We start from the raw sequence: 41427 nt of genomic DNA on the forward strand, positions 1-41427 counted from the left end.
GCGCTCTCAAATCGCAATATGAAGGCGATTTGTGACCGCCTCAACGGCACGCCAAGAAAGTGCCTTGGTTGGCGCACACCGACGGAAGCGTTCAGGGAAGAGTTGAGGAAACTGAGATAGCGGAAACTGTCGCAACGACCCTTGAGACACCATTGCCGCGTTAAACCGTCCCCCCTCTGGCCGCTTGGGCCAAAGCCGATTAGAAGCGGAGGCGAAACCCGGGGGGAGCGAACCGTTGCAAAAGACCACATTGCCCGAAAGACCCGATTGGCGCGCCCATGCCGAAGAGGTCGGCTTTACCTTCGCCGATATGCATGGTGAGCCCTATTGGGACGAAACCTCGGCCTATGCGCTGTCGCTTGAGCAGATCGAGAACGACATCGAAGACCCCTCGACCGAGTTGCACGCCATGTGCCGCGAGGCCGTGGCAGAAATGATCGTCAGCGAAGAATTGATGGCGCAGCTTGCCATTCCAGAAGCGCATCGCGACCTCGTGGCCGAAAGCTGGCGGCGGGGCGACCCTGAGATCTACGGGCGTTTCGATCTGGCCTATGACGGCGCGCGCCCAGCCAAGCTGCTGGAGTATAACGCAGACACGCCAACCTCGCTCTACGAAAGCGCGGCCTTCCAGTGGCAATGGCTTGAAGACCAGTTGAAGGCAGGCGTTTTGCCCGAAGGCACGGATCAGTTCAACGGCATCCATGAGGCATTGGTCGCCCGATTTGCCGAGGTTTTTGAGCCCGATAGTGACCTGCATTTCACCGCCGTGGCGGACAACCCCGAAGATTACGGCACCGTCGAAGCCATGGGGTGGGCCGCGCGTGAGGCGGGCCTTGGTGCGCATTACTGTGACCTCGACAAGATCGCACTCAGTGAGGACGGTCAGTTCCTCGACGATCAGGATCGCCGCATTGCGGTGCTGTTCAAACTCTACCCGTGGGAAGACCTGCTGCGGGACGACTACGCGTCACATATCGAAGGCTCGGGCTGCCTGTTTCTGGAGCCTGCGTGGAAAGCGCTTTTGTCCAACAAGGGGCTCTTGCCCGTCCTGTGGCGGATGTTCGAAGGCCACCCCAATCTGCTGCCCGCGTTTTTTGAGGCGGATGTGGCAGATGCGCTCGCCGGGCGCGGCCCCGCCGCCCCCACCTGCGCCGAGGCCTTTGACCGTGCCGCCGCGGATCTGGCGGCAGCGCATGTGCGCAAGCCGATCCTATCGCGGGAGGGGGCGTCGGTCTCGATCCATCAATCCGGCAAGGTGATCGAACAGTCGAAAAACCTAGACTACGCCGAACATCCGCGCATCGTTCAAACCTATGCCCCCCTGCCCGAATTTGACGGATTTCGCCCCGTTATCGGGTCTTGGATCGTGGGCGAAAGTTGCGCGGGCATCGGTATCCGCGAAGACCGCTCGCGCATCACGCAGGATTTGTCCCGCTTCAAACCGCACTATATTCTCGCGTAACCCTATGCCCCGCCGCCCCTTGGCAGAAAGACGACCATCATGACCAAACGCTCGAAACGGGTTTCCATCGCCATCGTCGGTGCCGCCGCCTTTACCCTCGCCGGATGTGAGGAGGAAAAGGTCGATGCCGCTGCCTTTCCCGACCTGCAAAGCTGTCTGGCGGATGCCTCAAGCGGCGGAATGTACACCCAGCAACAATGCGAAACCGCCTTTGACGCGGCCCAGACCCTCCATGTGGAATCCGCACCGCGCTATGACAGCCTAGAGGTCTGCGAAGAGCAGCATGGCGCAGACGCCTGCGGCTCGGAACAGACGGCAACCCAAAGTGGGTCGGGCGGGATTTTCATGCCCCTGCTGGCGGGCTACCTGATCGGCAATATGATGAGCAATCGCGCAGGGATGGCGGCGGCACAGCCGCTGTATAAAACGAAGGATGGCCGCTTTACCAATGCGGCCCGCTCCAGCACCTATTCAACCAATCGCGGCGCGGCCAAGCTTAGCACGTCGCAATTTACCCGGCCCAGCACCACTATCGGCAAAACCCCGATGAGCCGCGCCACTGCCGCATCGCGTGGCGGTTTTGGCCGATCGGGTGGATCGCGCGGTTTTGGTGGCTGACGGGCACTAGGGCAGTCCCACGCCTACCTGCGGCGCATCACCGCCGCCGCAAGGATCGCAACCGCCAGCGCCAGCACCGCCACGGCCCAAAAGGGATCGTGGCCATGGGGATGCACATGCGCGCCCTCATGCGCCGCCAATGGGCCTGCGAAAGTGGTAAGGGCGAATGTCAGTCTCTTCATTTCAATATCCTTAATCTATTGCGTTGGCCCTTGTGGCCTCAACCCAGCCCCAAAATCTCACGCGCCTGCTGCGGCGTGGCGACAGGGCGACCCGCCTCGGCGCAGATCTCTGCCGCGCGGGTGACGAGGGCGGCATTGGAGGGCGCAAGGGTCTGTTTGTCCAGACGAATATTATCCTCCAGCCCGGTGCGCAGATGCCCTCCTGCGGCGGCACACCATGCGTTAAGTTCGGCCTGATGCCGCCCGATCCCGGCCGCGCACCACGGGATGTCGCCGAAAAGCCGTTTGACCGTTTGGATATAGAAATCAAAAACGTCTCGATCCGCAGGCATGGCGTTTTTCACCCCCATGACGAACTGGATATAGGGCCGCGACGGGATCTTGCCCGCGTCGGCCATGGCCTTGGCCTGTAGGATGTGGCTCAGGTCGAAGACCTCGATCTCGGGCAGCACGCTGTAGGTCATCATCTCTTCCGCCAGCCAGTCGACAAGCTCAGGCGGGTTTTCATAAACGCGGTTGGGAAAGTTGTTCGACCCTACGGAAAGCGAGGCCATATCGGGCCGCAGCGGCAGCATCCCGCCCCGGTTTCGCCCCGCGCCCGAGCGCCCTCCGGTTGAGAATTGCACGATCATGCCGGGGCAATGCTGCCGCAGCCCCTCTTGCAGCCGCGCGAAACGCTCGGGGTCTGCCGTGGGGGTGCCATCGGCGGTGCGGACATGGGCATGGCAGATCGTCGCCCCGGCCTCGAACGCGGCATGGGTGCTTTCGATCTGTTCGGTGATGTCGATCGGCACCGCCGGGTTGTCGGCCTTGGTGGGAAGCGATCCGGTGATGGCCACGCAGATGATGGCTGGAGTATCGGTCATGGGTGTCCTCGGCTGTCTGAAAATCGGTTAATCGGCGCTGTCGCGGGCAAGGGCGATGACACGGCGCAGCGCCTCCTCCGCGGCCCTCGCATCCTCCCCGTCGGGCCAGTCGTAAAACCCCTTGCCGCTGCGTTTGCCCAGATGCCCCTGCCCCACCAGATCGGCGAGGGTCGGCGATGGGTCATCGCGATCACACAGATCGGGATAGAGGTATTCGGCAATGCTTAGATGTGTGCCCAGCCCGTTCAAATCGCGCTGCCGGAACGGGCCGGAAAGCGCCATGCGGACACCCACGGACCATTGCACGATCTCGTCAATCTCCGCCGGGCTGGCGACACCTTGATCCACCAGATGCAGGCATTCGCGCATGATGGCATGTTGGATGCGATTGGCCACGAAACCGGGCGGCGCGTGGTCCAAACGCACGGGCCGCCGCTCCAACCCGCGCAGCAGGGTCATGACCTCTTCACATAGCCCTTCGGGCGCATCCTTGGCCGCGACCACTTCGACGGCAGGGATCACATCGCCGGGGTTGAAGAAATGCGTGATCACGGCGCGCTCAGGCCGGGCCATGTCCGCCGACATTTCTTCGAGTGTCAGGCCAGAGGTGTTCGACAAGATCGGCGCCCCCTCTGGCACCACCCCCTCCAAGGCGGCCAGCACCTTCCGCTTGAGCGCAAGGTTCTCCGGCACGCATTCCAGCGCGACATCCGCCTGCCCTGCGTCCTCCAACGCAGCAGTGGCGCTTGATCCCGGCACCGTCGCCAGAAACCCATCGCGCGCGGCCTCGGTCGGGTCGACCGCCTGTACCGTCCAGCCATGCTGGCCAAAGAGCCTGCCGATGGATTGCCCCATCGTGCCAGCCCCCACGATGATGATGCGTTTGGCCATGCTATCCCCCTCCCGGATATCAGTCATTTACTTATCACTAGATGATGGTGATAAGTAAACAGCGAATAGAGAAAAGGAGGCCCTCGTGGCCCAAAACCCTTCCCCGCGCCATGCGGTTGTCACTGGCGGTGCGCACAACATCGGCCTTGGTATTGCCCGCAGGCTGAGAGAGGACGGCTGGCGGGTCTTCGTGCTCGATATCGCGGAACCGGAGGATCCTGCCCTGCGCGGGGATGCGCAGCAGGTCGATCTGTCAGACCCCGAGGCAACCACCGCCGCCTTGCGAAACATCCTCAAAGAGGGGCCGGTCACCTGTCTGGTCAATAACGTCGGCATCGTGAAACCCGCGCCCTTCGACGCGGTGGAGATTGATGACTTCGACCGCATCATGCACCTGAACCTCCGCCCCAGCATCTTGGCGGCGAAACTGCTGGTGCCGGCCATGCGCGCGGCAGGGGGAGGGCGGATCGTGATGAACACCAGTCGCGTGACAAAGGGCAAGATCGACCGGACGCTTTATTCCGCCAGCAAGGGCGCGATCCAGTCGATGGCGCGGACATGGGCGCTGGAACTGGCGCGCGACGGGATCACCGTGAACTGCGTCGCCCCCGGCCCCATCGCCACGACCGCCTTTTGGGAGAACAATCCCGAAGATGCACCAGAAACCCGCGCCATCGTCGATGCGGTGCCGATGGGCCGCATGGGCACGCCTGAGGATGTCGCGCAGGCGGTGGCCTTTTTCGCCGATGCCCGCAGCGGTTTCATCACCGGGCAAACGGTCTTTGTCTGTGGTGGCACGGCGGTCGGGTAATCAGACCTCGGGCTCTAGGGCCGCTAGCAACCTGCGCAGGACCGGATTGCTTGGGTCGCGCAGATAGGCCAGCCCGATCCGGCTTTGAACCTTTGCATCGCGGATTGGCAGAAAGGCCACGCCCGCATCCTTCATCCGCGCAGCAGAGGCGGGGACAAAGGCCACGCCCAGACCCGCCGAGACGAAATTCACGATCGCAGTAAACTGCGGCGCGCGATGCGCCACACGGGGCGCGAAACCGACATCGGCGCAGAGTTGATAGGCGCAGGCCGCGAAACCCATATCGGGGCCAAGGTGGCTGAAGATGAAACTTTCCTCGCGCAGCGCCGCCATGGCAACGGAAGGCACCCCAGCGAGGCGGTGATCGGGCGGCACGGCCAGCAGAATATCCTCGGTATGGACGGTGCGCGTAACCAAAGTCTCGGGCACGCCAGAGAGCGGCAGGCGCACGAACCCCGCATCGAGCCTGCCCGCCACGATCTCGGCGATTTGTAAGTCCATGTCCAACTCGCGCAGGATCAGGTCCACATCCGCAGCGCCCGCGCGCAACTCTCGCAAAAGCCGCCCCAGAATGCCCGCGTAGGAGGCCGAGCCGACATAGGCCAGTTCAATCCGCCCGCGCTGCCCGTTGCGCGCCGCTTCGGCCAGCGCTTCCACCCGCCGGGCCTGTTGCAGCAGGGCGCGGGCCTCGGGCAGGAGTGACTTGCCGGAGTCCGTCAGCATCACCCGGCGGCGGTTGCGGTCGAAGAGAAGCTCACCGCCAAAGACGGTCTCAAGGTGTTTCAGTTGCTGCGTCAGTGCGGGCTGCGCCACGCCAAGATTGGCCGCCGCTTGGCCAAAATGCAGCGTTTCGGCAATGGCGACAAAGACCTCATACTGGCGCAGCGTTGCGCTGAGTTGCTTTTCCATGCGGTCCTCTGAATTGGCATCAGAGGATTTTCACACGCCGCCCGGTGATAAGCAAGTTAGATCACCGGGCGGCGGCACCTAGCCTTCGGAGGCACGGGCGCGTTTGCGACGGTCGTGCAGGGTCTCGGCATCGGCCAGATCATCACTCTCGACCTTGACCGTCTCATGCCCGCCGGGGCGCGTCGCGCGTTTGCGCCGAAGCGGGCCGCTGTCATCGCTCTCCCGTGCGAGGATGAAACGATCCACCAAGCTGCGGCGAAGCCCCAGCGTTGACGTCAAATCAAACACCTGCGCCGCGACCGCGTCGGCCTCTTGCGGCTGCACCAACAATTCCAGCCGCGTTACCGGGCGGGATTTCTTGCCTTGTCCGCTGAACATCAGAAGATCGACCACGCCCTCCATCGCGCGCAGCCGGTCCACCGCCGCGCCCAGTTCCTCGCCCGTCATATCGTCGATATCGCAAGCGAATTGCACCAGACTGTCCTGCACGATGCCCGCCGTGGCGGTGTCGAAGACGCTGACCCGCAGGATATTCGGCAGCCCCTTCATCACCCGCATCCCTGCGCCCGACCCGGTACAGCGCAGCCGCCCCGGTGGACGGCTGGCGATGGGGCTGCCGCCGGTAAGATGGGCAAGGATCGCGGCGCCTGTGGGCGTCACCCGCTCGCCCGGCACGCCGTCGTCATGCCAATCATAGCCTTGCAAGATCAGCGCCGTGGCGGGCGCGGGCACCGGCAGTTTGCCATGCGCCGTCTCGACCAGCCCTCCGCCCAAAGGCAACGCCGCGAGCGAGACAGTTGCCCCCGACAGCGCAGCACAGATGCTGCCTGCGGCGGTCACGTCCATCAGCGCGTCCCAATCCGCGATCTCGTGAAAATGCACCCGGTCGATGGGGATGTCGTGCACCTGTGCTTCGGCCTCGGCAATCCGGTGAAGGATCGCGCAGGCGGCCTGAGCCGTGCCCTCGGACAGCGGCGCGTTTTCCAAAAGTTCGCGCATCGCGCGGTAGGTCGTCTCGGCCCCGTGGCGCCTGCCTGCGTCGGGTGCGGCCAGCACCAATTCGAACCGCCGCGCGGTGATGCCCGAAGCCACATGTTCGCTCAGTTCCGCATGGCCCACCTCCGCCGGAAGCACGGCGGCGACATCGGCCACTGCGCGTTCGGCCAGTTCGGGGAAAGCATGCAGCATCGCCGCGATGAACATATCACCCGCCGCCCCGCCTACGGGGTCGAGGTGCAGATGAAGCCCCTGACCTCGCATCAATGCCCCTCCGGCCAAGGGTTGCGCAGCAGGCCGCCATCAAACTGCATCTCTTGCAGATCGCCGACCACCTCCAACCCCGGGCGGTCGCGCAGCTCTGGCAGCATCGCCTCGGAGGCATAGAGATACTCAAGCTTCAGCGTATTCGGGATGCGCAGCAGCCGGACCTTGGTGATATCCTCGGCCCCGCAGGTCTTGACCGCCGTCTGGATCGCCGTGCGGTCGCAGGGCATGACCATGGGGATCTTCGACTGCTTCAACACCTGCGACGTGATGGCATTGGCATAAACCGCCTCTCGGTCGAAATCCTGCTCTAACCGCTCCGTGATCACATCTGCCCGCGCCGCGCCATTGCCGTTGCCGTTGCTAAGCGGCGACAACCCAAGCGCTACCAGCCGGGAGATATGCAGGTGGACCTGCATCTTTTCGCTTGAGAAACGATGCGTGATGTTCGGGTCCATCCCAGTGCCGGAAAATTCTTTGCCGATCTCATCGACCACCAGCACATCCAGATCGCCCGAAGCTGATGGTGCGTCCAGCGGCCCCAGCGGCAGGCGCGGCATGTTGCGCATCGCCTCTTGCAGATAGGGCGCTTCGGCCTCCAGCATCCCGTCGCTGTCGAGCGCCACCACCTGCGAAAGTTCGTCGTAGGCGTTCTCAATCGTGCCGATGCCGAAAAGCACCTTGCAACGCTCCAGCTTCATCCGCGCCATTTTGGCGACAAAGATGCCGACGTTATCAATGCCCCGCGAATGGCAAGTCTCGGCCCCCGATTGCTTGCCCAACCCGATCGAGAGCATCTTGGCCAGCCCGCTTTCGTTCGGCGCGCGGAAGGAGGTATGCGGCTTGATCCGGTTGAACAGGATGATCCCATCGGCGGCATTGGCGTGGCGGTCCATCCGCACCGACATGCCGTTGTCGAGCACGCCGATCTCGTCAGTCTCCATCGACGAGCGGATCTCGCAACCGAGGCTCTCTTCGGTCACGCCCAGTTTCGCCAGCAGCGCGGTCTGCCCCTCTGCGGTGGCGCCCCCGTGGCTGCCCATGGCGGGCACGACAAAGGGCTGCGCCCCGCGCGCGCGGACCTCGGCCACGATGGCGGCCAACAGTTCCGGCAGGTTTGCCAGACCCCGGCTGCCTGCGGTGATGGCGATGGACATGCCCGGCTTGATCTTGTCCGCGCAACCGGCCTGCATCGCCTCTGCCACGGCAGCGCGCGGATCATCGACTTGCGTCGCGGCAAAGGTCTGACGGCAAAGCGCCATGCGCGGCAGCGGCGTATCCTCGACCAGTTTCACATAATTCGGTTTCATCTGCGCTCTCCCGTCTGACATCTTTACCCCGTGACCCCAATCGGCCAAGGCGCGAATTCCTCTTCACCCACGCCAAGCGCTTCGGATTTGCTCTGCTCCCCCGAGGCTATGGCGAGGATACGTTCAAAGATCGCTTGGCCCAATTCCTCAAGGCTCAATTCGCCGTCGATCACGGTGCCGCAGTTGATGTCCATATCGTCCTGCATCTTGGTGAACATCGGTGTGTTGGAGGCCAGTTTGATCGTTGGCGAGGGATAGGAGCCAAAGCAAGACCCGCGCCCGGTGGTAAAGCAAATCAGGTTCGCACCCCCCGCGATCTGCCCGGTGGCAGAGACGGGATCGAAGCCGGGCGTGTCCATAAAAACCAGCCCCTTTTGCGTCACCGCTTCGGCATAGCGGTAAACCTCCATCAACCCGGTGCTGCCGCTTTTCTTGGCCCCGCCGAGCGATTTTTCCAACACATTCGCCAGACCGCCCGCCTGATTGCCGGGGCTGACCACGCCGTTGATCTGAGTATCGCGGCCCTTGGTATGCTCCAGCCACCAGTCCATGCGTTCGACCAGTTTGCGGCCCACCTCTTCGCTGCGGGCGCGGCGGGTCAGGAGGTGTTCGACGCCGAAAATCTCGGGCGTCTCCGACAGGATCGCCGTGCCGCCGTTGCGCACGAGGATATCCGCCGCAGCCCCAAGCCCGGGGTTGGCCGACAGACCCGAAAGCCCGTCCGACCCGCCGCATTGCATGCCTATGGTGATATGCTCTGCCGAACAGGGCTCACGATGCACGGCATTGGCCTGATCCAGCATTTCGCGCACCGCATCCTTACCCTCGGCAATGGCGCGGGCGGTGCCACCGACATGCTGCATGGTGATCGTGCGCAGCATCTTGCCCTCGGCCAGTCCTTCTTCCTCAAAGAACTGCGCCAAATTGTTGCGCTCGCAGCCCAGCGACAGGACCACGGCCCCGGCCAGATTGGGGTGGCGGATATAGCCCGAAAGCGTGCGGCGCAGCAGGTCCATCGGCTCGCCCGTGAGCTCCATTCCGCAGCCGGATTCGTGGATGAAGGGGATCACCCCGTCGACATTCTCCCATGCCTCCATCCGCTCTTCGTCGAAGTAGTTGGCAATCTTGCGCGCCACAGTGGCTGAGCAGTTCACGGTGACGAAAAGCCCGATGTAATTGCGCGTGCCCACGCGGCCATTCGCGCGGCGGATGCCCATGAACTGGGCGCGCTCTTGCGGTGGCAGCAGCTTGGTCGGGGTATAGTCGCGGGCAAAGGCATAGTCTTTGTCAACCGCATCGAATTTGATGTTATGGCTGTGCAGCCAATCGCCTGCGGCAATATCCTCTGCCGCGTAGCCGATCACCGTGTCGAATTTCAGGATCGGGGCACCGCGTTGGATCGGGCGGATCGCAATCTTGTGACCTTGGGGCGTATCGTGGTTGGCACGCAGCCCGTCTTGCGGCAATACCGCGCCTTGGGGTACCGCCGAGGTCGCCACGACCACGTTATCGGTCGGTGACAGCAGCATCACCTTTGCGCGTCTGTCCTCTTGCATGGTCTGGCTGTCCATCGGATGCTCCCCCCAGGGTGTCGAAAAAACCGCTTCGGTAAGATGTCATTGACTGATATATTAGATTTAATAGCTATGGAAGAGTCCACATGACCTTATCGAACAAACCTTCAGCACAGAGTGCGCAGACCCTCGCCAAAAGCATTTTGGGCGGCGGGGCCGATCAGGGTCTCTTCGAGGGTGGGCCGACGGGGCGCGGGGTTTATGCCACGTTGCGTGATCAGATTGTCCGGCTCGACCTACCGCCCGGCACCCCGCTTTTGCGTGCCGAATTAGCCGAGACTCATGGGGTGAGCCTGACCCCCTTGCGCGATGCGCTGCAGCAGCTTGCCAAAGAGGGGTTGGTCAAAATCTACCCGCAATCGCGCACTTTGGTGACGCCAATCGACATGTCCGCGATCCGCGAAGCGCAGTTCATGCGCATCGCGCTAGAGACCGAAGTCGTGCGCCGTTTGGCCGCCGAAATCGCGCCCGAAGCCCTGACCCGCCTGCGCAGCATCGTCGCCCTGCAAAGCAGCATCTCGGACCAACCCGGCGACGTGCCGACTTTTCAGGAGTTGGACGAAGTATTCCACCAGACCCTCTTTGTGGCAGCAGGCCACGTGCAAAGCCAGCGCATCATGCGCAGCCACGCGGGCCATCTGGAACGACTGCGCCGCCTGCATCTGGATGACATTGATGAGGCGGGGCGAATCCTAAACAACAAGGACGTGATCGGGGGCCACAGCCGGATCCTTGATGGGATCGAAGCGGGCGATGCCCCTGCCGCGATGGAGGCGCTGCGCCAACACCTGCAACGCACCGTTGACCGCATGACCGAGAAACGGGCGGCTTTCCCGGAGTATTTCACCCCGGAAAAGCCCTGAATCAGCGGTTGTTGGCTTTGCGCCATTCCGCGAATTTATCGAGGTTTTCTTGCTTGGTGCCCGGATAAAGCCCGATGATCCCCGCGCCGCCTTTAACTTGTTCCACGACGAAATCCTCATAGGCCGTCATCTCTACCGCCTCATCCGCGACCTCTTCGGCGATATCTGCGGGGATGATGATCACGCAGTCGTCGTCGCCCACCACGATATCGCCGGGAAAGACCGGCGCATCGCCGCAGCCGACGGGGCAGTTGATCTCAATCGCCTCATGCAAGGTCAGGTTCGTGGGGCTTGAGGGCCGCGCGTGATAGGCGGGCATCTCAAGCGCGCCGATGGTCGCGGCATCACGCAGACCGCCATCTGTCACCACCCCCGCCGCGCCGCGCATCATCAGACGGGTGATGAGGATATCCCCGGCACTGGCGGCCCGCGCGTCCTTGCGGCTATCCATCACCAGCACATGGCCCTCGGGGCAGGTCTCAATCGCGACGCGCTGCGGGTGTTCGGGATTGCGAAATTCGACCAGTTGGTTGCGATCCTCACGGGCGGGCATATAGCGCAGGGTGAACGCTGGGCCGACCATATTGCGCCCCTTGGCCGCGACCGGGCCGACCCCCTGCACCACCTGATTGCGCAGCCCGCGCTTGTACAGCGCCGTCGCCAATGTCGCGACCGAGACCGCTTGAAGTTTCTCGCGTAGTTCGGGGCTCATGCCGCCTCTCCCTTCAGTTGATTGTCTTTCACGAATTGATCCAGCACCGCCTGCTGCTGCTTCGTCAGCGGCCAAGCGGAGGGCGGGCGCGTGGCCCCGCAATCCTGTCCGATGGCCATAAGGGCGGCTTTGACACCGGTGACATTGGTGCCGTTATGCTCTTCCGCGCGGACGTCCTCAAAGGCGCGCATCCCTGCGATAAGGCGGTTCGCCTCGGCGTAGTCGCCTGCATCCAGTGCCGCGTGAATGGCGACCGACCGCTCGGGCCAGACGTTGATAAGGCCCGAGGTAAACCCCCGCGCGCCCACCGCATAGAGCGGCGGGGCCCAGACCTCGGCCAGACCACCGACCCAAACGATATCTTTCGGCGCAGCTTCGATCGCGCGGGCAAGGTTCAACGGGTTCGGTGTGGCCCATTTGACCCCCTTCACCCCCTCGACTCCGCACAACCGCGCGATGCCCTCAGGCCCCATCGCATCATTGCGCAGGTACAGCATCACCGGCAGCCCGCCCGAGGCATCCCGCACCGCGCGCACATAATCGACCGTACCGCGGGGGGAGACGAAGGGATCGGGCGGTTGGTGGATCATGAGCGCATCCGCCCCGGCCTCGGCACTCGCCTTGGCCAGCGCGCAGGCATCTCGAATGCCGCGCCCGACGCCTGCCAGTAGCGGCGCGCGCCCGTCGACCAACTGCGCCACCTCCCGCACCATGGTGCAGGCCTCATCATTGGTCAGCGCGTAATATTCGCCGGTGTTGCCGTTCACGACCGGGATATGCACCCCGGCGGCAAGCGCGCGGTCGATGATCGGGGCCAGCTTGCGCGGCGCGATCTCTCCACCCGCGTCATAGGGCGTCACTAGGATGCCCGAGATGCCGGTGAGCGCTTTTGATAGATCATGTGTCATGGACGTACCCCTCAGAAAATATCCGGCTCACCCGCCGCTTGGCCAAAGGCCGCGGTGAGGTAGTCAAAGTCGCAGCCCTGATCGGCCTGCCCCACATGGCGCTGGAACATATAACCCCAACCCCGCTCGAACCGCGGCTCAGGGGCTTTCCAAGCGGCGCGGCGGGCGGCGAGTTCATCCTCGTCCACCAGCATGTCGAGGGTGCGCGCCTCTAGGTCCATGCGCACGATGTCGCCCGTTTTCAGCAGCGCCAGCGGCCCGCCCACGAAAGACTCCGGCGCGACATGCAGGATGCAAGCGCCGTAAGACGTGCCCGACATCCGCGCATCTGAGATCCGCAGCATGTCGCGGTGACCCTGTTTCAGCAGCGCCTTCGGCATCGGCAACATGCCCCATTCGGGCATCCCCGGCCCGCCCTGCGGCCCTGCGTTACGCAGCACCAGCACATGGTCCGGCGTCACGTCAAGGTTTTCGTCATCAATCGCGGCCTTCATCTCCGGGTAGCTGTCAAAGACCAGCGCCGGGCCTTCGTGGTGGTGAAACTTCGGATCGCAGGCCGCCGGTTTGATCACCGCGCCATTGGGGCAAAGGTTGCCCTTAAGCACGGCGAGCGAGCCTTCCTTATAGACAGGGTTCGACAGGGGCCGGATCACGTCGTCATTATAGACAGGCGCGCCCGCGATTCCTTCCTCCAAGGGTTTACCGGTGCAAGTGATCGCCGACCGGTCAAGTTTATCCCCCAGTTGATCCATCAGCGCCCGCAGCCCGCCCGCGAAATAGAAATCCTCCATCAGATATTCGCTGCTGCCCAAGGGACGGATATTGGCGATGAGCGGCGTGGTACGGCCCAGAGCATCCAGATCGTTCAGCTCCAGCGCCACACCTGCGCGACGTGCCATGGCCAGCATGTGCACCACCGCATTGGTCGAACAGCCCGTCGCCATCGCCACCGTCGCCGCATTTTGCACGGCGGCGGGGGTGATGATCTTGTCCGGCGTCAGGTCCTCCCAAACCATATCGACGATCCGCCGCCCGCAAGAGGCGCTCATCCGTTTGTGGCCCGCGTCCGCGGCAGGGATCGAGGTGGCCCCTGGCAGCGTCAGCCCCATCGCCTCCGCAATCGCGGTCATGGTCGAAGCCGTGCCCATTGTCATGCAATGCCCATAAGACCGCGCGATGCCGCCTTCTACGCCGACCCATTCCTCGGCCGAGATCGTGCCCGCGCGGCGCTCATCCCAGAACTTCCACGCATCCGAGCCAGAGCCAAGCGCCCGCCCCGCGTAATTGCCGCGCAGCATCGGGCCTGCGGGCAAGAAGATGAACGGCACGCCTGCGCTGATCGCGCCCATGGTCAGACCCGGCGTGGATTTGTCACAGCCGCCCATCAGCACCACACCGTCGAGCGGGTGCGAGCGGATCGTCTCTTCGGTCTCCATCGCGATCATATTGCGGTAGAGCATCGAGGTCGGCTTGGTGAAACTCTCGTCGATCGAGATCGTCGGAATCTCCAACCCCAGCCCCCCGGCCTGCGCGATTCCCTTCTTCACGTCCTCCGCGCGGTCGCGGAAATGGAGGTGGCAGGGGTTCATCTCGGACCAAGTATTCAGGATGCCGATCACCGGGCGGCCCTCCCAATCCTCGGGGCCCAGTCCCATCTGCATCATGCGCGACCGATGCCCAAAGCTGCGCAGATCATCGGGGGCAAACCAGCGCGCGCTGCGCAGCTGATCGGCGGTTTTCTTGGTCTCGGTCATGGAATCCTCGCCAGCTAAAACATCATCGCAAAACGGGTGGAAAACACATCTTGCTCGAACTGATATATTACCGTATCACCCCAATTGTCGATACCATTTGAGGGGCGCGTTGCGAAAATGTCGGGAAAAACACTGAAACAAACGCTCCGGCCCGGCAGTCGTCTGTCGGGGTTTTGGCTCTCGCTCTGCTCTCCTACGGTGACAGAAATCGCCGCGGGCAGCGGGATCGATTGGCTGTTGCTGGACATGGAACATGCGCCGAATGACCTAAGCCAGATCACCGATCATCTGCGCGCCGCTACGAGTGCGGCACCCGATGCGCAGATGGTCGTGCGAATGCCCTCATCCGACCAGACCATGACCAAACGGCTGCTGGATATCGGCGTGCAAAATCTGATGCTCCCGATGATCCAAAACGCCGAAGACGCCCGCCGCGCCGTGTCATGGACCCGCTACCCGCCCGAAGGGCTGCGCGGCATCTCGGCTACGATTCGCGCCAATAACTACGCGCGGCAGACGGATTACCTGAGCACATATACAGACGCGCAATGCGTCATCGTGCAGGTCGAGACCCCCGAAGCGGTCGACCAAATTCCCGCCATCGCCGCCGTGGCCGGCGTGGACGCGATCTTTATCGGGCCGGGCGATTTGTCGTCGGCGATGGGCCATACCGGCAACCCCATGCACCCCGATGTCCAAGAAAAGATCCGCGAAGCGGTCGATGCAATTCACGCCGCCGGGCTGCCTGCGGGCATCCTTGGTTACGGCGCCGATCTGGCGCGCCGCTACTTTGACAACGGTATCGAATTCGTCGCCATCGCGGGCGACGCTTGGCTGCTCACGCGGCAGATGGATGCGCTAGTGCAAACTATGGCGCAGCCCTCCCCCACTTTGACACAGCAAACCGATAAGGATTGATCATGAGCGCTGACAGCAAGACATTTCACCCCCACGGCAAGCACTTGATCGCAGGCGAATGGGTCGGCGGCGGGGAAACCTTCGCCAATTCCCCCGCCACCGGCGAAAGCGACCAATTCCAAAGCGGCACCCCTGCCCATGTGAACCAAGCCTGCGAAGCCGCCGAGGATGCCTTTTGGTCCTACGCCTATTCCAGCCGCGAGAGCCGCGCCGATTTCCTTGATGCCATCGCGGATGAGATGGAGGCCCGCGCCGAGATCATCACCGAAGTCGGCGCGCGGGAATCCGGCCTGCCCACCGCCCGCCTTCAGGGCGAACGGGGGCGGACAACCGGGCAACTCCGTCTCTTCGCCGATCACATTCGCAAAGGCGCGCATCTGGATCGTCGTGTTGACGGTGCTCTGCCAGACCGCCAACCGATGCCCCGCCCCGACATCCGCATGATCCAACGCCCCATCGGCCCGGTTGCGGTATTCGGCGCGTCGAACTTCCCGCTGGCCTTCTCCACCGCGGGCGGTGACACCGCCGCGGCGCTGGCGGCGGGCTGCCCGGTCGTCGTGAAAGGCCATTCCGCTCATCCCGGCACCGGAGAGATCGTAGCCGAAGCGATCCATGCCGCGATCCAGAAATGCGGCGTTCACCCCGGTGTCTTTTCCCTCATCCATGCCAACAGCCGTGAGGTGGGCCAGACGCTGGTGCAGCATCCGCTGATCAAAGCCGTCGGCTTCACCGGCTCCCTCAGTGGGGGCCGCGCGCTGTTCGATCTCTGCGCGCAACGCCCCGAGCCGATCCCGTTTTTCGGCGAGTTGGGGTCGGTCAACCCGATGTTCGTTCTGGCCGAGGCCACCCGCAATCGGGGTGCGGAAATCGGCGCGGGCTGGGCCGGGTCGCTGACCATGGGCGCGGGGCAGTTCTGCACCAATCCCGGCATCGCGGTCGTGGCCAAGGGCGTGGAGGGCGATGCCTTCGTCGCTGCCGCAAAAGAGGCGCTGGAACAGGTCGGCCCGCAGGTCATGCTGACCGATGGCATCGCCAAAGCCTACCGCGATGGCAAGGAACGTTTCACCGGCCGCAACGCCGTGCGCGCGCTGCTGAGCACTGACAGCGAAGGCCGCAGCGCCCAGCCGAACCTCTTTGAAACCGACGCCGAGACCTACCTGCAAGACCACGCGCTTGGGGAAGAGGTCTTCGGCCCCTTGGGTCTGGTGCTGCGGGTCTCGTCGGGCGATGAGATGCAAGAGCTTGCCAAAGGGTTCGAAGGCCAGTTAACCGCGACACTCCAGATGGACGAGGGCGACACCGAAGCCGCCAAGGCGCTGATGCCGATCCTTGAACGGAAAGCGGGCCGGGTGCTGGTGAACGGCTTCCCCACCGGGGTCGAGGTTTGCGATGCCATGGTGCACGGCGGCCCCTACCCGGCCTCCACCAACTTCGGCGCGACCTCCGTCGGCACCATGGCGATCCGCCGCTTCCTGCGGCCCGTGTCCTACCAAAACCTGCCCGATGCGCTGCTGCCCGAAGACCTGCGCGGGGCTTCGGCATGAGCGGCGATCTGATCGGCCCCGTCGCCGTGCTCGACGCGATGCCGGAGGATATGCAGAACAAAGTGCGCGGCTATGCCGATGGGCTCGACCTGCGCTTTGCGGCGTCCTATTCCGAAGAGGATTTTGCCGAGACGGTGAAAGGTGCCGCCTATATCGTTCCGCGCGGGCGGGGGCTTCCTGCCTCGGTTCTGCGCGGGGCCGATAGCGTGCGCCTCGTGCATCAATGGGGCACCGGGTATGACAAGATCCCGGTGGATCTGGCCAAGGAAATGGGCGTGACCGTGGCACGCAGCCCCGGTGTTAACGCCCCCACCATTGCGGATCTCACTATCGGCATGATGATCGCCGCCCTGCGCCGCATCCCGCTGCATTACAACAACACCCGCGCGGGCAAGTGGATCGTGCCAGAAATCGTCCCCGGCGCGCGGGACCTCAGCAGTCAAAAGGTCGGGCTGATCGGTTTTGGGGCCATCGGGCAACTCGTGGCGAAACGGCTGACGGGCTTTGACTGCGAGGTGCTCTACTACCGCCGCTCGGGGCCAGCCGAAGGCACTGGCGCGCGCTATGCCGAACGCGACGAAATTCTTGAGACCTGCGATATCGTCAGCCTGCACATGCCGCTGACGGAGGCGTCGCACCACACCATCGGCACGCCGGAACTGGCGCAGATGAAATCCGACGCCCTGCTGGTCAACACCGGGCGCGGCGGGCTGGTCGATGAGGCGGCCCTAATCGACACGCTCACCCACAAACGTATCGCCGGGGCGGCCTTGGATGTCTTCACCGAAGAGCCCGTCGAGCCAGACAACCCGCTTCTACGCCTCGAAAACGTCCTGCCCCTGCCCCATATCGGCGGCCACAGTGAGGATAACCTCAAACGCATGGTTGGCCATTGGGCCAGCAACATCCGCGCTTTCCACGAAGGGCGCGGGATCGACGAAAGCTGCATCGTTAGTTGAACAATGCCCCGGCCTGACTTGTCAGGCCGGGGCCGCCGCTTAGCCTTCAAGCGGAACGGGCATGAGGATCTTATTGGTCTGGCGCACCAGATATCCCGCCTCGGCGCTTTTCTTGAGGTAAGTCTGCCACTCAGGGTCCGCCGCCATCTGCGCGCGGCGCGCCGCCCGGTCGGCGGCATCCTGATAGGCCCAGATATGCACGAAGGAGTTCACGTCCCCCGTCTCGACCTGTGCGTAGATCAGTGGCGCGCCGAGGATGCGTTTCTGCGCGGGAAAGCCGAATTCGGCATAGAGCGCGAGGTGTTTCTTGATCGTGCCGGGGCGGCAGAAATAGGTGCGGTGGTCGTAGATCATAAAGGGGCCTTTCGGGGGGGGGTGGCGTTATGCGATACCGGCGTGGTCGGTGATCCGGGCCCGCGCCTGCAACAGGTGATAGGCCATCGATACGCCCGCGGCTTCGCTGTCGCCCGCACGGATCGCTTCAAGGATTTGGCGGTGCTCATTGATCACCACGTCGATCCGCGCTTGCGAGCCTTGGCGGGTCAGTTTTTGCGCCACGTCGATCCCCTGTTCGATGGATCCGCGGGCGCAGTCGAGCATTTGCACGAAGACCTCGTTGCCCGAGGCCGCCGCGATGGCGCGGTGGAATTGGTAATCGGCGTCAAAAGACGGATCGCGCGCCTGCATGGATGCCTCCAGCGCCTGCAAGGCTGCCTCGATCCGGGCGATATCCTTGGGGCCGGCCCGTTGCGCGGCCATATGCGCGGTGGCCTTTTCGATCGTGATCCGCGCCTCCATCGCGCGCATCAGCCCGGCAACCGACCCCGCCGTGGCATATTCAATCAGCTTTTCCGACGGCCGCCGCCGCACAAAAGTACCGACGCCGCGCCGCGCCTCGACCAGCCCGTCCTCTTGCAATTTACGCAGCGCTTCGCGCACCACGGGGCGGGACACGCCAAAGGCTGTGGCGATCTGGTTTTCCGACGGCAGCTTTTCGCCTTGGGCGAGTTTGTTCGACACGATCTGTTCAAGCACCTGCCCGTAAAGCTGGTCGGCCAATGTCTGGCGTTTCTTGATCTTTAGTTTCGGTGTTGTCACCGGCTACCCTCCCGCCGCGGCGCGGCGCATCATATTGGCCAGTCGCAACGCCGAAGTCGCAGCCCCATAGCCGTTGTCGATGTTCACCACCGTGACCCCCGGCGCACAGCTGGCGAGTATCGAATCGAGCGCGACCCTCCCGCCGCGGGCCACACCATAGCCCACGGAGGTCGGCACACCAATCACCACCCCCGGCACAAGCCCGGCTACGACCGACGGCAGCGCCGCGTCCATCCCGGCAAAGACAATCACGACATCCATTTCACGCAGCATTTCTTCCCGCGCGAGCAGACGCCAAAGCCCGGCCACGCCTACATCCGACACTTCGGTCGCGTCCATGCCGCCATAGGCCAGCGTGCGCCGCGCTTCGGCCATGGGCGCGTAATCAGAGGTGCCTGCACTGACGAGGGCGATGCGGGGATCGCGGGCCAAAGGCCCGATCTCTCCTAGAATGGCGGTGCGCGAGGCGGTGCAGTAATCGACCGATTGGGCCAGATTGTCCGGCAAGTCGTCAAACTGTTCTGCCGACAGCCGGGTCAGCAACAGCCTCCGGCCCTCCGCTGCCGCATCGCCGATGATCGCGGCAATCTGCGCCACCGCTTTATGCTCGCACAGCACGGCCTCTTCGATGCCGATGCGCCCGCCGCGGCCCCGGTCAAAGGTCACGTCTGGATGCCCGTCGGGGCCTTTCTCATTGATGGACAAATGCACTTCCCCTTGAATAGGCCCGCAGATCAACCGCGCGCCCGTCATCCGTGGCCCGCCGGACCTGCGTCAAAATCGCCGCGCGCTTTTGCGCGGAAAGACCTTCATAGAGAGGCGGATCAAGCTCCACCACCCAGCCCCCGCGCAAGCGCCGGCAGCGCAGGGTGATATTGCCCAACGCCGCGCGCAGCAAGGTTTCGACCCGGTCGATCACCGCCAAGTCCACAGGCTCCACCCGCAGGCCAGTCTCAATCCGGCTGGCCAAACAGGGGGCCGCGGGCAGTTCCGCCAGTTCCCCCAGCCCGAGCGCGCGGGCCAAGGCGCGCACATCGGCTTTTGACATCTGCGCATCGACGAACGGGTGCAGCACGCCATGCTCTGCCGCCGCCTGCAAACCGGGACGGTAGTCTGACAGATCGTCGGTATTGGTGCCCGCCGCCACCAACGGCCCCATCCGCGCCAATGTGCCATAGAGGTTGGACTTGCAAAAATAGCAGCGGTTCACCGGGTTGGCGCGGTAGGACGGATCGGCGAATTCGCCCGCATCCACCAGTTTCAGTGGCAGGCCCCAAGCGGCTGCAAAGTCTTTCAGCCGCGCTGTCGCCGCCGAAGGGACCGCGGCCGAAACCGCGTGGCAAAGCGTAACCCCCTCCGCCCCCCGCACCTTGGCCGCGGCGGCAGAGAGGGTGAGGCTATCGATCCCCCCGCTAAGCGCGATGGTCAACGATGCGGGCCGCGCGAGGGCGGCTTGGAGCGCGGCAGGAACCGTCACTCGCCCAATCCATCCTCTGTCTTGAGCTGCGCCAAGAGACGCCCGCTCGACATTTGAAGGTGGTCGCGCATCCGCTGGCGCGCCCGTTCGGCATCGCCCTGAGCAATAGAGGCCGCAATGTCATAGTGCTCCTGAATGGCGTCCCGGCTTTCGCCGCCGCGTTTCAATGCTTGCAAACGCCCGGCCAGCATCGTCTCGCGCAGGCTGGCGACAAGGTAGTTGAAAAGGCTGAGATAATAGCTGTTCCCGGTCGCCTCACAAACCGCGCGGTGAAAGGCGAGGTCGGCGCTGACCCCACTCGCAACCGCGGGGCCGCCGATTTTGTTGCTTTGGTCATAGGCGGCGGCGGCGCGCTGGATCTCCTGGCAGGCTTCGGGCGTTGCACGGGCGGCGGCGATGGCGGCGGCTTCGATCTCAAGCCCCATGCGCAACTCTAGGATCTGCTCAAGCTTACGCTGGCTTTCCATATCCCGCTCAGGAATCGCAAAGCCCTGCCGGGGCCGATCACTGGCCACAAATGCCCCACGCCCCTGCCGGCTGGAAAGCATGCCTTCCGCCTTGAGCCGCGAGACAGCCTCCCGGATCACGGTGCGGCTGACATCGAAATCGCTGGCCAAGGTGGTTTCCGACGGCAGCACATCGCCCACGCCCCAGATGCCGTTCACGACATTATGGCGCAGGACTTCCGTCACTTGATCGCTGAGCGTCGCACCATCGACGAGGGGCGCAGTCGCCTGAAGATTTCCAGTCATGATAACAACATCCTTTCGCCGATTGGAGCACCTGTATGACAAGCTGTCAATAATCAGTAACTAGGGCCATTCGTTGCATTACAACCAGAATACAACATTACAAGTAAGAGGGAATCCCCCTAAATTTGTATTTTTAATTGACAGGCTGACGATTCCCCCGCAGTCTGCGGTCCTACGGCAAGAGGATGTCAGGGGGGAGCCCGGAACCCATCCAGTTACTGCCGATACACAGTTAAAACTCGGGAGGAGTTTCTATGTCACCAATGTTGAAATTACTGCGCCGCACAGCCGCGGCCACCATCCTTTTCACCGTCGCCGGCGTCGCCGCACATGCGCAGAGCTTTGTCATGGCCACCGGCCAGCAGGGCGGGTCGTGGTATCCCGTGGGCGGCGCGATCAAGGCGATTGTTGAGCGTGAGAACCCCGATATGGACATCACCGTCACGCCAGGCGCGGGCGTGTCGAACGTGGTCGGCGTGGACGCGGGCCGCTTTGGCATCGCATTCGCCAACTCGATCTCAACCGTGGACAGCCTGTCGGGCAAAGAGCCTTTCCGCAAGGCGACCACCAATGTCTGCAACCTTGGCATTCTCTATCCGCAGTATTTCCAGATCGTCGCGCTTGAGGATTCCGGCATCAAGACCATCGCCGACATGAAGGGCAAACGCCTGACCACGCAACAGCTTGGCAACACCGGCGAATTCCTGACGCGCGAGCTTTTGTCGACTGCTGACATGACGTTCGATGATCTTGATAGCGTGGCCAACACGTCCTATTCCGACTCTGCTTCGCAGATGAAAGACGGTCAGGCTGATTTCTTCACCCTTGGCTCGTCGCTGCCGACCGGTTCGGTCATGGATCTGGCATCCTCGCGCAAAATCCGTCTGGTCGACGTGGACGAAGAGACCTTTGCCTATTTCAAGGACAAGAACGCCGCCTTCCAGCGTCGCGAAGTCAAAGCGGGCGCCTATCCCGGTTTCGATGAGACCGTGCACGCGATCAGCTACGACACCCATATGGTCGCGCCCTGCGACTATGACGGTGAGATCATCAAATCGGTGCTCGGCGCGATTGCTGACAACAACGACAGCTTTGCCGCGATCAGTAAATCCATGGCTGACCTGACGGTTGAGGAAATGGCCACCGACATCGGCGTGCCCTTCCACCCCGCCGCGAAAGAGTTCTACGCAGAGCGTGGCGTCTCGGGGATGTAATCCACCCCCGACGAGAAACGGGTCGGCCGGGGCCATGCGCTCCGTCCGACCTAGACCCCTAAAGGCCCTGCCCCGCGCATCCCGCGCGATGACGCATAAGGGCCGCCTTCCACTCTAGACGCGAGAACCCCCATGCAACTGTCGATCTTTCTGGACAAGATGCCCCTGATTACCCGTATAGCAAGGCTGATCCTGGTCGGTATGGCTGTGTGGCATCTCTACGTCGCCTTCGTTGGCCCGCCCAACCCCTATATCATGCGCGGCGTGCACGTCGCTCTCGCGCTTTTGCTGATCTTTCTGACCGTCGACCGCAAAGGTCTGCGCAACGATGTGCCAAGTTGGTATGACGTGGTGATCGGTATCGTGGCTGCGGGCGCTGCACTTTATCCGTCGTTCAACCTTAATTACATCACGCAACGGTTCCTCTACGTTGACCCGCTAATGCCGATGGATATCGTGGTGGGCATCACGCTGGTTGTTCTCTTGTTGGAGGGCACGCGCCGGATGCTTGGGCCGATGCTGCCCATCACCGCTCTTTTGTTTCTCGGCTACGGTCTGGCCTTCACCTCGACGCTGCCTTCGGTGATCCTTGAGCAGTTGTTCATGACGCCCGAAGGCATCTTCGGTATCCCGATTGCGGTATCGGCGACCTATATGGTGCTGTTCATCTTGTTCGGCTCTCTGGTAGAGCGGATGGGCGTGGGCCAACTCTTTATGGATTTCGCTGTGGCGCTTACCGGGCGTCAGGTTGGCGGCCCGGCCAAGGTGGCCTGCGTGACCTCCGGCCTCTTCGGCTCGGTTTCCGGCTCTGCCGTGGCCAATGTGATGACGACCGGCACCTTCTCTATCCCGCTGATGAAACGCATGGGGTTCAAACCCGCCTTCGCGGGCGCGGTAGAGGCCGTGGCGTCGACGGGCGGTCAGATCATGCCCCCCGTGATGGGGGCTGCGGCCTTTGTCATGGCGGAATATCTCGGCGTGGGATACCTGACGGTCGCGAAATATGCGCTGGCCCCCGCGGTTCTGTTCTATGTCGCGCTCTTCGCGGCGGTCCATTTTGAGGCCAAGCGCAAGGGCATCGGCTCGGTCCCGAAAGAGGATCAAGTGCCGCTGAAAATCGTGCTGCTTGAACGCGGCCACCTGTTCTTGCCGTTGGCGATTATCGTGGGCGTGCTGATGATGGGCTACTCTGCACCCTATGCAGCACTTTGCGGTATCATCTCGGTCGTGCCGGTCGCGGCCCTGCGCAAGACGACACGGCATTACGTCACCATCGACAACATCCTCGAAGCGCTTGAGGGCGGCGCGCGCAACGTGTTGGCGATTGCCGCGGCCTGTGCCTGTGCGGGCATCGTGGTCGGCGTGATCGACATCACCGGCCTTGGCCTCACCTTCTCGAACTTTGTGATCGAAGCGGCTCAAGACACGCTGGTCATCGCGCTGTTCCTGTCGATGATCGCGGGCATCATCCTTGGTATGGGGATGCCGACAACACCCGCCTATATCGTGCAGGTCGCCCTGCTGGTGCCGGCGCTGGTGAAACTGGGCGTTCAGGTCGAAGCGGCGCACCTCTTTGTGTTCTACTTCGCCATCCTGTCGGCCATCACACCCCCCGTCGCCATGGCGGTCTATGCGGCCAACACCCTATCGCACGCCAAGATCGTCGAGGCGAGTTGGGCTGCGGTGAAACTCGGTGCCACCGGCTTTATCGTGCCCTTCATGTTCGTCTATGAACCGGCGATCCTGATGCAGGGTTCGGTCACCCAGATCACGCTGGTCCTGTTGCAGGCCACCATTGGCGTCATCCTGCTGGCCGCCGCCTTGCAGCGCTACTACTTTGGCAGACTGTCCAACATGCTGTCGGTGGTGCTGTTCGGGGCGTCCTTGCTGCTGATTTATCCCGATCTGCGGCTCACCGCCTCGGGGTTTGTCATCGCGGGCGTTATCCTGGCCTTCCAAAAGGCCCGGAACCCCAGCCCGAAAAGCCAAGCCGCCACACATACTTAAATCTTAGAACGAACGAAACGGAGCCTTCTCCATGCTGCAAAAAACTTCCCTCAAGGCGCGGACCGGCGGACAGGTCCTTGTGGATCAACTGCTGATCCACGGTGCCGACACCGCCTATTGCGTGCCCGGCGAAAGCTATCTTGAGGTGCTCGATGCGCTGCATGATGTGCAGGACCGTTTCACCCTCATCAACGCGCGGCACGAAGCCGGGGCCGCCAATATGGCTGAGACCTATGGCAAACTAACCGGCACCCCCGGCATCTGCATGGTCACCCGCGGCCCCGGTGCCTGCCACGCGGCCATCGGCGTGCATATCGCGCAACAAGACAGCACGCCGATGATCCTGCTGGTGGGTCAAATCGCCCGCGACACGACCGACCGCGAGGCGTTTCAAGAAGTCGACTACCGTGCGATGTTTGGCCCCATCGCCAAATGGGCCACGCAGATCGACGACCCGGCGCGGGTGCCGGAATATATGGCCCGCGCCTTCCGCGTGGCGACCTCGGGCCGCCCCGGTCCGGTGGTAATCTCCCTGCCCGAAGACATGCTGACCGAGGTGGTCTCCGTCGCCGACGCGCGGCCCTATACGGCGACCCATGCTGGGCTGTCGCCTGACAATCTCGACATGCTCAAGACCGAGATCGCGCAGGCCGAACGGCCCCTGCTGCTGCTCGGCGGCTCGGGCTGGTCGGATGAAAGTGCCGCGGCCATCACGCGCTTTGCCGAGGCCAACAAGATCCCCGTCACCACCTCTTTCCGGCGGCAGGACATCGTCAACAACCTCTCGCCCGTCTATGCAGGCGATTTCGGCACCTCTACCGCGCCCAGCCTCTACGCCCATCAACGCGACGCGGATCTGCTCGTGGTGATCGGCGCACGATTGGGGGAGATGACGACCAAGACCTACACCACCATGCAATCGCCCAACCCCGACACCCGGCTGGTGCACCTTTATCCCGACGCGGATGAGATTGGGCGGGTCTATTCGCCAGATCTGGGCATTGCCGCAGCACCCGTTTCAGTCGCTGCCGCCTTGGACGGTGTCGATCTGGGCCGCGCTGAGGCATGGGACGCATGGTGCGAGAAACTCCACGCCGATTACCTCACCGATACCGAAGCGCCCAATGGCGGCGACTGGGATCTCGACATGGGGGTGGCCCTTGCGCAACTGCGCGATGAGCTGCCCGATGATGTAGTGGTCACGCTCGACGCGGGCAACCACACCGGCTGGGCGCAACGGTTCCTGCGCTTTGGCCGTCCGGGCCGGATTGTCGGCTCGACCTGTGGTGCGATGGGCTATTCCGTGCCCGCCGCCGTCGCGGCCTCGATTGCCGAGCCGGAGCGCCTGACGCTCTCCTTCGTCGGCGATGGCGGCTTTATGATGAGCGGCAATGAATTGGCCACCGCCGCGCAATATGGCGGGCGGCCCATTGTCCTGCTGTTCAACAACGGCATTTACGGCACCATCCGCATGCACCAAGAACGCGATCACCCCGAACGGATCTCGGGCACTACGCTGCAGAACCAAGATTTCGTCAAAATGGCCGAGGGGCTGGGCGCTCATGCGGAACGGGTGACCAAGACCGAGGATTTCGCCGCCGCCTTCACCCGCGCCCGCGAAAGTGGCCGCCCGGCCCTGATCGAGCTTGTAACCGACCCCGAGCAAATCTCGACCCGCACCACGATCAGCAAGCTGCGCGCGGCGGCCCAGAAAAAAGTCGACGCCGACCAGCGCTAAAGGATGACCCAGATGACCACTCTGACCGCGCCGCGCCGCGCGCCCGAAACGGACGGGCAAGACCATGGCGCCTTGCTCGACGATCTGCGCCAAGCCATCGGTGCCGCCCATGTCGTGACCGACGCCAAGGATTTTGACGCGCGGCTGATCGAAGATCGCGGGCTGCGGCGCGGCACCGCGCTGGCGCTGATCCGCCCCGGCTCCACCGAGGAGGTCGCCGCCTGCATGCGCCTGTGCCATACAGCCGAGGTGCCGGTCACGCCGCAGGGCGGCAACACCGGTCTGGCGGGGGGCGGCGTGCCGGACGGCGGGATCATCCTCACGACTGACCGGCTGAACCGCATTCGGGGGGTCGATCCGACCAACGCCACCATGACGGTCGAGGCGGGTTGTATCCTCGCCGATATCCAAGCGGCGGCGGATGAGGTCGACGCGCTCTTCCCGCTGTCGCTCGCCTCCGAAGGGTCCTGCCAGATCGGCGGCAACCTTTCGACCAACGCGGGCGGCACGGCGGTGCTGCGCTATGGCAATACCCGCGATCTGGTGCTGGGGATCGAAGCGGTGCTGCCCGATGGCCGGGTGCTGAATGATCTGGGCGGGCTGCGTAAAAACAACACCGGTTTCGACCTTAAACACCTCTTTATCGGGGCCGAAGGAACGCTTGGCATCATCACGGCAGCGGTGATCAAGCTTTTCCCCAAGCCCACCGCCCGCGCCACGGCGCTGGTGGCCTGCACCGGCCCCGACCTGGCGCTGGCGCTCTATGCCCGGATGCGTGGGCAAACGGCGGACACGCTCTCGACTTTTGAATATATCGACCGGCTTGGCCTGCAAATGGTGATCGACCACGCGCCCGGCTGTAGCGACCCGATGGCAGAGGCGCATCCGGCCTATTGCCTGCTCGAACTCACCGGCAATGGCGCGCAGGCCGACCTTGATGCCCGGCTGGAGGCGGCGTTGGAAGCAGCGTTTGAGGCGGAAGAAATCATCGACGCCGTGATCGGCGCATCGGAAGCGCAGAAGGGCGCGCTTTGGGCGCTGCGGGAAAACCTGTCGGAGGCGCAAAAGCCTGAGGGCGCGTCGATTAAGCATGACGTATCCGTGCCGGTCTCGCGCGTGGCTGATTTCATCCGCGAGGCGACTCAAGCATGCATGGAACATATGCCCGGACTGCGCCCCTGCCCCTTTGGCCATTTCGGCGACGGCAACCTGCATTTCAATCTGTCGCGCCCGGTGGATATGGCGGATGCGGCGTTCCTTGCCGAATACGATGCCTTCAACCGGATCGTGCATGATATCGTGCACCAGATGGGCGGCTCATTCTCAGCCGAGCATGGCATCGGCACGTTCAAACGGGCCGAACTTCGCCGCTATAAGGACCCGGTCGCGCTGGAGTTGATGGAGCAGATCAAAGCCGTGCTCGACCCGGGCCAATTGATGAACCCGGGCAAGGTGCTTTGACGGCTTAGCCGCGCCCGACAAATGGCATCTTGGTGGCCATCACGGTGACAAACATGGCGTTGGAGTCGAGCGACAGCTTCGCCATGTATGACAGCGTTTCGGCCACGTCGTTCACATCCATGCGCGGCTCGGACATGCGGCTGCCGTTGGGTTGCAGGATGCCGTCTGCCATCCGCTCCGTCATCTCGCTGGCCGCATTGCCGATGTCGATCTGCCCGCAAGCGATGTCATGCGCGCGCCCGTCGAGCGACAGCGCACGGGTCAACCCGGTGATCGCGTGTTTCGTTGCCGTATAGGGCACCGAGAGGGGGCGCGGCACATGGGCGCTGATCGAGCCGTTGTTGATGATCCGCCCGCCTTTCGGGCTTTGGCGTTTCATCAAGGCGAAGGCCGCGCGGGCGCAGAGGAATGACCCGGTCAGATTGGTCGCGACGATGTCGTTCCATTCCGCGACGCTCAAGTCGTCCACCTCAACCGCCGGACCATTGCGCCCGGCATTGTTGAACAGCAGGTCCAGCCGCCCGAAGGTCGCCTCCACTCTGTCGAAAAGCGCGTCGACATCGGCCTCAACCCCCACGTCCGCAGCCACGGCGATATGCCCCTGCCCGTCAAGCGTAGCACAGGCGGCGTCGATCTTATCCTGTTGCCGCCCGGTGAGAACGAGAGTGAAACCGTCTTTCGCCAACCGCTGCGCGCAGGCGAGGCCGACGCCGCTCCCGGCCCCTGTGATCAGAGCAATCTTTTGGTTCATCTTACCATTCCATCCGTTTTGGTGTCCTGAGGCCGCTGCTTGGAATCTAATATATATGAATACGCAAGAATAGGTTTTTCCGCCGTTTTCCAAAATGATGCACTATCGAACTTGCCCGCCTCACATTCACGCGAGCGCACTAGACGACCGGTCTATTATTTTATAGATGCCCCTCATGACAGAGGCAAAGAAAGCAGATCAGACGCGGCAACGCATTTTAGACAGCGGACGTAGCCTCGTGCTCCGGCACGGGTTCTCTGGCGTTGGCCTGTCGCGCATTCTGAGCGAAAGCGGCGTGCCCAAGGGCTCGTTCTACTATTACTTCGCGTCGAAAGAGGCTTTCGGCACCGCGATGTTGGCCGACTACGTCGAGGCCTATCTCGCCCGTGTCGATGCGCTGATTGCAGCCCCGGGAACGGCGGGCGACAAGCTCGACAGTTTTTGGGATGCATGGCTCAGCCAATCCAGCGCCCCGGGGATCGCCAGCGCTTGTTTGGTGGTGAAACTCGGATCCGAAGTCGCCGACCTGTCGGAGACGATGCGCGAAACGCTGGACCAGGGTGTCGACGCATTGGTCGCCCGGATTGCCCAATTGCTGCGCCAAGGCGCAGAGGATGGGACCGTTCGTGCGTTGTCTGACCCCGAAACCACCGCCCGCATGCTCTATGCCAAATGGCTCGGCGCGGCGGTGCTGGCCAAACTGGCGCGCAGCGATGCAGCCCTGCGCATGGCCCGCGCTGAAACCTCTGCCCAACTCTCCCCCACTGGGGGCCAATTCCCAACCTGAAAGGAAACAGCATGTTCGCTGCCATCCACGACACATTCGGCGAGCCCGCCGAGGTTCTGACCACCCGCGAAACCGACAAGCCCGCGCCAGCCGCTGGCGAAGCGCTGCTGCGCATGGTGCTGTCGCCCATTCACAACCACGACCTTTGGACCGTGCGCGGCAACTATGGCTACAAGCCCGAACTGCCCGGTGCCATCGGCGGCTCCGAAGCGCTCGGCATCGTCGAGGCTGTGGGCGAAGGCGTTGACGAAGCGCTGATCGGCAAACGGGTCACGGCGGCCGGGTTCCACGGCGCATGGGCTGAGTATTTCACCGCCCCCGCTGCAGGCCTGCTGCCCCTGCCCGAGGCGATCTCGGACGAGGCCGGTGCGCAGTTGATCGCCATGCCGTTCAGCGCCCTGTCCCTGCTGGAGACCCTGAAGGTCGGCGAAGGCGAGTGGTTGATCCAAACCGCCGCCAACGGCGCGGTGGGCAAGATCATGGTTGGTCTGGCCAAGGCACGCGGTATCAAGCTGCTGAACCTCGTCCGCCGCGAAGGTGCCGCCGAAGAAATGCGCGATACCGGCGCGGAGAACGTGCTTTCCACCGAAGATGCGGATTGGCAGAGCAAGGCGCGCGAGTTGATCGGCAAAGACGGCGCGGTTTCGGCCATCGACTCGGTCGGCGGTGAGTTGGGCGGTCAACTGATCGAGCTTCTGGGCAAGGATGGCGAATTGATCGTCTTCGGCACGGCGACGGGCCAACCGCTTTCCATGTCCTCGGGCGAATTGATCATGAAGCACATCACCGTCAAAGGCTTCTGGGGCTCGCGTGTCAGTGGTGACATGGCGGCTGAGACGCGGGGCCGTCTGATTGGTGAGCTGGTGCAACTCGCCGCGAAGGGGCAGCTTCCCCTCGACACAGGCGGCATCTACCCGCTGGCCGAGGTGACCGAGGCGATGAAGGCCGCACTGACCACGGGCCGTGGCGGCAAGGTCATGCTGCGCCCTTGATCGGGATTTGACGACAGCGGCGGCCCTCAACGCGGGGCCGCCGCGCCATTCTTGCACCGCCCAAGATTACGACACATCCGCGAATTTCCGCCCTTTATTTGGGCAAACGCAGCGCACTGGCGGCCCTGCACCGCCTCGGCGATGACTCTCCCCCGTCTCTATGGTGATTAAAAAATCATCATACATTTCCGGGCGGAGCCATTCTCATTCTCGTCGACACCAGCATAAACAGCCCCCAAGCGACCCCGGTGCAGCCGCGCGCGATCGGTGCGGCGATGGTCTCGGCCAAGGCCGCGCGGGGTGGCTCGACACTGGGGGATTTGCGGCAATCGGGCGCGATGAAGCTGCTGTTTCCGCGCCCCGACCCCGCGATGCTGCAAGCGATCATTATCAATTCCGCAGGTGGCATCACGGGCGGCGATAGTTTTGCCATGACCGCCCGGGCAGAGGCAAAGGCCGCGCTCAGCCTCACCACGCAGGCCGCCGAACGCGCCTATCGCGCGCAACCGGGACAAGTGGCAAACCTGCGCAACACCCTCGCCGTAGACTCCGGCGCGACGCTGCATTGGCTGCCGCAAGAGACGATCCTTTATGACGGGTGCGCGCTGCGGCGACGGCTGTCGGTCGATCTGGCGCAAGATGCCTCCCTCCTGCTGGTTGAGCCGCTGGTCTTTGGCCGCGCCGCCATGGGCGAAACCCTTCGACAGGCCCATTTCCGCGACCGGATCGAGGTCAGCCGCGCGGGCCGCCCGCTGTTTCACGACGCGATGACGCTTAGCGGCGATGTCACCGCCCATCTGGCGGCCCCTCATATCGCGGCGGGCGCGGGCGCCCTCGCCACGATTATCTATGTCGCGCCCGATGCCGAAGCGCGGCTGGCCCGGCTCCGCAGCCAATTGCCCGCCAACGCCGGGGCCAGTCTGATCGGCCCTGACCTGCTGGTCGCGCGGATCCTCGGGGCAGACAGTTTCGACCTTCGACAATCGCTCGTCCCGATCTTGGGCGAACTGAGCGGTGACACCCTCCCCCGATCATGGATGACCTGACGTGCAACTGACCCCGCGAGAAAAAGACAAACTGCTGATCTCCATGGCCGCCGAGGTCGCCCGCAAGCGCCTTGCGCGGGGGGTCAAGCTGAACCATCCCGAAGCCATCGCGCTGATCACCGACACCGTGGTCGAAGGCGCACGGGACGGGCGCAGCGTGGCCGATATGATGCAGGCCGGTGCCCATGTCATCACCCGAGACGACTGTATGGAGGGGGTGGCCGAGATGATCCCCGAAGTGCAGGTCGAAGCCACTTTCCCCGACGGAACCAAATTGGTCACCGTGCACAACCCCATCAGATAAGGACATTTCATGCCGCGTTTTGCCCCCCTTCTTGCCCTGCCGCTCATATCGCTTGCCATGGCGGCCTTTGCCCATACAGCGCCTCTCCCCCATGGCCATGGCGCAGAGAGTGACGGATCGCTGGCGGTCTATATTGTCGCCGGGCTGGCCTTTGTGCTGTCGGGCCTGATCCTTGCCATGCGCCACCTGAAAACAGCAAAAGCATGATCCCCGGAGAGATCTTTCCGGCGGCGGGCCTGCTGACCCTGAATGCCGACAGCGAGGCGATCACGCTCATGGTGGCCAATACCGGTGACCGCCCGGTGCAGGTGGGCAGCCACTACCATTTCGCCGAGAGCAACCCGGCGCTTGAGTTTGACCGCGCGGCGGCACGGGGGCACCGGCTTGATATCGCAGCGGGGACCGCTGTGCGGTTCGAGCCCGGCCAACGCCGTGAGGTATCGCTGATCCCGATCCGCGGGGCGCGGCGGATCTTTGGCTTTAACAGCGCGGTGATGGGAGACCTCTGATGCCTGCACAGATCAAACGCGGTGAATATGCCGCCATGTTCGGCCCCACGGTGGGCGACCGGGTGCGGCTGGCTGACACGGACCTCATCATCGAAGTTGAGCGCGACCTGACCACCGAACGCAGCGGCCAAAACGCCCCCGCCTATGGCGAAGAGGTCAAATTCGGCGGCGGCAAGGTGATCCGCGACGGCATGGGCCAGTCGCAGGTGACCCGAGCAGGCGGGGCCGTGGACACGGTCATCACCAATGCGCTGATCGTCGACCATACCGGCATCTACAAAGCCGATGTGGGGCTGAGAGACGGGCGCATCGCCAAGATCGGCAAGGCGGGCAACCCTGACACGCAACCGGGGGTCGATGTCATCATCGGACCGGGCACCGAGGTGATCGCGGGCGAAGGGCGCATCCTGACCGCAGGCGGGTTTGACAGCCACATCCATTTCATCTGCCCGCAACAGATCGAAGACGCGCTGCATTCGGGGCTAACCACCATGCTCGGCGGCGGTACCGGCCCCGCGCATGGCACATTGGCCACCACCTGCACGCCCGGCGGCTGGCATATCGGGCGCATGATGCAGGCGGCAGATGCCTTTCCGATGAACCTCGCCTTCGCGGGGAAAGGCAACGCCTCACAGCCCGCGGCTCTGGAAGAGCAGATCAACGCGGGCGCTTGTGCGCTGAAACTGCATGAGGATTGGGGTACCACCCCGGCTGCCATCGACTGCTGCCTGAACGTCGCCGACGCGATGGATGTGCAGGTGATGATCCACACCGACACGCTGAACGAAAGCGGCTTTGTCGAACATACCGTAAAGGCCATGAAAGGCCGCACGATCCACGCATTCCACACCGAAGGCGCAGGCGGGGGCCATGCGCCGGATATCATCAAGATCTGCGGCGAAGAGCATGTGCTGCCCTCCTCGACCAACCCCACGCGGCCCTTCACGGTCAACACGCTGGAAGAGCATCTCGACATGCTCATGGTCTGTCACCACCTTGATAAATCCATCCCCGAGGACGTGGCCTTTGCCGAAAGCCGCATCCGGAGAGAGACCATCGCCGCCGAAGATATCCTGCATGACATGGGGGCCTTTTCCATCATCGCCAGCGACAGTCAGGCCATGGGCCGGGTCGGAGAAGTTTTGATCCGCACATGGCAGACCGCCGACAAGATGAAAAAGCAGCGCGGGCGGCTGGCCGAAGAGACGGGCGAGAACGACAACTTCCGCGTCCGCCGTTACATTGCGAAATACACCATCAACCCCGCCATCGCGCATGGCATCTCGACCCATATCGGCAGCATCGAAGAGGGCAAGCGCGCCGATCTGGTGCTGTGGAACCCCGCCTTTTTCGGAGTGAAGCCCGAGATGGTGCTTTTGGGGGGCAGCATCGTCTGCGCGCAAATGGGCGACCCGAACGCCTCTATCCCGACGCCACAGCCGGTCTATTCGCGACCCATGTTCGGGGCCTATGGCCGCGCGGTGGAAAACTCTGCCGTGGTCTTTGTCAGCGAAGCGGCAGAGGCGGCGGGCGTGGGCGGCAAGCTTGGCCTTGCCAAACAAACCCTCGCCGTGCGCAACACCCGCGAAATCGGCAAGCGCGATCTAAAGCTGAACGATGCGCTGCCCAAGGTCGAGGTGAACCCCGAAACCTATGAAGTCCGCGCCGACGGTGAGTTGCTGACCTGTGAACCTGCCTCTGTGCTGCCCATGGCGCAGCGCTATTTCCTGTTTTGAAGAGACCGAAATGACCCCCATCCTTTGCCAAGACATGCGCCGCGCCGAAGCGTGGTCCGATGCCAGTGACCGGGTAGAGCTGACCTATGACGGGCGTTTTCTGCGCCGCAAGGTGCTGACCACGGCGGGCGGGCTGCCGTTTCTGGTCGATCTGGCGCAGACCACCTCGCTTGATCACGGCGACGCTTTCGTTTTGGCCGACGGGCGCGTGGTTGAGGTGGTGGCCGCCGACGAAGCCCTGCTGGAAGTGACCGGCCCCGACCTGCCGCGCATCGCGTGGCACATCGGCAACCGACATACCCCCTGCCAGATCGACGCCGACCGGCTTGTGATCCAGCGCGACCATGTGATCGCCAAGATGCTTGGCCAGATTGGTGCCGCCACGCGAGAGATCACCGCCCCCTTTCGCCCCGAAGGCGGCGCCTATGGCCATGGGCGCACCCATGGGCACGACCACGGCCATGTCCATCACGCCGTTCATGATCACGACCATGCGCATGATCACGACCCCGCCCAGCACCACGACCACGCGCATGGCTGAAACCCTGCAGGCCGATGCGCTTTTGACCCTGGTGCAGATGCTCTCTCCCTCCTATCCGGTGGGGGCATTTGCCTATAGCCACGGGCTGGAATGGGCGGTGCAGGACGGGGCGGTGGCGGATCAAGATGCTTTGGCCGACTGGCTGTCCAGCGTGCTGCGGCACGGCGCGGGTCAGGCCGATGCGCTGTTTCTTGCGGCGGCCTATCGCGCGGATAACCCGGCAGAGATCGACGCGCAGGCCCGCGCCTTTGCCGCCTCTGCTGAACGGTTGAAAGAGACCGTGCTGCAAGGCGAAGCCTTTGCCCGCGCAAGTGCCGCGATCTGGCAGGTCGACCTGCCGCCGCTTTGCTATCCGGTTGCCGTAGGACGCGCGGCGCGTCTGCAAGGGCTGCCCCTGCGCCATACGCTAGAGATGTTCCTACACGCCTTTGCCGCCAATCTTGCCACCGCAGGCATGCGCCTTATCCCCTTGGGGCAGACCGAGGGGCAGATCGTCATCCGCGCGCTCGCGCCGGTCTGTCTCGAAGTTGCCGAGGCAGCGGCAGCAGGCACGCTCGACGATCTCTCCTCCACCGCCTTTCTAGGTGACATCGCCGCCATGAAACACGAAACCCAGTATTCGAGGATTTTCCGCACATGAAACGCAACAATGGCCCTTTGCGGGTCGGCATCGGCGGCCCCGTGGGCGCGGGCAAAACCACCCTGACGGCAGCGCTGTGCCGCGCCTTGCGGGATCGGCTGTCTATCGGCGTGATCACCAATGACATCTACACCCAAGAGGATGCCGAAGCGCTGATGCGGATGCAGGTGTTGCCCCAAGACCGGATCATCGGGGTCGAGACCGGCGGCTGCCCGCATACGGCGATCCGCGAAGATGCCTCGATCAACCTTGCCGCCGTGACAGAGATGGTCGCGCGCCACCCTGAGGTCGACGTGGTCTTGATCGAAAGCGGCGGCGACAATCTGTCGGCCACCTTCAGCCCTGAATTGGCGGATGTGACGCTTTATGTGATCGACGTGGCAGCGGGCGAGGAAATCCCCCGCAAAGGCGGTCCGGCGATCACGAAGTCCGACATTCTGGTGATCAACAAGACCGATCTCGCGCCCCATGTCGGGGCCTCGCTTGAGGTCATGCAGCGTGACAGCGCGCGGATGCGCCCAGACCTGCCGACGGTTTTTTGCGCATTGAAGTCCGGCAAAGGGGTCGACGCCCTGCTGGAGCATCTGGCGCAGGTGGGCGGCTTGGACCTTGCGCCTATGGCCACGGCAACCGCGGATTAGGCGGGGTAGAAAGCCGCCACCCATGGGTGGAATGCGGGCCACGGCTGCCGTCGTAGCCCCGCTGCGGCCCACCATTCCAAAGCGCGTTGAGGAGTGCCGCCCGTCCGTTAATCCGCGCCAAAAAGGTCGCGGGTAAAGACCTTGTCCGGGACATCCGCCAAATCGGGGTGATTGCGGTTTGCCACGATCACATCCGCTCGCGCCTTGAAGGCTTCCAGATCGCGGGTGACCTCCGAACCGAAGAACCGGTCCTCCTGCAACACAGGTTCATAGACGATCACTTCGATGCCCTTGGCCTTGAGCCGTTTCATGATCCCTTGGACCGAGCTTTGGCGGAAGTTGTCTGATCCCGTCTTCATCACCAGCCGGTAGATGCCCACCCGCTGCGGGCCAAGTGCCATGATCTGCTCTGACACAAAATCCTTGCGGGTGCGGTTCGCCTCGACCACGGCGTTGATCAGGTTCTGCGGCACATCCGAATAGTTCGCCAGCAACTGCTTGGAATCCTTGGGCAAACAATAGCCGCCATAGCCGAAAGATGGGTTGTTGTAATGCCCGCCGACGCGCGGGTCGAGGCAGACACCGTCGATAATCTGGCGCGTGTCTAACCCATTGGTCAGCGCATAGCTGTCCAATTCGTTAAAATACGCCACCCGCATGGCGAGGAAAGTATTGGCGAAGAGTTTGACCGCTTCCGCCTCGGAGGCACCGGTAAAGAGCATGGGAATATCATCGTCGATTGCCCCCTCGGCCAGCAGTTGCGCAAAGCGTCGCGCCCGGGGGCTGTCTTCGCCGACGACGATCCGCGAGGGGTGCAGATTGTCATAAAGCGCGCGGCCTTCGCGCAGGAATTCCGGGCTAAAGATCACTTGATCGGTGTCCAACGCGGCAGACAGCCCTGCGGTATAGCCCACCGGCACCGTGGATTTAATAACAATGGTGGCCGTTTTCGTGATCGCCAGAACATCCCGCACCACGGCCTCGACACTGGAGGTGTCGAAAACATTGGTGCGCGGGTCATAGTTCGTCGGCGTGGCGATCAGCACATAATCGGCCTCGCGGTATGCCGCCTCCGGCTCGGTGCTGGCCTTGAGGGTAAGCGGCTTTTGGGCGAGGTATTGCTCGATCTCGGGGTCGACGATCGGCGCGTGGCGCGCATTCACCTGCGCCACCCTGTCCGCGTTCAGATCCACCGCCGTCACGTCATTGTGCTGCGCCAGAAGCACCGCGTTCGACAGCCCGACATAGCCGATGCCAACAACGGCGATCTTGGTCATAGACATAAGTGTGGGCCTTTCCTGCGTGCCGATGGCGGGATGTTAGACTGCGGCTTTCGGATTGAAAAGGTGCCGCCTGACAGGGAGTTAGGGCGGATTGGTAAATGTGAACGCGGCCCGGTTCAGCAATCGGCGGCGGGGCAGCCCCCCGCGCCGTTGCGCCCCGCCCGAGCGGTGGGTTGTCAGGCTGGAAAGACTTCTTTCACACAGTCTCAGGCGACCCATAACCCGGAGAGCCCCGATGCCCGACACCTCAGAGCGCCTGTCCCTTCCCTATCTGATGCCGGCACAGGCGCAAAAACATGTGACCCACAACGAAGCGCTGCAACGGCTGGACCTTCTGGTGCAGCTTGCGGTCGAAGGTTTCGACGCCAACACGCCGCCCGCCCTGCCGCAGGCGGGGGAGGTTCGTGCCCTCGGCACCGCCCCCACGGCGGCTTGGGCGGGTCATGTCGGCGAACTGGCCGTCTGGATTGGAGAGACCTGGCAATTCACCACGCCACAGGACGGCTGGCTTGCCTTGGATAAATCCACCGGGATCCTGCGCCGATGGGTGGCAGGCGCTTGGGCCGAGGTGTCGCCCCCCGATCTGGCGCACCTGTCTGGAGTGGGGATCAACACGGCTCACGACAGCGGCAATCGCTTGGCGGTTTCTTCCCCGGCGAGCCTGTTCACCCACGAAGGCGCGGGGCATCAGGTAAAGCTCAACAAGGCCAGCGCCGCCGATACCGCGAGCCTGCTGTTCCAGACCGATTTTTCCGGACGGGCCGAGATGGGCACGGCGGGGCAGGATGATTTCGCCATCAAGGTCAGCGCCGATGGCAGCAGTTGGACCACCGCGCTGGCCTTTGACGCCGCCAGCGGCATGGCCACGGGCGCGGCGCTGACGCAGAGCGTGGATGACGCGACGGTGGGACGGCTGCTGCGCGTGGGGGATTTCGGTATCGGTGCGGATGCGGGGCCGCTTGTGGCGGACCTTGATGCGCATGCGCTTTCGGGCAGTTTCTCAGCCTATGGCGGTGCCCATGCACAGGCACCCGCCGGGGCCAATCCCTTTCCGGCGCTGGATGGGGTTTTTGGCCTGCTTTGCGGCAACAGCACCTTGGGCGGGCAAAGCGCGAACTTGTGGCAGATCGCAGTGGGGATCGACACGCCGGGTCTGGCCTTTCGCGTGCGGGCAACCGGGGCATGGGGCGCTTGGCAAGCCCTGTGGTCCGGGGCGAACACGACCGTGGATGCCAATGGTTTCATCAAAGAAGCGAGCCCGATTGTCCGGCTGTTCCACGACAGCAGCGAAGAGCCCGCGGTGCCCCTGGCGGCGCGGTTCGAACGAATTGGGCTGGGCCACTATAGATTGAGGGATGTCCCGCCGCTTGCATCCAAAGGGTGGCAGATCGAAGTGCCGCAGGATGCGAATGGCAACCGGTTGGTCTATGCCGATTGCAGCTATGACGCGGGGATGGCGGCGCTTGATGTCCGTACCCGCGAGGTGATCTGGCAGGATGGCTGGGCCGGGGGTGCGCCCTGTGACATCCCCGTGGGCCGTTGGGTTGATCTGCGGTTCGACATGCCCTGAGGCAAAGAGCCCCGGCCCGCTGACGCCACAGCGGGCCGGGCTGCAATCAGAGAATGCTGCGCAACTGCGCGACCTCATAGTTGCCCCCGCAAAGCAAAACGGCAGAGGCTTGGCCTGCGTATTTCTGCGGCTCCGCCAGATAGGCCGCCAGCGCCAAGGCGGCGGCCCCTTCGACCAACATATTCTCTTCCCACGCCAGCACCTTTAGCGCGGCGGCGATTTGCTCTTCGTCGCAATATACGATCTCGTCGATCACCGCGCTTGCCATCGGCAGGGTGAGCGACCCCTCATCGACCCCGCCCGCCACGCCATCGGCCAGCGTGTCGAGATGGTCCGTCTCGACGATCTTGCCCGCCTTGATCGACACCGCCAGAGCGCAGCTGTTGGCGGCACTCACGCCGATCACACGGGTTTGCGGCGAGAACTCTTTGATCACCGACCCCATGCCCGAGATCAGCCCGCCCCCGCCCATCGAGATAAAGACAGTGTCGATCCCTTCGATCTGGTCAAGCAGTTCCAGCGCGGCGGTGCCTTGGCCCGCGATCACCTCGGCGTCGTTGTAGGGTGAAATATAGGTATAGCCTTCGGCTTCGGCCAAGGCCTGCGCATGCCGTTCCGAAAGCGACGCATCCGACCCATGGATCACGACCTTGGTGCCAAAACCTTCGATGGTTTTGCGTTTCTTGGCGACAACCGTCTCGGGCAGCACGACGATCAATTCATGCCCCGTGGTCTGGGCGGCACGTGAACAGGCGATGCCGTGGTTGCCGGAGGATGCGGTGATGACCGGTCGATCCAGCGGCACCGTGGTCAGTTTGGCATTGGCCCCGCGCAGCTTGAACGACCCGGTGTGTTGAAAGTTCTCGGTTTTGTAGAAAAGCCGCGTGCCCTCTGCCATCGGCAGGCGCGAGGCGATCACCGGGGTGCGTGAAATCGCGCCTGCGATCTTGCGGTGAACCACGCAGGAACGCGCGGCGGATTGGGCGATCAGATCAGAGACTGGCGGCATGATAGGCTCCATCAGGTTGGCTGAGATGCGCCGCTGCGGCATGCGGGCCCGTCAGAACCGATGACCACAGCGGAGGGCGGTCATGGGTTAAGGCTGCGTGGCTGTCTGGGCCACGCTCTGCCGCGCGAGGAAGGTTGAGACACGTGCCAGCCCGGCCTGCAAGTCGGCGGTCGAATTGGCGAAACCGATGCGCAGCCAACCCTCCATATCCATGGCGCTGCCGGGGGTGAAAAGCACGCCCTCTTCCTCCAGCAACTGGGTGCAGAAATCGCGGCTGCGCAGCGGTAGGTCGTATTTCACCAGCGCCGTGGTGCCCGACTGGGGTTTCACCCATGAGATCAGCGGCTCCGCCTCGACCCAATCTGCCAAGATTTCGAGGTTCCCCCGGGTGATCCGATGCGCGCGCTCAAGGATCTGCGCGCGGCTCTCAAGCGCGAGAGCCGAGAAATACTCGTCGATCCCCCCGACGGAAATCGTGTTGTAGTCACGATGGATCATGATCTTCTCAAGCAGCGCCTGCGGCCCCGCCACCCAGCCCACGCGCAGCCCGGCCAGCGAATAGGCCTTGGACATGCCCGCCGTGCTGATGCCGCGGTCGTAGAGATCGCAGATCGAGGCGGTATAGCCATCACCCGTCTGATCGGTGCCGCGATAGACCTCATCGCAGAGCACCCAAGCCTCGCTGCCGCGCGCGATCTCGGCGATCTCTGCCAGCATCGCGCGGTCCATCAGCGCGCCGGTCGGGTTGTTGGGATTGTTGGTGGCGATCATCCGCGTGGCGGGGCGCATCATGGCGCGCAATTCGTTCAGATCGGGCAGAAACCCGTTCTCGGGGCGCAGGTGCAGCAGTTCGACCTCTGCGCCGATGCTTTCGGGGATGGAATAGTGCTGCTGGTAGGTCGGCACGATGGCGATGACATGGTCGCCGCGAGAGATCAGCGTTTGGTGTACCAAGGCATTGGCCCCGATGGTGCCATGGGTGGTCAGGATGTTCTCGCGGCTCTGGGTCTCATAAAGCCCCGCCACCGCGTCGCGCAGACGGTCCGAGCCTTCGATCGCGCCGTAGCCCATGCGCATCCCGCGCAGATCGCCCAGCACCGAATTGTCGACGCCCGCCATGTCGATCAACTCTCCCAATGTGATCGAATCGACGCAGGTCTCGGCGAGGTTGTAGCGGCAGTGGTTTTCGAACTCGTTCATCCACATTTCGACGCCGAAGGTCGCGATCTTCATGGGGTTTTCCTTTCGTATCTCAGTGGTCTGCCAGCGCGGCAAAAAGCTGGCGCAGAAAGTGGGGCGTGGCGGTTGGGGCGAGCCAGCGCATCACCGCCACGATGTCATGCTTCGGCGCGATCCAGATCGTGTGCCCACCCGCGCCCTGCGCGCTAAAGGCGGTTTCGGGCAGCTTGGGGTCAGCCTCCGCCCCGCGGTTCAGCCACCACAGGAAACCGTATTTATCCAGTGTCGGCGTGGGCGTCAGCGCTTGCGGCATCCAACCTTTGGGCAAGATCTGCGTGCCGTTCCACTGGCCGTTTTGGCAGATGAATTGGCCGAAGCGCGCGTGATCGTCGGCGCCGATGAACAGTCCGCCGCCCCAATGGCCACCGCCGGTGACCGATTGAACGCGCCTGCCCGCCATCTCGATCCACGACGTTGAATAGCCCTCCCACCGCCAGTCGTCTGAGGCACCAATCGGGTCCATGATTCGCGCGCGCAGCACCTCTGGCAGCGGGCGGCCGAACCGCATCAGCAGCGCATAGGCCAGCGCGTTCACCCGCACGTCATTGTATTCGTAATGGCTTCCCGGTGGGCCGACTTTGCGCAATTGTCCCTTGCGGCTGTTGTCTGCCCCCGGCCCGATCTGGCGGTAATGGTCGACCTGATCGTCCTTGCCGAAAATCTCGCCGCGCCATTCGCTGTTCATCTGCAACATATGCCGCCAAGTGATGCGCCCGTTGTGGTTGCCCGCAAAATGCGGCCCCGGCACGCTGTCGCCCACGGGCGCGTCGAGGTCGGTGATCAGCCCATCCTTCACCGCAAGCCCCGCCAGCACCGACAGGTAGCTCTTGGCGATGGAAAAGGTCATGTCGGTCCGCGTCGTATCGCCCCAATCGGCGACCCGCTGCCCCCGGTGCAGGATCACCCCTGCCGGGCCGCCGCGCGGCTTTACCGGGCCCACGATCTCGGTCCAAGGGCCGCTTTCGTTCCACTCGCGGTTGCCAACATAGGCCCCATCGGGGTGATACATCGAGCGGGGCCAGTCAGTCTCATGCGCCAGCGCGTGGTCGACGACGGCTTGCAGGGCGGGGGTGGCGGCGAATGTCATG

At 63.4% G+C, this 41427-nt stretch carries 42 protein-coding genes and 1 pseudogene; 23 read left to right on the top strand and 20 right to left on the bottom strand.

Translation table 11 applies throughout. The features are described from left to right. The 3 genes and pseudogenes from A3722_RS24715 to A3722_RS05805 all read left to right on the top strand — a co-directional run. Nucleotides 1–120: pseudogene (locus A3722_RS24715) on the top strand (IS30 family transposase); the annotation flags it as partial. Nucleotides 121–235: 115 nt separating this feature from the next. Continuing rightward, nucleotides 236–1462, top strand: coding sequence for a glutathionylspermidine synthase family protein (locus A3722_RS05800; RefSeq protein ID WP_067627418.1), 1227 nt, complete (start codon nucleotides 236–238; stop codon nucleotides 1460–1462). Nucleotides 1463–1501: 39 nt separating this feature from the next. Then, the gene (locus A3722_RS05805; RefSeq protein WP_067915990.1) at nucleotides 1502–2080 is read left to right on the top strand and encodes a DUF1190 domain-containing protein; all 579 of its coding nucleotides are present in this window, start codon (nucleotides 1502–1504) and stop codon (nucleotides 2078–2080) included. 23 nt (nucleotides 2081–2103) lie between these two features. Here the strand turns inward: A3722_RS05805 and A3722_RS05810 are convergent, their stop codons facing one another. From A3722_RS05810 to A3722_RS05820, 3 genes are read right to left on the bottom strand one after another with little or no spacing between them, the layout of a single operon-like run. Next, complete coding sequence (locus A3722_RS05810) at nucleotides 2104–2262, bottom strand: peptidase M23 (RefSeq protein ID WP_067627520.1); 159 nt, start codon at nucleotides 2260–2262, stop codon at nucleotides 2104–2106. A gap of 38 nt (nucleotides 2263–2300) precedes the next feature. Next, a complete protein-coding gene (locus A3722_RS05815) occupies nucleotides 2301–3128 on the bottom strand; it encodes a 3-keto-5-aminohexanoate cleavage protein (RefSeq protein ID WP_067627519.1) in 828 nt (275 codons plus the stop codon). Nucleotides 3129–3155: 27 nt separating this feature from the next. Then, entirely contained in the window at nucleotides 3156–4046 is an 891-nt protein-coding gene (locus A3722_RS05820; protein WP_067627517.1) for a 3-hydroxyacyl-CoA dehydrogenase NAD-binding domain-containing protein, read from the bottom strand. 58 nt (nucleotides 4047–4104) lie between these two features. On the opposite strand from A3722_RS05820, the gene A3722_RS05825 reads away from it, so the two are divergent. After that, nucleotides 4105–4830, top strand: coding sequence for an SDR family NAD(P)-dependent oxidoreductase (locus tag A3722_RS05825; protein ID WP_067627516.1), 726 nt, complete (start codon nucleotides 4105–4107; stop codon nucleotides 4828–4830). Here the strand turns inward: A3722_RS05825 and A3722_RS05830 are convergent, their stop codons facing one another. From A3722_RS05830 to A3722_RS05845, 4 genes are all read right to left on the bottom strand, one after another. Then, nucleotides 4831–5739, bottom strand: coding sequence for a LysR family transcriptional regulator (locus tag A3722_RS05830; protein ID WP_067627514.1), 909 nt, complete (start codon nucleotides 5737–5739; stop codon nucleotides 4831–4833). It lies immediately after the preceding gene. A 78-nt stretch (nucleotides 5740–5817) separates the two neighbouring features. After that, complete coding sequence (locus A3722_RS05835; protein ID WP_082849365.1) at nucleotides 5818–6999, bottom strand: LarC family nickel insertion protein; 1182 nt, start codon at nucleotides 6997–6999, stop codon at nucleotides 5818–5820. After that, complete coding sequence (locus tag A3722_RS05840) at nucleotides 6999–8312, bottom strand: lactate racemase domain-containing protein (RefSeq protein ID WP_067630761.1); 1314 nt, start codon at nucleotides 8310–8312, stop codon at nucleotides 6999–7001. The genes A3722_RS05835 and A3722_RS05840 overlap by 1 nt, the downstream gene beginning before the upstream one ends. A gap of 23 nt (nucleotides 8313–8335) precedes the next feature. Continuing rightward, nucleotides 8336–9883, bottom strand: a complete 1548-nt coding sequence (locus tag A3722_RS05845) for a UxaA family hydrolase (RefSeq protein ID WP_236627352.1) — start codon at nucleotides 9881–9883, stop codon at nucleotides 8336–8338. Between the two features lie 89 nt (nucleotides 9884–9972). Between A3722_RS05845 and A3722_RS05850 the strand changes: the two genes are divergently transcribed. Then, nucleotides 9973–10749 (top strand): GntR family transcriptional regulator, encoded by a 777-nt coding sequence (locus A3722_RS05850; RefSeq protein ID WP_082849367.1) that lies wholly within the window; start codon nucleotides 9973–9975, stop codon nucleotides 10747–10749. A 1-nt stretch (nucleotide 10750) separates the two neighbouring features. Here A3722_RS05850 and A3722_RS05855 read toward each other — a convergent pair whose 3' ends face one another. From A3722_RS05855 to araD, 3 genes are read right to left on the bottom strand one after another with little or no spacing between them, the layout of a single operon-like run. Further along, nucleotides 10751–11461 carry a ribonuclease activity regulator RraA gene (locus A3722_RS05855; RefSeq protein ID WP_067630759.1) on the bottom strand — a complete coding sequence of 237 codons (711 nt, stop codon included), beginning with the start codon at nucleotides 11459–11461 and terminating at the stop codon, nucleotides 10751–10753. Continuing rightward, entirely contained in the window at nucleotides 11458–12369 is a 912-nt protein-coding gene (locus A3722_RS05860; RefSeq protein WP_067630757.1) for a dihydrodipicolinate synthase family protein, read from the bottom strand. The genes A3722_RS05855 and A3722_RS05860 overlap by 4 nt, the downstream gene beginning before the upstream one ends. Before the next feature lie 11 nt (nucleotides 12370–12380). After that, a complete protein-coding gene (araD, locus tag A3722_RS05865) occupies nucleotides 12381–14123 on the bottom strand; it encodes an L-arabinonate dehydratase (protein ID WP_067630755.1) in 1743 nt (580 codons plus the stop codon). Nucleotides 14124–14240: 117 nt separating this feature from the next. On the opposite strand from araD, the gene A3722_RS05870 reads away from it, so the two are divergent. From A3722_RS05870 to A3722_RS05880, 3 genes are read left to right on the top strand one after another with little or no spacing between them, the layout of a single operon-like run. Then, nucleotides 14241–15041 carry an HpcH/HpaI aldolase family protein gene (locus A3722_RS05870; protein ID WP_067630753.1) on the top strand — a complete coding sequence of 267 codons (801 nt, stop codon included), beginning with the start codon at nucleotides 14241–14243 and terminating at the stop codon, nucleotides 15039–15041. A gap of 2 nt (nucleotides 15042–15043) precedes the next feature. Further along, nucleotides 15044–16585 carry an aldehyde dehydrogenase (NADP(+)) gene (locus tag A3722_RS05875; protein WP_067630751.1) on the top strand — a complete coding sequence of 514 codons (1542 nt, stop codon included), beginning with the start codon at nucleotides 15044–15046 and terminating at the stop codon, nucleotides 16583–16585. Beyond that, nucleotides 16582–17544 carry a 2-hydroxyacid dehydrogenase gene (locus A3722_RS05880; RefSeq protein WP_067630749.1) on the top strand — a complete coding sequence of 321 codons (963 nt, stop codon included), beginning with the start codon at nucleotides 16582–16584 and terminating at the stop codon, nucleotides 17542–17544. Before A3722_RS05875 ends, A3722_RS05880 begins: the two co-directional genes overlap by 4 nt. Before the next feature lie 39 nt (nucleotides 17545–17583). On the opposite strand, the gene A3722_RS05885 is transcribed toward A3722_RS05880, so the two are convergent. Genes A3722_RS05885 through A3722_RS05905 form a run of 5 tightly spaced genes read right to left on the bottom strand, consistent with a single transcriptional unit; the run spans nucleotide 17584 to nucleotide 20871 of the window. Then, nucleotides 17584–17898 carry an NIPSNAP family protein gene (locus A3722_RS05885; RefSeq protein WP_067630747.1) on the bottom strand — a complete coding sequence of 105 codons (315 nt, stop codon included), beginning with the start codon at nucleotides 17896–17898 and terminating at the stop codon, nucleotides 17584–17586. 27 nt (nucleotides 17899–17925) lie between these two features. Beyond that, nucleotides 17926–18642, bottom strand: coding sequence for a FadR/GntR family transcriptional regulator (locus A3722_RS05890; protein ID WP_067630745.1), 717 nt, complete (start codon nucleotides 18640–18642; stop codon nucleotides 17926–17928). A gap of 3 nt (nucleotides 18643–18645) precedes the next feature. Further along, the gene (larB, locus tag A3722_RS05895; RefSeq protein WP_201721972.1) at nucleotides 18646–19347 is read right to left on the bottom strand and encodes a nickel pincer cofactor biosynthesis protein LarB; all 702 of its coding nucleotides are present in this window, start codon (nucleotides 19345–19347) and stop codon (nucleotides 18646–18648) included. Next, nucleotides 19334–20119 carry an adenine nucleotide alpha hydrolase gene (locus A3722_RS05900; RefSeq protein ID WP_067630744.1) on the bottom strand — a complete coding sequence of 262 codons (786 nt, stop codon included), beginning with the start codon at nucleotides 20117–20119 and terminating at the stop codon, nucleotides 19334–19336. Before A3722_RS05900 ends, larB begins: the two co-directional genes overlap by 14 nt. Next, a complete protein-coding gene (locus A3722_RS05905) occupies nucleotides 20116–20871 on the bottom strand; it encodes a FadR/GntR family transcriptional regulator (protein ID WP_067630742.1) in 756 nt (251 codons plus the stop codon). Before A3722_RS05905 ends, A3722_RS05900 begins: the two co-directional genes overlap by 4 nt. 254 nt (nucleotides 20872–21125) lie before the next feature. Between A3722_RS05905 and A3722_RS05910 the strand changes: the two genes are divergently transcribed. The 4 genes from A3722_RS05910 (at nucleotide 21126) to A3722_RS05925 (ending at nucleotide 27291) form a co-directional block, all read left to right on the top strand. Beyond that, complete coding sequence (locus tag A3722_RS05910; RefSeq protein WP_236627353.1) at nucleotides 21126–22085, top strand: TAXI family TRAP transporter solute-binding subunit; 960 nt, start codon at nucleotides 21126–21128, stop codon at nucleotides 22083–22085. 132 nt (nucleotides 22086–22217) lie between these two features. Further along, complete coding sequence (locus tag A3722_RS05915) at nucleotides 22218–24092, top strand: TRAP transporter permease (protein WP_067630738.1); 1875 nt, start codon at nucleotides 22218–22220, stop codon at nucleotides 24090–24092. 31 nt (nucleotides 24093–24123) lie between these two features. Continuing rightward, nucleotides 24124–25830 (top strand): thiamine pyrophosphate-binding protein, encoded by a 1707-nt coding sequence (locus tag A3722_RS05920; protein WP_067630736.1) that lies wholly within the window; start codon nucleotides 24124–24126, stop codon nucleotides 25828–25830. 12 nt (nucleotides 25831–25842) lie between these two features. Further along, nucleotides 25843–27291 carry an FAD-binding oxidoreductase gene (locus A3722_RS05925; RefSeq protein ID WP_067630734.1) on the top strand — a complete coding sequence of 483 codons (1449 nt, stop codon included), beginning with the start codon at nucleotides 25843–25845 and terminating at the stop codon, nucleotides 27289–27291. Nucleotides 27292–27295: 4 nt separating this feature from the next. On the opposite strand, the gene A3722_RS05930 is transcribed toward A3722_RS05925, so the two are convergent. After that, nucleotides 27296–28042 (bottom strand): SDR family oxidoreductase, encoded by a 747-nt coding sequence (locus A3722_RS05930; protein WP_067630732.1) that lies wholly within the window; start codon nucleotides 28040–28042, stop codon nucleotides 27296–27298. A gap of 175 nt (nucleotides 28043–28217) precedes the next feature. Here A3722_RS05930 and A3722_RS05935 point away from each other — a divergent pair, with 175 nt between their 5' ends. The 10 genes from A3722_RS05935 to ureG all read left to right on the top strand — a co-directional run bounded on the left by A3722_RS05935 (nucleotide 28218) and on the right by ureG (nucleotide 35238). Beyond that, complete coding sequence (locus A3722_RS05935; protein WP_067630730.1) at nucleotides 28218–28829, top strand: TetR/AcrR family transcriptional regulator; 612 nt, start codon at nucleotides 28218–28220, stop codon at nucleotides 28827–28829. A gap of 11 nt (nucleotides 28830–28840) precedes the next feature. Continuing rightward, nucleotides 28841–29821 carry a zinc-binding dehydrogenase gene (locus A3722_RS05940; RefSeq protein ID WP_067630728.1) on the top strand — a complete coding sequence of 327 codons (981 nt, stop codon included), beginning with the start codon at nucleotides 28841–28843 and terminating at the stop codon, nucleotides 29819–29821. 248 nt (nucleotides 29822–30069) lie between these two features. Further along, nucleotides 30070–30867 carry an urease accessory protein UreD gene (locus A3722_RS05945; RefSeq protein WP_443068638.1) on the top strand — a complete coding sequence of 266 codons (798 nt, stop codon included), beginning with the start codon at nucleotides 30070–30072 and terminating at the stop codon, nucleotides 30865–30867. Nucleotide 30868: 1 nt separating this feature from the next. Further along, the gene (locus A3722_RS05950; protein WP_067263701.1) at nucleotides 30869–31171 is read left to right on the top strand and encodes an urease subunit gamma; all 303 of its coding nucleotides are present in this window, start codon (nucleotides 30869–30871) and stop codon (nucleotides 31169–31171) included. Between the two features lie 9 nt (nucleotides 31172–31180). Beyond that, nucleotides 31181–31378 (top strand): hypothetical protein, encoded by a 198-nt coding sequence (locus A3722_RS05955; RefSeq protein ID WP_067630726.1) that lies wholly within the window; start codon nucleotides 31181–31183, stop codon nucleotides 31376–31378. Beyond that, complete coding sequence (locus A3722_RS05960) at nucleotides 31375–31680, top strand: urease subunit beta (RefSeq protein ID WP_067630724.1); 306 nt, start codon at nucleotides 31375–31377, stop codon at nucleotides 31678–31680. The genes A3722_RS05955 and A3722_RS05960 overlap by 4 nt, the downstream gene beginning before the upstream one ends. Then, nucleotides 31680–33416, top strand: a complete 1737-nt coding sequence (ureC, locus tag A3722_RS05965; protein ID WP_067630722.1) for an urease subunit alpha — start codon at nucleotides 31680–31682, stop codon at nucleotides 33414–33416. The genes A3722_RS05960 and ureC overlap by 1 nt, the downstream gene beginning before the upstream one ends. Before the next feature lie 10 nt (nucleotides 33417–33426). Then, entirely contained in the window at nucleotides 33427–33957 is a 531-nt protein-coding gene (gene ureE / locus A3722_RS05970) for an urease accessory protein UreE (RefSeq protein WP_150120355.1), read from the top strand. After that, nucleotides 33950–34597, top strand: a complete 648-nt coding sequence (locus A3722_RS05975; protein ID WP_067630772.1) for an urease accessory protein UreF — start codon at nucleotides 33950–33952, stop codon at nucleotides 34595–34597. The genes ureE and A3722_RS05975 overlap by 8 nt, the downstream gene beginning before the upstream one ends. Beyond that, nucleotides 34594–35238, top strand: coding sequence for an urease accessory protein UreG (ureG, locus tag A3722_RS05980; protein WP_067630720.1), 645 nt, complete (start codon nucleotides 34594–34596; stop codon nucleotides 35236–35238). The genes A3722_RS05975 and ureG overlap by 4 nt, the downstream gene beginning before the upstream one ends. Before the next feature lie 107 nt (nucleotides 35239–35345). Here ureG and A3722_RS05985 read toward each other — a convergent pair whose 3' ends face one another. After that, complete coding sequence (locus A3722_RS05985; protein WP_082849368.1) at nucleotides 35346–36521, bottom strand: nucleotide sugar dehydrogenase; 1176 nt, start codon at nucleotides 36519–36521, stop codon at nucleotides 35346–35348. Between the two features lie 235 nt (nucleotides 36522–36756). Between A3722_RS05985 and A3722_RS05990 the strand changes: the two genes are divergently transcribed. Then, on the top strand, nucleotides 36757–38091 hold the full coding sequence (locus A3722_RS05990) for a DUF2793 domain-containing protein (protein WP_067630718.1): 1335 nt from the start codon (nucleotides 36757–36759) through the stop codon (nucleotides 38089–38091). A 46-nt stretch (nucleotides 38092–38137) separates the two neighbouring features. On the opposite strand, the gene A3722_RS05995 is transcribed toward A3722_RS05990, so the two are convergent. The 3 genes from A3722_RS05995 to A3722_RS06005 all read right to left on the bottom strand — a co-directional run. Continuing rightward, nucleotides 38138–39100, bottom strand: coding sequence for a pyridoxal-phosphate dependent enzyme (locus A3722_RS05995; RefSeq protein ID WP_067630763.1), 963 nt, complete (start codon nucleotides 39098–39100; stop codon nucleotides 38138–38140). An 87-nt stretch (nucleotides 39101–39187) separates the two neighbouring features. Continuing rightward, nucleotides 39188–40333 carry an aminotransferase gene (locus tag A3722_RS06000; RefSeq protein WP_067630716.1) on the bottom strand — a complete coding sequence of 382 codons (1146 nt, stop codon included), beginning with the start codon at nucleotides 40331–40333 and terminating at the stop codon, nucleotides 39188–39190. 19 nt (nucleotides 40334–40352) lie between these two features. Then, nucleotides 40353–41427 (bottom strand): serine hydrolase domain-containing protein (locus A3722_RS06005; RefSeq protein WP_067915993.1); only part of this gene is annotated, 1075 nt, incomplete at its 5' end.

Origin of the sequence: Sulfitobacter sp. HI0027 (genome assembly GCF_001634775.1) — a bacterium.
Taxonomy (GTDB): Bacteria; Pseudomonadota; Alphaproteobacteria; order Rhodobacterales; family Rhodobacteraceae; genus Sulfitobacter.

Excerpts from the sequence above, each read along its gene's own strand:
- A3722_RS05905 (WP_067630742.1), bottom strand. The coding sequence starts at position 20,871 with ATGACTGGAAATCTTCAGGCGACTGCGCCCCTCGTCGATGGTGCGACG.
- ureC (WP_067630722.1), top strand. The coding sequence starts at position 31,680 with ATGCCTGCACAGATCAAACGCGGTGAATATGCCGCCATGTTCGGCCCC.
- A3722_RS05830 (WP_067627514.1), bottom strand. The coding sequence starts at position 5,739 with ATGGAAAAGCAACTCAGCGCAACGCTGCGCCAGTATGAGGTCTTTGTC.
- A3722_RS05930 (WP_067630732.1), bottom strand. The coding sequence starts at position 28,042 with ATGAACCAAAAGATTGCTCTGATCACAGGGGCCGGGAGCGGCGTCGGC.
- A3722_RS05915 (WP_067630738.1), top strand. The coding sequence starts at position 22,218 with ATGCAACTGTCGATCTTTCTGGACAAGATGCCCCTGATTACCCGTATA.
- A3722_RS05850 (WP_082849367.1), top strand. The coding sequence starts at position 9,973 with ATGACCTTATCGAACAAACCTTCAGCACAGAGTGCGCAGACCCTCGCC.
- A3722_RS05955 (WP_067630726.1), top strand. The coding sequence starts at position 31,181 with ATGCCGCGTTTTGCCCCCCTTCTTGCCCTGCCGCTCATATCGCTTGCC.
- A3722_RS05920 (WP_067630736.1), top strand. The coding sequence starts at position 24,124 with ATGCTGCAAAAAACTTCCCTCAAGGCGCGGACCGGCGGACAGGTCCTT.
- A3722_RS05985 (WP_082849368.1), bottom strand. The coding sequence starts at position 36,521 with ATGTCTATGACCAAGATCGCCGTTGTTGGCATCGGCTATGTCGGGCTG.
- A3722_RS05840 (WP_067630761.1), bottom strand. The coding sequence starts at position 8,312 with ATGAAACCGAATTATGTGAAACTGGTCGAGGATACGCCGCTGCCGCGC.
- A3722_RS05815 (WP_067627519.1), bottom strand. The coding sequence starts at position 3,128 with ATGACCGATACTCCAGCCATCATCTGCGTGGCCATCACCGGATCGCTT.
- A3722_RS06000 (WP_067630716.1), bottom strand. The coding sequence starts at position 40,333 with ATGAAGATCGCGACCTTCGGCGTCGAAATGTGGATGAACGAGTTCGAA.
- A3722_RS05960 (WP_067630724.1), top strand. The coding sequence starts at position 31,375 with ATGATCCCCGGAGAGATCTTTCCGGCGGCGGGCCTGCTGACCCTGAAT.
- A3722_RS05805 (WP_067915990.1), top strand. The coding sequence starts at position 1,502 with ATGACCAAACGCTCGAAACGGGTTTCCATCGCCATCGTCGGTGCCGCC.
- A3722_RS05885 (WP_067630747.1), bottom strand. The coding sequence starts at position 17,898 with ATGATCTACGACCACCGCACCTATTTCTGCCGCCCCGGCACGATCAAG.
- A3722_RS05855 (WP_067630759.1), bottom strand. The coding sequence starts at position 11,461 with ATGAGCCCCGAACTACGCGAGAAACTTCAAGCGGTCTCGGTCGCGACA.
- A3722_RS05845 (WP_236627352.1), bottom strand. The coding sequence starts at position 9,883 with ATGGACAGCCAGACCATGCAAGAGGACAGACGCGCAAAGGTGATGCTG.
- A3722_RS05810 (WP_067627520.1), bottom strand. The coding sequence starts at position 2,262 with ATGAAGAGACTGACATTCGCCCTTACCACTTTCGCAGGCCCATTGGCG.
- A3722_RS05835 (WP_082849365.1), bottom strand. The coding sequence starts at position 6,999 with ATGCGAGGTCAGGGGCTTCATCTGCACCTCGACCCCGTAGGCGGGGCG.
- A3722_RS05995 (WP_067630763.1), bottom strand. The coding sequence starts at position 39,100 with ATGCCGCCAGTCTCTGATCTGATCGCCCAATCCGCCGCGCGTTCCTGC.
- A3722_RS05975 (WP_067630772.1), top strand. The coding sequence starts at position 33,950 with ATGGCTGAAACCCTGCAGGCCGATGCGCTTTTGACCCTGGTGCAGATG.
- ureG (WP_067630720.1), top strand. The coding sequence starts at position 34,594 with ATGAAACGCAACAATGGCCCTTTGCGGGTCGGCATCGGCGGCCCCGTG.
- A3722_RS05880 (WP_067630749.1), top strand. The coding sequence starts at position 16,582 with ATGAGCGGCGATCTGATCGGCCCCGTCGCCGTGCTCGACGCGATGCCG.
- A3722_RS05935 (WP_067630730.1), top strand. The coding sequence starts at position 28,218 with ATGACAGAGGCAAAGAAAGCAGATCAGACGCGGCAACGCATTTTAGAC.
- A3722_RS05870 (WP_067630753.1), top strand. The coding sequence starts at position 14,241 with ATGTCGGGAAAAACACTGAAACAAACGCTCCGGCCCGGCAGTCGTCTG.
- A3722_RS05910 (WP_236627353.1), top strand. The coding sequence starts at position 21,126 with ATGTCACCAATGTTGAAATTACTGCGCCGCACAGCCGCGGCCACCATC.
- A3722_RS05820 (WP_067627517.1), bottom strand. The coding sequence starts at position 4,046 with ATGACTGATATCCGGGAGGGGGATAGCATGGCCAAACGCATCATCATC.
- A3722_RS05940 (WP_067630728.1), top strand. The coding sequence starts at position 28,841 with ATGTTCGCTGCCATCCACGACACATTCGGCGAGCCCGCCGAGGTTCTG.
- araD (WP_067630755.1), bottom strand. The coding sequence starts at position 14,123 with ATGACCGAGACCAAGAAAACCGCCGATCAGCTGCGCAGCGCGCGCTGG.
- A3722_RS05990 (WP_067630718.1), top strand. The coding sequence starts at position 36,757 with ATGCCCGACACCTCAGAGCGCCTGTCCCTTCCCTATCTGATGCCGGCA.
- ureE (WP_150120355.1), top strand. The coding sequence starts at position 33,427 with ATGACCCCCATCCTTTGCCAAGACATGCGCCGCGCCGAAGCGTGGTCC.
- A3722_RS05925 (WP_067630734.1), top strand. The coding sequence starts at position 25,843 with ATGACCACTCTGACCGCGCCGCGCCGCGCGCCCGAAACGGACGGGCAA.
- A3722_RS05875 (WP_067630751.1), top strand. The coding sequence starts at position 15,044 with ATGAGCGCTGACAGCAAGACATTTCACCCCCACGGCAAGCACTTGATC.
- A3722_RS05860 (WP_067630757.1), bottom strand. The coding sequence starts at position 12,369 with ATGACACATGATCTATCAAAAGCGCTCACCGGCATCTCGGGCATCCTA.